Raw genomic sequence first — 57,671 nt, forward strand, 5'->3', positions numbered from 1 at the left:
TGATGATCTCAGCGCCTTTTTTATTTCATGGCGCGAGCGTCTTCGCTCGTGATCAATTATAGCGGGGCCTCCGGCCCCTTTAGTATGTTGGCAGGAGGATAGATAGTGGAAACTATTAACACCCGTCCAAAGGCCTAACTATAACAAGTCGCGAGCCAAGACGCGAGCGCTATCGTTAGCAACTCAAACTATAAATTTACCTGAAACCCTTATTTACGTACCTTTGCACAAGTGTTAACATTTATACATTTTCCTGATGCCTGCACCTTCTGCATCTTTCAAAAAAGCCATTAAACAACTCGGTGATAAGGAGAAAGAAACCTTATTGCTGAAAGCTGTGCGCCGCGATGCCGAACTATACGATATGTTTGCTTTCGAACTCGGCGAAATTACATTGGAGGAACTGCAGGAACGAAGCCAGGATATGATACATGAGCTTTTGCTGAACGCAACAGGCCGCAGTTTAACCAAAGCCCTGGCCAAGGCACTGCGCAAAGCTCTGAAAGAAATTGCCCGTTTTAAACGTGTAACCAAAGACAAAAAGGCCGAAGTGGAGCTGCATCTTTACGTTCTGGATATCATCTTCCGGAACTATACCGGCCAGTTCGATAGCTACTATAAAGTTTTCTACACCTCAACGGCTAAATTGCTGCTCAAAACGATACTGCTCATCCGCAAAAACCTGCACGAAGATTACCACCTGGAATATAAAGCTGACATCGACGATTACCTGGAACAGATTCGGAACCGCAATAAACCGCTGCCAATAGAATTGCCGAAAGAGTTTGAGCTGGAGTAATATATCCATACCCTTTTATAGTTTTCAGTAATATGTTCCTATATTTATAAGAGAATTACATTATAAGAATCTCTTAATTTAAGCAGGAACAGACTTAAGTGAAAGTTATACCAAACAGGCTTGGCAACAATAGGTGTGGTCACAGTAGCTTGATACCCTTCTCTATACTTTTTGTGCTTGTTTCGTTTTGCCTTTGGGGCTGCTCAGAGGACGAGGAAGTGATAGGCCCATTGCGCAAAAGCGACAGAACCGTTATTAATACCCGTCCGCCATCTTTTGTTACTGTAGACTCTGCTGCACTCAGTGCTGAGATACTTGAAACCGGCCCTTTGCCAATTATAGAAGCAGGCTTCCTTCTTTCTCAGGACCCGCAGCCTACCCCTGAAACAGGCACTTTTATTAAAGTTTCGGAGGGAGCCAAAGCCGGGCCCTATAGTATAGTTGCCAAAAATCTGGATGCGAATAAAAAATACTACTATCGCTTTTATGCTAAAGATAAAGAGCAGGTTCTTTGGGGTAGTATACAATCGTTTACAACATCAGGAATTGCTATCAGCAGGGTCAGTTATGGAGATGTAGCCGATGCCGCTGATTTTTATGAGGCAGGTGCAGGAAACAATATGATGATCCAGGGTACTAACTTCAGTCGGAAAGCATCGGAGAACATAGTTAAGATAGGAAATATAGTAGTACCCGTTACCTCAGTGTTTGTTTTTAACGAACTGGAACAGGCTACCGTTTTGTCCTTTACTATTCCGGAGCATATCACCCCAGGCAATTATGAGATATCCGTAACAAGGGCTGGACAGACAGTAAAAGCATCGGAGCTATTACGCATACTGCCTGGTAAATGGAAACGGCTGCAGAACACTAACATGAGCATGCTGGCCGGAAGGCCAACCTATAGTGCCAGTGCCTTTGCACTAGATGGTAAGGGGTATGTTGCCGGCCTGCTTCCTTATCTGCCGGTCAGCCTTTATCAATATACTGCTGATCCAGAGAGCTGGACTAAACTGAAGATCACTATTGATACATACCACACTTTTCTGACAGCCTTTGGGTTAAACAGTAAGATTTATGCAGGGGTAGCAGCACCCAACTATAACAATACAACCCAGTTCCGCTATGAGGTAAAGCTACACGCCGTAGACCCGGTTACTGGTGCGCAGGAGCAAAAACAACCAATGCCTGCAGGCTACCCTACCAGCAGTGTTACCATCACAAGGTTTACCATCGGTGATAAGGCTTATATGGGTGGGGGCAATTATGCTATCGATAGCTGGGGAAACAGGGTTGCTCGGAAAGACTTCTACCAATACACACCTGCCATCGACAACTGGACCAGAATATCCGATTTCCCGGGAAAATCCACTACCAATGCCATAACTTTTGAAATAAACGGCACAGCCTACTTAGTAGCCCCTACGCATGATAATAAGGTCCTCCCGGAAGTGTGGGCTTATGAGTCCGGCACAAACACTTGGACCCGGAAAAGGGATTTCCCAGGTCAGTTAAAAACCAGCATGACGGGATATGCTATCGGCTCGGCTGGTTATGTTATAGGCGGCACTGTAAATCCTTACAGCTATAGTTATAACGGTCCTGATAAAAGAGATTTCTGGAAATATGACCCTGCCACAGATACCTGGCAGGAAGTGGCCAGTTTTGATGGAAACAATTCTACAGGGATCGTGAGCTTTGCGATGCATGGTAAGGCGTACGTTGTCTATCAGCCATCCCAATACAGTAATACATCAATCGTTTGGGAGTATACTCCAGCTCCATAAATTATCGATCATGATAAAAAGTATAAAGCTACAGCTACTTTTATATCTTTTGTTTGGGCTGCTGCTTTCCTGCAAAGAGGAAGTTAATATGCCCGCCCCGGAAAAAAGGCTTGCCGTGAAGGTGGTGAACAGCCAGAACCAGCCGGTTCCGAAAGCAGGCGTAAGCATTTACACCAACGAAGCAGACTGGCAGCATGAACAGAATGCCACTGCTACGGTCATAACTAACGAAGCCGGTATCGCAACTATAACAAACATCGGTAGCGAAAAGCTCTGGATCAAAGCAACCTGGATAGACCTTAAAACAAGAGAAGTATTTCAGAACACCCTTGTCAGTTTTGAGCCTGTAAACCCTTTGCCTGACAACAGCTTATCTACTTATAGTGTTAAGATCAATTCAGCAAAAGTTTTAAAAGGGATCCACATCAAGCGGGTTACCTATACCGGCTATATTTTCAGCGGCTGCGACCAGCCCTATGACCGGAGTGATATCTACTACTGCGGCTACTATTATTATTTACCAGATGTTTCTGGCACGGCCTGCGATATATACCTGATGATTGAAAACTCCATCAGCAACTATAGCTTCGCTGTGGGCAGTTACGTTTATAGGTCGGAAGTACAGACCGATGCCCCGCCTGATGGTGCTTCCTTTGAAGTAAATAAAACGATCACAGATTTCAGAAGGCCCTATTACATCGGGGTGCGCGAACACTTAACCCTAAACCCGCAGCTCTATACTTCCAATACATGCACTAACGGAAGCAGTGCCTATGCAAGCCTGGGCGACTATCTGGCGTCAGAAGAGGGCCAAGAGTATATTTTCAAATCTAAAGACAGGTATGTGAGAGGTAAAACACCGCTACTTAATGTGGATAATGGCATCATGCCGTCGTACCCTGTCAATGAGCTGATAGTAAAGTCTGATTACGGTGACGGGACAATAACATTGCAACTGGAATGGATTTACGAATAAAATATATAACCGGAATCGCGGCCTTATGCCTGTGCTTATGGCTCCGTCCTCAGGCAACAAGCGCACAGTTCCTGCACAAATGGCAGGCTGATGTAACTATAGGCACAGCACACCCTACGCGGGATAAGTATTTCGTGAAAGAAGGTTACCCCTCCCTCTCCCTGATAGGTAATATGAAAGCTGGGAAAAGAACAGAGGCGCAAATAATGCGAAACCTGAGCCACTTGCTGGCAGTTGGAGGCGGGGTATCTGTCACTACCTACAAAACCTTACAGGTCCCGAATCAGAATGAAAGGGTCAATTTTAAGTTAAACCTCAGCACCCTGAATGCAAGCAGCAGGATATACCCTATAGGCAGGATATACCGCTTTACCCCTTTTCTGCAGGCTAATGTAACCTATGGACGGGTAAGTGTAAAACATGACAGCTTTACCTATAGTGTCGATTCTCTTTCCACACACCCCGGCAACCCCAACCACCCGGCACTGCTGAGTATTATGTTTACAAAACCCAAGGCAAGTCAGCAAAGCAATGTCTTTGGGTTTGGCGCTACTGCAGGGGCAGAAATGCTACTTAGCGATGCTGTTGGTGTATCCTTACAGGCCGGCTACCATCAGCACCGGACCGAACATATGTTGCTGCTGCAGGAAGATCTTGCTTCCTGGGATGTGAAGCTGGGGATGTTTTTAAGGCTGTTTAAAACCAAAACTTATTATTAATTATGCTGAAGAAGTGGACACTTATATGGGCCGGCATTCTTATTTACAGCTCGGTGTATGCACAGAAAGTTGAACATACTACACTCGGCGACCCGAAAGCTATAGTGTATGACCTGGAGTTCAGTAAGGATGGCAGCAAATTAGCTACAACCGAGGGCAACCGGGTAAATATATGGACACTGGAGCAGCAACAATTACTACAAACTTTAAATGGTCACGAATCTGCAGTGCTCGCGCTTGCTTATGTAAATGATAACATGCTGGTTTCGGGGAGTAAAGACGGGCAGCTATTTCTATGGGATACAGCTACTGGCACTCCGCAAAAGCGTATAGCGGCACACCGAGGCCCTGTAACTGCCGTAGCTGTGAGCCCGGATGGTAACTTAGTAGCCACCGCCGGTGCCGATCACCTGGTAAAAGTATGGAACATGGCCTCAGGAATGGAAGAAACAGTTTTTTCAGGACATACGGCTGATGTAACATCGGTGGCTTTCAGTAAATCCGGGGATTACCTGATAAGTGGAGGAGGTGACAGCCAGATAATGGTGTGGCAACTTTCAGAAAAGAAATTGTTTAAAACATTACAGGGGCATACCAACTGGGTAAGAAGCATTGCCGTGCACCCTGATGGTAATACCATTGCCAGCACCGGCGACGATAAGCGCATACTGATCTGGCAGCTGCAAGAAGCTGAGGCTATAACTCCGGTACAGGAATTCAGGAAGTTGCATAAAAACTGGATAACAAGTGTTGATTACCAAACAAACGGCTCCTACTTTGTAAGTACCGGCCATGACAACAACATGACTATCAGCCGTGCTGATTCGCCTAAAAACTACTATTATACAAAGTACAGGAACAGACTGATACACCACAAAGGATACCAATATGCCTGGAAGACCGCATTTCAGCCAAACAGTTACCACGTAGCTGTTGCTACGCTTGGCAGTGGAGTTTTACTAACAGATTACTTTCAGAAAATTTATAATATCCCGCATGAGCTTTTTATTACAGCTATAGACAACCAGCAGTACAAAGAGCAACGCTATGAATTTAAGGCTGATAAGGCTGTGGTTAAGATAGAAGGTGAAGTAAGCAGGCCGAAAATGGTAGCCAGCATGAACCTGCTGCATGGCAAAAAAAATATAGCAGTAGACGTCAGGCGCAACGGCAAATTTTCGGTTACTGTGAATTTGGCTACTGACGGAAGCGACCTGAGCTTTACCATAATGGATAAAGATGGGCAGATTAACCCATCCGGGCATAGCATCAAAGTTCACTTTCAAAAATAGAGTGGTAATGCATTTACCGCAAAACCTGACCCTTAATGGCTGAAACGGAACTGACGGCCGCGTATTCGTATTTATAGTTCCCTTACCTCTATCTCTTCCAAGTTAATATCCGATATCTTTTTCAGTTTACCGGCTTCGAAAGCCCTGTCATAGTTTTCGATGTTGAAATCTTTCGCTTCTGCTGCATAGTTAGCGTAATCCTGGAAAAGAATACCGCCTACTTTACGGGGATTGACAGCTTCGCGGAAGCGGGTGCCACCGCCATCTACTAAAAACGAATAGGCCAGGTAGTCCATCGTATAGTTCTTCTGATGAAACCAGTACACATACTCATCTTCGTGGTCTTCGCCACCGCCATCCTGGGCAAACTTAACTTTAATTTTATAGTAGGGCTCGCCTTTTACAGTTAATTCTCCCAGGTATTCCTTCTGCACGGCATCGTCGTTTAAAAAGTAAGGCAGTAGCGCAAAGTATATTACCCCGTTCACGGAGTTACTGTAGGCTTTCACTTTATCGGCTGGCAGATCAACTTTCTGGTCGTTTATAGTTCGGGTAAAGCCGCTGTTTTGCAGCACATCGTACACACGCTGGCCCGTAGAGTCGGTAAAGGTGCGGCTATACACGTAAGCGCCGTTGTCGCGCAGGGCTCTGTACAGGTAATCCCGGAACTTGAAAGTAACTATGGCCTTGTTTAGCTTTTCGCCGCCGTGGGTGGCAATGGCTTTGTCTACAATTTCCTGGGCCGATGGCGCTTTTGGCTCACATGAAGCCAGGAGAAGCAGGGTAAAAACTATAGTTATGGTAGTGTAAAGGATGCGCATCAGCTTTAATGTGTAGTTTATTTCAAAGATAACAAACTATAGGTTAGGCTAAAAGAAAACCGCCCCGACACTGCAAAGAGCGCCGGGGCGGAATCAAAACCATTTATATCTACTCAGATTACTGCTTTGCAGTTACATTGAAAGATACTGTAAAGTCATCCATGATCGCTTTGTCGCCAAGGCTACCGAAGAAAGACTCAGAACCATATTTCACGTCGTACTGCGCACGGTTTACAGTTACATCAGCTTTAGCAGTAGCTACGCCGTCTTTAACGGTAACAGTAGCCGGGAACTGAACTGGCTTAGTAATGCCTTTTATAGTTAATAAACCATTTACTTTATAGTTTGGCTTACCAGCAGCAGCTTTTGCAATCGGAGCAAGCGACTTAATTTCGAACGTAGCAGTTGGGTGTTTCTCTACACCAAAGAAATCATCAGACTTCAGGTGGCCTACCAGTTTGCCATTGTATTCCGGATCAGTAATATCAGTAACAGCGATAGAGTTCATATCGATCACAAATTTACCGCCAGTTACTTTGTTTTTGTTAACTACCAGGTTACCACTTTTTACACCGATAGTACCAAAGTGCTCGCCTGCAACTTTTTTACCATTCCATTTTACTTCGCTCTTTTCTACAACAGCGTTGTAAACACGGCCTTTAGCAGGAGCAGATACTTCTGTAATCGCTACAGCATTTTCAGTTTTAGTTGTATTACCAGCATAAGCCGTCATAATCAGGGCGCCGGCAAGAGAGGCAAGAATTGCTACTTTTTTCATTTTACTTGATTTAATTTATAGTTATAGTATTGGTTACTTTTTAATTATTGTCTGACCTTATCCAGTATTCTGTTAAGCTCTATAGTCTCCTCTTCTGTCAGGTTATGGATCCCGGTTTTATTATTGTCATCCAGCACATCCAGTTCCTTCAGCAGTGCAAGTCCTTTATCTGTTATCAGCACATCCACGGTACGTCTGTCGTTGGGGCATTGCTTGCGCGTTACCAGCTCTTTTACTTCCAGTTTATCAACTATCCGCGATGCATTCGATGTTTTATCCAGCATGCGCTCTATTAGCATACTTACCGTAGCCGGCTTCGGGTGCTGCCCGCGCAATATGCGAAGCACATTATATTGCGGTAGCGTAATGCCGAACGGCTTAAATAAGTTGCTTTGTTCCAGCTCCAGCCAGCTCGCTGTATAAAGCATGTTTATAAATGCTTTATGGTACTCGCTTTTAAAGGCGCTCTGCTTTATTTCTTCTTCTATCTTCATCGGTGTTATGAATGATGATGCAAATATATGTACATACATTTAATGTACAAACACAATACACGTTTTTTTTCAGATTAGTTTCAAAAAACTTCAGATTATTCAGAATTAGTGCCCTGGAGGGCTAAAGAACGGGCTAAAAAGATGGCTCTGGAAAGTCCGGAACGCCAAAGGTAGTAACGAAGCAGATCTCGAGAACTATAGTTTCAGCGACTAGCTGTGTCGGGGCGTGCCGGCACAGCCGTCGGGCTCTCGCGGCTCGCTCTATAGTTTGTGCCCAACTATAGGAGCTCAGACAACCGCTCCATCCCTCACGCAAAGTTCGCTACTGGAAGTTAGTTTCTTGTCAGCGGCATCAATCAGCCATCAACAGTTCAACCACCCGGCCAGTAAATCTATTTCAAGTATAAAATCCCCTGTTCTTCGCGTACCAGTTTAAAAGGCTCGTCTTCTATAATCAGAAATCCATCCAGGTCAGCGAAATCGAAGGCGGCGCTAAGTTGCATGGCACTCCATATCCCCAGACTGGTCTCCACCATGCACCCGATCATGGCCATCAGCCCATTTTTGCGGATGTCTTGCAATAACCGAACCGCGTTTAGATAACCACCGGCTTTCATCAGTTTTATATTCACGCCATGAAATTCCTGGCGCAGCATTGCAAAATCAGCATTATCTGTCACAGACTCATCGGCAACCAACGGCAGCGGACTAAGCGGTTTTAAATGGGCATAAGCAGCAGCTTCGGAAGCAGGCATGGGTTGCTCTATAAACAGTACCCGCTGCTTATCTATAGTTTCCAGGAAGCGTAACAGGTCGTCGGGGTTTTGCCAGCTCTCGTTACCATCCAGTACTACCGGTTTATCCACCACATCCAGCACCTGCTGCAACAGGTCAGCGCCCTGCTCGCTGTTTACTTTAATCTTAAGGCAGGGGAAACGCTGCAGATTATGCTTCACGATAAACTCTTTTACCTGCCCCGGCTCCATTATCGGCAACGAGAAACAGGTACCCTGCTGTTGCGGCATTGGCTGCCCCAGCAACTGGTGCACTGCAAGCTGTTTTAACTGGCAATAGTAATGTAAGTAAGCAGCCTCAATGGCAAAGCGCAGCGAGTTTACAGGCGTATGTTCGGTTAACAGCTGTAACAGGTCATCCATCGACTTAACACCGGCCAAACCCGCCATAATAAGCACCTGGTATTGCTGTAGCAGCAGATCTGGTGTTTCGCCATACCGGATATTAGGGGCCGCTTCGCCAAAACCGCTGTACTTCCCGTCAGAGACCTGCACCAGGAAATTCAGTTTCTCATCGCTGGCATTGCGCGCTATGCGCCAGGTATATTTTAGTTTCAGGTGCAGAGCCTCAATGCGCCAGGTTAGCATATAGCAAAATATTAAGTTTGGGTTAGCTGAGGCTAAATATACTGATAAGGCACAACATAAGATGCACCGCCTTACGGGTTAATGACACTATAAAATTGAGTTTATACTATAACTGGCTTTGGCTTTGCGCTTGATCTGGTTATATTTGCTTAGTTTTAACAGGTGGGTTTATGAGCTTTAAATACCTTAATGGCTGCTTATTACTTACTTAACATCCGGCAACCTGCCTCTGGCGGGTGCTATACTTCACTCATCTTATGAAGAAATTATCTTTTATTCCTGTAGCTGCGCTGTTAAGTATTACGATTGCGGCTATACTCACCGTGTTACAGTTCTATAACATAATTAACCTCCCGGGCGAGGTACTGATGGCTGTGCGCTGGACCTGTATCGGCTTTTTGCTGGCTTACGGTATTCAGAAAAAGTCACTTACCACCTGGATTTTGATCAGTATGGTTCTGGGTATTGAGATCGGTTACGATTTCCCGGAATTTGCAACCAACCTCAATGTACTCAGCAAGGTCTTCCTCAAGCTGATAAAAACAATTATTGCACCGCTCATTTTCGCCACGCTGGTAGTGGGTATTGCCGGCCACTCTAACCTGAAACAGGTAGGCAGCATGGGCTGGAAAGCGCTGGTTTACTTTGAAGTTGTTACAACTATAGCCCTGTTCATCGGTCTGGCAGCCATCAACATCAGCAAAGCCGGCGAAGGCGTTGATATGAACCTGGCTGAAGTAAACGAAGAAATCAAGGCCCCGGCCAAACAAACTGCAGCAGATATTATCCTGCACGTTTTCCCGGAGAACATTGCAAAATCCGTAGCCGAAGGACAGGTGTTACAGATCGTGGTATTCAGTGTGCTTTTTGCCATTGGCCTGGCCATGGTAACCGAGAAAAAGCGTAAGCCTATGCTCGATTTCTGCGAAAGCTTATCCGAAACCATGTTCAAGTTCACGAACATCATCATGTACTTTGCACCGGTGGGTGTGGGTTCGGCTATCGCTTATACGGTTGGCCACATGGGGCTCGGCATCCTGGTAAACCTGTTCCATTTGCTGGCAACCTTATATGTAGCGCTGCTTGCCTTTGTGTTGCTGGTATTATTGCCGATAGCGTTAATTGCCCGCGTTCCTATAGTTCGTTTCCTGAAAGCGATCTCTGGCCCGGTATCTATCGCTTTTGCTACTACAAGCTCTGAAGCTGCCCTGCCACGCGCCATGGAAGAAATGGAGAAACTGGGTGTGCCCCGCAAAATTGTGGCCTTCGTAATGCCGACCGGCTATAGTTTTAACCTTGATGGAACCACCCTTTACCTATCACTGGCTGCTGTATTTGTGGCGCAGGCCGCTGGAATTCCGCTAAGCTGGGAACAACAGTTGGTGATGGTATTTACCCTGATGCTAACTAGTAAAGGTGTTGCCGGCGTACCAAGAGCATCCCTGGTTATTTTATTAGGTACTGTTGCTTCCTTTGATCTTCCGGTTTGGCCTGTATTTGCCATTTTAGGTATAGATGAGCTGATGGATATGGCCCGTACCTCCATTAACGTAACCGGTAACTGCCTGGCAACAGCCGTGGTAGCCCGTTGGGAAGGTGAACTGGATATTCAGCCGGAGACTGGCATAATAGCTACCACCAACCCTGAACTGGCAGACGAACTGCCTGTTACAGAAGAAACTCCAAAAGAACTGGTATAACTATAGTTCAGAACTTTTCAGAAGGCCCCGCCCACACAGGCGGGGCCTTTTTTGTGCAGTCGGTTAGCGATAAAACACGATAGTTAATAGATATAAAGGCGCTATATAACCAGTAGCTTGGGCAAAGAATGTAAATCAGCTATATTTAAACAACGGTAGTACCGTACATACTCAAACTTTAACCAGCTAAAACTATATCCATGAAAAACAAGATAGTAGCTATGCTCCTGCTGATGCTCTTTACCGTTACCGGCGTAATGGCACAGCAAAGCAGCAAGATCCTGCCCTACCCTATTCACCAGAAAAAGCTCGATAATGGCCTGAACGTGGTAACCGTACCTTATAACAGTCCGGGTATTGCCGCTTTTTATATAGTTGTGAGAGCCGGCTCCCGCGAGGAAGTGGAGAAAGGCAAAACTGGCTTTGCGCACTTTTTTGAGCACATGATGTTCCGGGGCACCGACAAATACAGCAAAGAACTATATGGCGATGTAATGAAGGAAATGGGTGCTGCTGCCAACGCCAACACCAGCATCGACCGTACCCTGTACCACATGACCGGTAATGCCGATATGCTGGACAAGATGTTCGAGATAGAAGCAGACCGTTTTCAGAACCTGAAATACAGCGTGCACGACTTTAAAACTGAAGCCGGTGCCGTAAAAGGTGAGTACACCAAGAACTCCGCAAGTCCGTACCAGCAACTATACGAAAAGCTGGTAAGCACTGCTTTCACCAAGCACACTTACGCGCACACTACCATGGGCTTTTTTGAAGATGTGGTGGACATGCCAAACCAATACGATTATTCCTTAACCTTCTTCGACCGTTTTTACCGCCCGGAATATACCACGATACTGGTTGTTGGCGATGTTACTCCTGAAAAAGTAAACGGCCTGGCACAGCAGTATTTTGGCAACTGGAAGCGCGGCAACTATAAACCAACTATAGCCACAGAGCCAAAGCAAACCCAGACCCGCTATGCACATGTACAGCAGCAGGGCTTCCCGCCATACTTAACGCTGGCTTTTAAAGGACCTTCTTTCTCGGATAAGTATAAAGACCTGCCTGCGCTGAGCATTCTTTCCAACATTCTATTCTCGCAGAACTCTGATTTGTACCGCAAACTGATAGTGCAGGAGCAAAAGGCACGCTTTATTGGCGGTGGCCCGCAGTTCTCCCGCGATCCCAACCTGGTTTCTTACTCGGCATCGGTAGTTAACGCTAACGACCTGCAGTATGTAAAAGACGAAATGATGCGTGTGCTGAACGAAGCGAAGACCAAGCCGATAGATGCCAAGAAGATCGCTGACACCAAATCGCGCATCAAGTATAGTTTCGCCATGAGCATGGATAGCCCCGATGCCATTGCCAACTCGCTGTCGCAGTACATCTGGCTGACAGGCAACCCGGAGGCCCTCAACAACATGTATGCAGTATTCGATACCGTTACGGCCAAAGACCTGATGGATGTAGCCAAAAAGTACTTTACACCAACCACACTCACGGTGGGCACCATAAGCCCGTCGGAGAAATCGCTTGTGAAGTAATTTTATAGTTAACCAGACTTAGAGAAAGAAAAGATGAAAAAAATAGCTGCTTATATACTGCCTGTTGCCCTGTTGGCTGCCTCCTGCACCAAACAGCCGCAGGCATCTCAGCAAACCACTGATACCGCTGCAACTACCGAAACAGCTCCTGTAGCGTTTGATGCTAACACGGCCTTTGGCCCGAATAAGGTTGTCGAGCTACAGAATCCACAGTCGAACAAGGTCATCATTAAATTGATGTTCAAAAACGGTTCTATGTCGGATCCGAAAGGCAAGGAAGGCCTGACTTATGCCACTGCCCAGATGATCGCCAACTCCGGCACACAGGACATGACTGTTACCCAGATCCGCGAAAAGATATACCCATGGGCGGCCGGTTACGGAGCTAGCACTGATAAGGAAGTAACCACCTTTACGTTTGCCGTGCACCGCGATTTCCTGAACGACTTTTACCCGATCGTGCGTGGCTTGATGCTGCAGCCAGCTTTTGCCGAAGACGATTTTAAGCGCGTGATCTCGAACCAGCAGAATTATGTGGACCAGGTGATACGTGCCTCGTCGGATGAAGAGTATAGCAAGAAAGCGCTGGAAGATTTGTTATTCCGTGGCACCAATTACCAGCACGTGGTGGAAGGTACTTCAGCCAGCGTTAAGAATATTACCCTGGAGGATGTGAAAAACCACTGGAGCAACATGTTTACCCGCAACAATGTGATGATTGGTGTGGCTGGTAACTATAACAACGAGTTCCTGAACAAGCTGAAAGCCGATGTAGCCCAGTTATCCGAAGTTAAACCAACTATACCAGTAGCAGGCCAGCCAAACAAACCAAATGGTGTGCAGGTGGAGATCATCCAGAAAAACGATGCCCTTGGCTCCGCTATATTCACTGGTACCCCAATGCCGGTTACGCGCTCAGCCGATGATTTTGCAGCGCTGATGGTAGCCAACTCGTTTTTAGGGGAGCACCGCAAAAGCTACGGCAAACTATACGACAAGATCCGCACCACCCGCTCCATGAACTATGGCGACTACTCTTATATTGAGTGGTACGATAACGGCGGAAGTTTCCAGCTGCCAAACCCGGGCGTGCCGCGCACATCCAACTACTTTGCGCTTTGGATACGCCCGGTACAGATTGCCGAAGGTTTGAAGCAGCAGTATACCGAGTTGAAAGACATTAACGTAGGCCATGCCCATTTTGCGTTACGCCTGGCCATGCGCGAAGTAGATAACCTGATCAAGAATGGCATGACGCAGGAAGAATTTGAGCTGACTCGCAAGTTTCTGCGCTCGTACATGAAACTATACGCCCAGACCGAAGAGAAGCAATTAGGCTTTTTGATGGATTCACGCTTTTATGGCCGTGAAGACTACCTGCAGGAAATGGACCAGCTATTGGCTAACCTGACCGTGGACCAGGTAAACAATGCCGTGAAGAAGTACTGGGATGTGCAGAACATGTTTGTAACTATAGTTACTGACGACAGCGAAGCCGAGCCGTTAAAACAGGCGTTGCTTAACAACACGCCATCCCCAATGAGCTACTCAAACTTAGTAAAAGAAGGCTTACCAAAAGAAGTGCTGGCCGAAGACGACATCATTGCCAACTATAAACTGAATGTGAAAGGCGTGAAGATTGTAGACAGCAAGGATACGTTTAAGTAAACTATAGTTTAGATACAGAAGCCGGAGTTCATATTAAATGGGCTCCGGCTTTATATTGGCATTGTGTTAGTTATCTGCTTATTCCTTTATTCTGAATCTGTAATGCTACCTTTTTATAACCTATTTTTGTCACCTGCTTTTAAAGACAAGCTTCCTTTCCTGCTCATACAGTTTATCTAAAGGATTGCAGATTGCTCTGAATATTAAAGTCACTTCCAACTATAGTTGCTTTTATCTTATCTGTAGAGAACTCTATTTTGTTTTTCAGTCTTGAACGTAGAGAAATCTAAGTTCTATAGTTGGCTCAACTACCATCCGAACCAAGCTATCCTTTCAAATCTCCTCCAATCCTGGGAGCTCTACATATCTACAGTTTCAATCCAGCTTTGGTGCCCTCACGGCCGGGAGGCCTCGTCTTCGGGCATCGCGCGGTGTACATTTCTTTTGTTCGTTCCTCACAATGCCTTGCGGCACCAGAAATCTACAAGGCGCTCAACCCAAAGACTGAGATTATGTTCGATAGCTATGGATGTTAAAGTTTGAAACGATAAGCTCCGAGATTTATCGTGGTGGTAGTTCCGTAGGGACAGGCAAACCTGTCCTATCTTGAGCTGTAACTATAGCTAATTCAGATTTCTCCCGCTAGTCGAAATGACAGTTGAGAGGGCATTAGCAGGAAAGTCCCCTTTGAAGGGGGCAGAGGGATGACAAACGGAAATTTTAGAACTATAGCTCAAACTATAGCAATAGCAGAATTGTCCCCTTGAGGGGACTACAGGGGGGTTAAGAAAGAAACTATAGAACTACAGTCATAACTATAACAATAGCCTAAATTCCCCTCTCGGGAGGGGTAGAGGTGGGTTGAAATCGCAAACTATAAAACTAGAACGGAAAGTATAGTAGTGAAAAGCTCCCCGCCTTAGACAAGGAGGGGGTTGGGGTGGTTGGATAAACGTTACCTATGAAACTATAGCCAAAGCCTTTGCCATGCCTGTCCCTACCGGGCCAGTTGAGTTACAAACTCAACACCATAGTAAACCACAAGTTGAAAACTTGCGGCAGATGACCAGTGCTACCTATAAAACTTTACCTCCAACCATAGCAAAACCCAATCCTGAAAATCCTTTAATCCTGTAAATCCTGGTTCAGATAATTCTTGTCCCTATCGGGCCAGTTGAGTTACAAACTCAACCCCATAATAAGACACGGATTGCAAACCCGCGCCAGCAAAAACAACATATACACTATTCTGGGCAAGGTCATTCCTCTCTCCGCCTCTGCCGCAAGTTTTTAGCTTGTAGTATTTATGGTGTCATGCCCTTCAAAATGAGATAGGTCAAAATAAATCCAACCCCTGCGGTTTTTTTATTTATGTCTACCAGTTCTGTAACCGGATTCACTAAAAAGTATAGCGTTCAAGATACACCCTAGTTGTATAAGTAATATTTTTTAGAAAAATTACACAATTAAAGGTTAAAATGTATATCACATGCTATCAATCCCATCCCTATGAAAAAAGTATTTAAAGTGATTGGCTACGTGCTAATGGGCATCTTAGCCGTTGCAGCCGCCGGCATTATTTACATCCAATACGCCTTCCCTAATGTAGATGCGGCACCTGCTATAACTATCAAAAAGACACCCGCACTGGTAGCACGTGGAGAATACCTGGCTAATCATGTTGCTGTCTGTATCGATTGCCACTCTACCCGCGACTGGTCCCAGTTTGCCGGGCCGCTGGTGCCTGGCACTCACGGTAAAGGTGGAGACAGGTTTGACCAGACAATGGGTTTTCCGGGTGTATTTTATGCGAAGAATATAACATCTGATAAGGAAACAGGGATAGGCAGCTGGACAGATGGTGACATTTACCGCGCTATTATTTCCGGGGTAACCAAAGATGGCGATCCTATTTTCCCGATGATGCCTTATGGTGCCTATAGCCAGATGAGTGAGCAGGACGTGCATGCGATCATTGCTTACATCCGAACACTGAAACCAATAAAAAATGTTGTACCAAAGTCAGAGCCGGATTTTCCGTTTAACCTGATTCTGCGCACAATGCCAATTAAAGCGACTGCTAAAGCCACACCTGTACTGGAAGACCAGGTATCAAAAGGAAAATACCTGCTCACCGTAGCTGCCTGCACCGACTGCCACAGCCCTGATAAAGAAAAGTACCTGGCTGGCGGCGCTGAGTTTAATTTGCCATTCGGAACAATACGTTCAGCAAACATCTCCCCTGATAAAGAGACCGGCATAGGAAACTGGACAGAAGATGCTTTTGTAAACCGCTTTAAACAAAACCTGGATCCTGCTATAGCAGATAAAAAAGTAGGTCCTGATGAGTTTAACTCCATCATGCCATGGAGAATGTATGCCGGTATGAAAGAAGAAGACCTGCGCGCTATTTACCAGTACCTGCGCACAGTAGAGCCACAGAAAAATAAAGTAGTTAAATACTCTCCGGCTCCTTCAAAATCTTGATTTACAGCTTTAAACCTTTTTACTAAAGAGCCTTTTGTAGCTGCAAAAGGCTCTTTTTTATAAATTGCAGCCATATAATAAGCTGGATTAATTATTTGTAACAAGCCGCAACGATGGTTCTCAGACCTATGAAACTACTTACAACTATAAGTCTTTTATTAGGATTAGGGTTTAGCATAACAGCCCAAGCACAGACAGCTGATCTGAATTCTTTTGTAAAGCGATTTGATTACTTCCTGAAAACCAATACGGCCAAACTGAGCTGGTCTGCCAAAGACTCTGCCAACACCATGCCTGTGCCCATGCCTAACGCAATGGATGCCAGCAAAACCCGCATACCCGACCCTACCACCGGCCTGTGGCACTACCCAAATCTGCAGAAAGTGTATGACCCTAAAACCGGCTTTTACATAGACTATGAAGGGCACAGATACTATAGTTACAAAGCTGATACAGTAGCCGGGAAGATCTTTAAAGGGAAGGACCCTGTACAGATAAAGCGAACCGAGAAAGTACAAAACGAACTATAGCGCTTCTTTTATCTGCTCGTATCTTTCGCGGGTAAGTTGCCAACGGTTTACTTCCTGCTCAAAGTTTATAGTTCCGGGTATGGTGGTGTGCCGCTTCACAAACTCGAAACCTGTTTTTGCCAGTGTTTTATTTGGTGCAGGATTATGTGCGTACGGTTCGCAGTAAAGCGTTTTGAGTTGCAGGTTTTCGAAATAGTAAGGGAGTGATTGCTTAACCAGTTCTGTACCGGCTCCTTTCTGCCTGAGCGCCGGTTGCCACAAGTGCAGGTGCATGTAAGCCGACTCACCAAACGCAATTTTGTTCACGTTGCTGTGCCCTACCGGGGTATCATCTTCCAGCCAGATAAGGGCATAGCTCATTCGTTCACTTATTGGCAAACTCAGCTGGTGCGTCAGCATTGTGGTCAGATCTTCTCGGGAAGGTACTTTGGCCAAATCTACACCCATGCCAACCAAGAAAACAGGTTCTGAGTTTAGCCAATAGTCGGCAATCAGGGGAATGTCTTCTGTTTGAAGTTCACGTACGCTTCTGTGAGGCATGGTTTTATAGTGGTAGTTCCCGATATAGTTAAGGTAACTATAATTCCGGGTTAATCCAGCTCGCGGATAACTTTGCAGGGGTTACCAGCTGCAAATACGCCAGCCGGAATATCTTTGGTCACGACGCTTCCCGCGCCTACCACACTTCTATCACCTATAGTTACGCCGGGACAAATAACTACGCTGCCACCAACCCACACATCTTCACCAATCGTTATGGGCTTGCCGCTCTCCAACCCTGAAGCGCGCTCTTTATAATTGAGCGGGTGCGTAGCGGTATAGATCTGCACATTAGGTCCGAAAAGCGTTCGGCTGCCAATTGTTACCGGCATCACATCCAGCACCACGCAGTTAAAGTTGAAGAACACCTTCTCGCCGACTATAATATTATAACCATAGTCGCAATAAAAAGGTGGTTGCAGCCACAGACCTTCGCCACCATTGGGTATCAGCTCTTTTATAATGCGGCTTCGTTCTATGGGATAATCTTCTCGGGAGTCGTTTAGTTCTTTTAGCAGCAGCCTTGCCTGCAGCCGCTCTTCTGAAAGTTGTGGGTCTAAAGCATTGTAAAACTCCCCAGCCAGCATTTTCTGTTTTTCGGATTGCATGGGGTTTTGTACGGAGGATTGTGTTTATTTTACACAGAAGCTATACTAGTTTGAGCTTGGACCTCATGTAATTTTAAAAGAATCGTATCAACAATTTTAGATACTTCATATTTTTTTGACCCTAATCCTATTTCTACTAATTCCTTTTTAGCTCTTTTAGTTTGTATCTCTAACTCATTACTAACTTCTCTTATAAATTCATTAAAGACAACTTTACCATCACATAGATTTATCCATTCTGTATTCCAGTTACTTTTAATTTCCTCTATACTATTATAATTTTCTTTAATTATTTCTACGGTGACCTTTAGATTATCTAACTTAAAAACTGTATCTATATGATTATCATAATCAAACTTGGAGTCTATTAACAGACTTTTATTGCTTATAGCCAACTTAATTGATGCTAAACTGTTTTGATTTAAATTTTGGATCCTTTTTCTCAAAACTTTTTCTTGATGGTTATCTGCAATGCCTTTTATTCTTTGTTCAAGTATTTTCTCTAATGGTACTTTGATACCAGAATATCCAATTTTATGTTTGCTATATAGTTCATAGAACATCTTAGCTTCCAAGAAATAGTTTTCTATTTCATGGCGATCCATAACAATAAAATGTTCATCAAAAAATACTTCATCCTTTGAACGTATATTGTCAATATCTGCTTCTGTTCTAGTGTCTCTATCTATTAAAAAACAAAATTGTACGTCTCTAATCTCTCTGTTAATTTTTAAGTATCTTTTATAGGTTTCAATTACCTCACTACACCCCCCTAAAGATTTTACTTTAATGTTATGAGGAGATAAGATACTTTCTAGAATTTCATTTTCTGTTTTACCTTCTACAAACAGTACTTTATTAATAATCTTACTAAGCCCGATCTCTCTTAAAACTTTCTCATAATTATCATAGTCAACTAAACTCAAAGTATCGTTTATTACATAGTTTTTTCCTAATGTAAAATTATTATAAACTAAATTCTTTGAGTGGGTTAATAAAAAGACTTGGGATAGATTATGATTTTTGTAGAATGATTTTATTTGTTTAGCAAAATTTGGTTTAATAGCGAAATCATTCTTTTGTGCTGTACCGATAATATAATCAGCAAAGCTTTCATTGTTGCAAATATCATTTAATGATATTACAAATTTTGAAAGCATATTTTCATGTAGATTATTTTCAGGTTCATCAATAATCAACATCCCAATATTCTTTACATAACAAATGAAGTGGTATATATAGAATAGGGTTTTTTCACCAGAACTCAAATTACGAAGATCATAAGAATTACCCTTTGACCCTTCATTTCTCTTTACTTGTAGGGTAAATTGATTCTTCTTGATTAGACCTGTAAAATTCGAGATAGTCAAATAATTTAGTATGTCACGAATTAGTATTTTAGAAACAATATGAGGTAAGTCAGCCCGTGGACTTCCTGGTATAACTCTTTCTCTAATATAATCTCTAATTATTCTTTCATATGTAGAATAAAATATCTTTTCTGGATGAGAGATATATTCAAGTGCTAAATCATTACTATCTGACTGTTTTAACTGTATATTTTCATTAGAAAAATCACTCTCTAAAATATTACGATTAGAATCTATATAAACAATTAAGTTTGTTGGGCTTTTGATATTCCAAAACTTCTTTATTAACTCAACTTCCTCTGGTATTCCATCTAATCTAACACTTACATTCTCTTTTTTTCTTTCAATACATTTTATTGTAAATGAAGCTGTCTTTAAAGTAGTGTCATATATTTCGAATTCTAATTTTATGTATGAGTTTGAATTAATAAAAAAGTTTTGCAAATCTTTAGAATAGTCTATTTTGGTGCTAACAAAACTATTTACTTGTTCAGCAAAGAAGATTTTTTGAGCAAGAATAATAGATTTGAATACAGTAGTCTTTCCTGAACCATTTATTCCACTTACAGTATTTATTTTAGCTGATTCTGAGAAATCGAATTCCCTTTCCCCTACAAATGATTTTATATTTTTGAGATTAAGAGTTTTTAACTTCATTAAGGTCATATTGTCTTTTATATTAAAGCGCTTAAAGATAAGCATACACTTTAGCAGTTATATAAACTAAAGATAATATATAGAAAATATTATACAAGCCACAAACTATAGCTTGCGGAAAGAGAAGTTTAAAACTATAATTGAAGTATAACCCCTACCCCTTCAAATACTCCACCATCAATTCAGCGGCGCGTTCGGCAGTGCGGTACTCTCCTATCTTCTCACGAACAAGGGCGTAACCGTCTTTTTGCTTTTTAATGAAGTGCTTGTCGAAGAGGATGCTTTTTAGCTCGGCTGTTACCTGCTTGGGGGTAAAATCGTCCTGGATTAGCTCAGTAACTACCTGCTTACCAGCTATCAGGTTTACCAGCGAAATGTAAGGCACTTTTATCACCATTTTGCCAATGGTGTAAGAAAGTTTGCTGGTTTTATAGCATACCACCTGCGGCACATTAAACAGGGCTGTCTCCAGGGTAGCTGTGCCGGATGTAACCAACGCCGCTACCGAGTGCGAGAGCAGGTCATAGGTCTGGTCGTAAACAATTTTAATGTTCTTGTCTTTGTTGTACTGCTCGTAGTAGTCCTTGCCAAACGTAGACACGCCGGCCACTACAAACTGAAAATCACGGAACGATGGCAGTACGCTCAGCATCACTTCCAGCATGTTCTCAATCTCCTGGGCGCGGCTGCCTGGAAGTATAGCTACTATAGGCTTGGCGTTATACAACTTGTTCTTTGTCCTGAAATCCGGGTTAGGCACATGATCCGTTACCGAATCAGAAACAGGGTTGCCGATATAATCCACCTCGTAATCGAAGCGCTTGTAGAAATCCTTCTCAAACGGCATGATCACGAACATACGGTCTACTACTTTTTTAATTTTGTGCGCGCGGCCCTGGTTCCAGGCCCAGATCTTCGGAGAGATGTAATAGAAAACTTTCAGCCCCTTGTTTTTGGCAAACTTAGCGATCCGCATATTGAAACCGGCATAATCTACCAGTATCACCACATCGGGTTTATAGTTGGCAATGTCGGCTTTCGCTTCTCCCAGGTAACCAAATATCTTGCGCAGGTTCTTTATCACTTCGGCAAAGCCCATAAAGGCCATGTCCTGGTAATGACGCACCAGGTCCATACCGGCTTCCTGCATCATATTGCCGCCCCAGCCGCGTATTTCTGCTTCCGGGTCTTTCTTCCGAAGCTCCTTTATAAGATTGGAACCATGCAAATCACCTGATCGCTCGCCAGCTATAATGTAATATTTCATGTAATGCAGAAACGTAATGGGCTACCTGAACAGGTATAAGCGCACTAAAAAATTAAAAGGAAATTATTCTCCGAAGTACTCCACGTAGTTGCGTGGGGTTTCGTAAAGTTTAAGGCTGTGCAGTTTCGCGTTGGATATTTTTTCGATCTGCGGGGCAAGTATGTTCCAGAACTCGATGATCAGGTTCTCGGTGCTGGCCAGCTTGCCTTCCATAAATGCTACATCCATGTTCAGGTTCTTGTGGTCTACCTTCTCAATGATGTGCGTACGGATAAGGGTGCTAAGTTTTTTAAGGTCGATCACAAAACCGGTATCGGGTTCCGGTTTGCCTTTTACGGTAACAATAAGCTCATAATTATGCCCATGCCAGTTGGCATTTGCACACGGCCCGAATACCTCCTTATTCTTCGCCATCGACCAATTCGGGTTGTGCAGCTTGTGGGCTGCATTAAAATGCTCTAATCTGCTAACGTAAATCATCTAACTGCTAAACTTGTAATTTTTTCTGGACAGCAAATATACGAAGAAAGGAACACCAAAGAACGAAGTAATGATTCCAATTGGCAGCCCGGTTGGCGGATAAATTATCCGGGACAAAAGATCGCAGAGCAGCATGAACAAACCACCCACGAAAGCACAGAAAAGCAGGTTGCTCCTGCCCGTTGTGCCCAACAGCCCGCGCGTTACATGTGGAACAATTAAACCCACAAAGCCAATAGGCCCCGAAGTAGCCACCGCAAAACCTGTAACTATAGATACGGTAGCCAATATAGCCCACCGCGTATACGACACCTGCACGCCCAGCGCCTGCGCCCTTTCGGAGCCCAGCATGAGTATATTCAGCTGTTTCTGCATAAATGCAAACAATATAAGCGCAACTATAAGCGCAATAGCCGGGTAAGGCAGCAAGGTCCAGCTGGCCCGCTCAAAACTCCCCATACTCCAGAAAATAACTGACTTCAGTTTACCTTCGGAATCAGATAGAAAAGTAAGCAAGCCAACTATAGCCGTACAAAGCGAACTGATAGCAATACCGGCGAGCAGTAATTGCGCAGGAATGAGCTGACGTTTGCGGTAACCAAGTATAACCACCACCAGCGTAACTATAAAAGCGCCCGCCATAGCCAGCACCGGCGGCATATAAAACCCGCTTATAGATATGTTTATGAATCCGAAGAAAACCAGCACTGCTCCCAATGATGCCCCCGAGGCCGTTCCCAGCAAGTATGGATCTGCCAGTCCGTTGTTCACCATGGCCTGCATTAAATAGCCACAAAATGCCAGCGCCGCACCTACCACCAACGCCAGCAGCAAACGCGGCAAGCGCAGGTGAACTATAGCGTAATGGGTTGTATTATCGGGGTTATAGTTCAGGAATGCCTCGGCTATAGTTGCAAGATCAGACTCAAAAGAACCGACCTGTAACCCCAGAACTATAACTATTGCTATCAGCAACAGGGCAAGTATAAAGTACAGGATGCGCATCATGGGTACAGAAATCCTTCCAGTTCTTTAATCGATTCCACAATTCTCGGCCCCGGGCGCTCTATCAGGTTCCCGGTTGGCGCGTAAATTCTGCCATCCTTATAAGCTTTGATCTTGCGCAGCTCCGGGTATTGACTGAAGAAAGTTTGCTCCAGTTTTTCTTTCGTGCCACCCATCAGCACATCCGGGTTCAGTTTTAAAATATACTCTCGGGTAAGCGCCGGGTAAGGCTGGTCGAAAGTTTCCTTTACCGCATTCTCGGCTCCTAAAATGCGGAGCTTGTCAGTTAGCAACGTGTTTTTCCCATATACATAGATCGGGTCAGTCCAGGTTATCGTCAGCACCTGGAGCGGGTTGGGGCGGTTTCTATAGTTGGCTTCCAGTTGCTGTACTTCTTTTCTCAGCGAATCTGCCAGGTGGTTGGCTACCTGTTCTCGGCCCATAATACGGCCAATGTCTTCTATACCTTTTAAAACATCTTCTACGGTTCGGTATTTCTGGTAATACACCGGAATGCCCAGTTCCTGTAGCCGGGCGGCATCCTCCAGTGGCGTCATGCCTTCGCTGGTAAAGATCAGGTCAGGTTTCAGGGCGAGCACCTGCTCCAGGTCTACGGGGTAATTGCTGACGACAGGTTTGGTGTAAACGGCAGCCGGGTAATCGCAATCAGGTGTCCGGGCAATGATGTTGGCGGTATCAACTATAGCAAACAGCATTTCGGCCATGGCGGATGTAAATCCGAAAACCCGCTCGGGCTGCTTTGGTAGATGCAGTTTTCGGCCCAGATCATCGGTTATCGTGATGCCCTGCTCCTGCCCTACCTGCTCCTGTTTTTGCTGGCAGCCAACTATAGTTAGCGCTGCAACTATAAAACACAGAAAGTGTAAAGTATAAACTATAGTTTTGTTCTTCATCGGGGCAGGACCTGCTCTTGATATTTTCGTAAATTTACGCAAAATCTAACATAGCCCTAATTCTATGATCGTAGTAACCGGTGCTGCCGGGTTTATTGCCAGTTGCCTGGTAAGCCGATTGAATGCAGCGAACTTTAATGATATCGTGGTGGTGGATAATTTCTCTGTCGCTAAAAAAGAAGATAACCTGAAAGGCAAAAAGATAAAGGAGTTTGTAGACCGCGATACCTTTATTGAGTGGCTGGACAAGCACTACGAAGAAGTAGAATTTATCTTCCACCTGGGCGCCCGCACCGATACCACTGAGTTTAACAAAGATGTATTCGACCTGCTAAACCTGAACTACTCCAAAGCGATCTGGAATGCCTGCTGCGAGTACCAGATTCCGTTGGTTTATGCATCTTCGGCAGCTACGTATGGTTCCGGCACGCTGGGTTATGACGATGACGAAGCCACTATTCCGTTACTGAAACCGCTAAACCCCTACGGCGATTCCAAAAACGATTTCGATATCTGGGCGCTACAACAAACGGCAAAACCATTCTTCTGGGCCGGCCTGAAGTTCTTTAACGTGTATGGCCCGAATGAGTACCACAAAGGCAAAATGGCGTCGGTTATTTTCCATGCCTACAACCAGATAAAGGCCCACGGCAGCATGAAACTATTCCGCTCTCACCACCCCGATTTTAAAGACGGCGAGCAGATGCGCGACTTTGTGTATGTAAAGGATGTGGTGGAAGTTTGCATGTTCCTGATGCATCACCGCAAAAACTCCGGCATTTATAACTTAGGCTCCGGTCAGGCCCGCACCTTTATGGCACTGGCGTTAAATACGTTTGAAGCGATGGGCGTAACTCCAAATATCGATTTCATGGATACTCCGGAAAACTTGCGCGACAACTACCAGTATTTCACCGAAGCCAACATGAGCAAGCTCCGTTCTATTGGGTATGATAAGCCTTTCCATAGTTTAGAAGAAGGTGTGAAAGATTATGTGCAGGGTTATTTGATGGAGGGGAAGTATTATTAATCTGAATCAGGGTTTGCAGGATTAAAGGATTTTCAGGATTGGGCCTTTGCTATAGTTGCAGTTTCACTTAGTGCTGGCGCGAGCCTCCAGACTCGTGACTTATTATGGTGTTGAGTTTTCAACTCAACTGGCCCGGCAGGGACAGGCAAAAGTAGTGGCGGTGGTTGTAGTTCTATTGGTACTGTGGTCCAACCACCCCCAGCCCCTCCTTAACTAAGGCGGGGAGTTCTAGGCTGCTGCTATAGTTTGCGGTATAGTTCTATAGTTTTGGTTTTAACCTACCCCTCCCAAGAGGGGAATTGCAGCCATAGTTGTAGTTTGGCTATAGCTCTATAGCAAAGGCCTAATCCTACTAATCTGAAAATCCTGATTCAGACAATTACTTTAAATCAGTAACTTAAAGCGACTCTAAACTATAATTATGAAATATCTTTTCTCTTTAGCCCTACTTTGCTGCCTTGGTTTTGCTGCAAATGCACAAACCACCAATCCCATCTATAACAAAGCCTTGGCTGACTCCCTTGGTGCCGATGATTATGGGATGAAGCAGTACGTGCTGGTCATCCTTAAAACCGGCTCCAACACCACTACCGATAAGCAAAAGCTGAACGAATTATTTAAAGGACACATGGATAATATCGGCAGGCTGGCAAAAGAGGGTAAGTTGGTAGTGGCAGGCCCACTTGGCAAAAACGATAAAGCTTACCGTGGTATTTTCATACTCAATGCCAAAACCGTAGAAGAAGCTCAGAAACTGGTGGAAACCGACCCAGCCGTTAAAGCCAGGTTATTTGATGTAGAACTATATCCATGGTACGGCTCTGCTGCTTTGCCAACGTACCTGGAAAACCATAGTAAAATAGAAAAGCAGCGTCATTAGAATAACACCGACACCTGCGTACGCCCGGTATGCACCGCATTTACCCCATTAGCTTTGCGGCCATCATAGTTCAGGGAAATGTTGAGGCCGTTGCTTAGGCGCTGCTGCACATTCAGGCTCCAGGTAATGTTGTTGCCTGGGCGGAGGGCATTCAGGATTTCGTAGCCAACAAAAGAATTCTCTACTCCGGTAAAGCCAATCTTCACATATTTCAGATTAGCGGTGGCAGCACGTTTGTTTACCTGGCTTAGCTTCGTTTCAATTCCCAGTTCATGGAAATCTGCTTGTTGGTCGTTTCCTTCCAGGTTTAATTCGTCTTCACGGTGCGAGAACTGGTAGGTGCCGGTAAAGCGGAGGCGGGTATTGGGTTGGTAAGCAAGCTCCGGCGACAGTTCCGTTGAGCGTATCCGGAAGTTTTTGGACTCCAGGAAATTAGATTGGTTTTCCCGTACATTCCTGCCTACAGTTAATTTAGAGCTCAGCACTTCATTCAGGTTTAACCGGCCAATAATACTGTGGCTTCCTACATTCCGGGTTTCGGAGCCGTTAGAAAGTAAGGATTTTTGCTGGTTCTGCTGAAACGTATATTCCAGACCATACTGCGGGTTGCTGCGGTTAAAGTACACCGAGTTGCGCAGCGTTCTCGCCATCGAGATCAGGAATTCATCTTCTATATCCTGACTAAATGGGTTAAAACGGTTCTGAAGGTTATCGTCGGTTGTTTTCTTATCAATACTTATAAAGGTAAGAACAGTAAATCGCGATGCAAAGCCCCTGGCTCCGGACTCAGCTCGCCAGCTGCGCGGTGCGTTGGTGTTCAGGCGATAGGTAAACTGGTTGGTGTAGGCGTTGATATACTCATCTGTCGGCAGGAATATCTTGATGTAGCGCTGCTGGTCTACGGTTTGAGCTTCCAGGTAATCATTCAGGTCGTTAGGGTTGCCGCCTTCGCGCAGGTAATGTGTGCCTTGCCCTGGCAGCGTTTCGCGGAAAATAAATATGCGCTTCAGTTCGCGCCCTGTGCCTACGGCATACGTTAATTCCGACCTGAAACTGCCATCTAGAAAGCTCGCATTCCAGTCTGCACGGTTCTGTATCGTTTCTTCCAGCTTTCCATCCGATAATTTTAGCTTACGGTACGTTGCCTGCAACGCCAGATCGCTTTCTGCACCTATGGGAGTACTAAGTGCTGCATTATAGGTTTGCCCCACCTCCGGAGTTCCAAATTCGCCAAGGTTTGTTGGACGCTGGTCGGTGCGGTGGCTATAGTCTACCCTGAAACGGGTGCGGGCTGTGTCACCACTCTCGATGTAAAACAGGTGCTCATCAAAATACTGGGCGGAGCCTATTAAAGAGTCCGTACCTATAGTTGTGATCTTATTTTTATCGAAGCGATAGACATATCCAGGCGAAAAACCTTTGAATTTATACTTTGCACCTACATCGCCACGGTACCAATCAGACTGAGAAGTACTCTGTTCGCTGTTCAGTAAAAAGAAATTATTCCGCAGCTCAAGCCTCCCAATCTCCTTTACCAGGTCCAGGTAGTGCTGCACACCGTCCAGCTGGTTCTCACGGTAACGCCTGCTGATGCGGTAACTATACAAGTTTTTCGGGTCTTTAACAGCGCCAACCGAGAAATTAAAGATGTGATCTTCGGCTTTTACGTCAGGTGTCTGCAAGCTCCAGTCGCGGTCAAATTCTATCGGGCGGTAACGGTCGATGGGTTCAAAGTTCTCATCCGTATACTCATAGTTCAGGGTGCTGTTCAGCTTATAGTTGCCAAGCAGAGTCAGCTCTTTATCCTGTACCTGGTAGCCCACGCGCATGGCTTTCCCGTTATCGTCGGCAGCATCTACCGTAGAGAAGCGGTTGAGATCATTTTGTGAGGCAGCTCCTTCCATGAAAACCTTCATGCCTTTTTGCAGTTCATAGCCGGCTCCTAGCGTTATCAGCTGTTTTTTACGGGGTGTTGGCACAATGCGCACCGGTAGATAGTTTCCCTGGTGCACACCATTTACAGGAGCCAGCCAGCGGTACACACGTCCGTTTACAGTCGTATTAGCAATTACATAATCTCCCTGCCCCTGCCCTACTTCCGAGAAACGCACATTATAGTAGGCAGAGTCCGGGTTTGTGGAGTACACATAAATCTCATTCAGCAAGCCATTAACTATCGTATCTTTCCGGGCATACAGCACCTGGTTCGGGTCAAAAGCCACACTGTCCACTCCCGGAATTACCGCCTGGTTCAGGTCATCGCCAATACTTGCCAGCAACTCCTTATCTTCATCGCGCAGGTCCAGGTTAAGCAGATTGTTGGGGTTGTCCTGTTCGCTATAGTAGTTGCCGTAAACGCTTAACTTGTTAAGTTGCTGGTAATGGCTGGCGTGGTAAATGCTGCGGCTATAGTTCTGGTCTGAGTACTCAAAATCAACTTTGATCCGTGAGTTTTTGGTAATGACATGCTTGGTTGTGAACGTGATCTCAGCCTGGTTATAGTCTATCACATAATCGTAATCATAGCCACGTAACAACAACCTGCCATCCAGAAACACCCGCTCTGAGTTAGCCAGCACTATAATAAAACGCTCGTTATTTGGCCCGCGCAACCGGTAAGGCCCCAGCACTCCTTCTAGCGGCTGAATTTCCTGCGACGCAAATTTCCCCTTTGAGGCCGATGCTGCTATAGTTGTGATTCCCTGCTTTTCCGGCGACTGCCCTATAGTTGTTTCGAAGGCTGCGCCCTGTACATTTTTATAGAACTGCAGAAAGTAAGATGGCCTGTTTCGTAACACCACATCGCCTGCTGTCAGCTGCCATAGTTTATGTTTGAGGGTGATGTATACTTTATCAAATTCCTGCAACTGCTGCGTATTGCCCTCCGGCTGAAACGGAATGTTCTGGTCAGTAATGGCAGCGGTAATACTTATCTCATCCGTTAACTTTCCGTCTAACTGTAAGTTAAGAGCCGAGTTTACGAACACGTTCTGGGTATTGCCAAACGAGATGCCCCGGCTTATGCTTCCGGTCTTGTTCAGGCCGGGTGTTTTAAAAATTTCTTCGCGTGTGCTGATGTCTTCCTGGTAAAAGCCTTTGTTAAAAGAACTCATGTCCAGTTGTGATACATCTCTCCGGAAAGCAGGTTTGGTAAGGTTAAGTGGCAACACGCGGTAACAGATCAGTACCGAATCAGGTATGGCCTGCATGGTGCCAAGCGTATCTACAGCTACAGAATCGGGGGCCGGAAAGCGGGTAAATGTAAACTCGTTGCGGCTATAGTTGTAATCGAAACTATACTGCTCTTTTTTAGGCCCGAAGAACTCCACAGTGGATGGCAGCAACGTCATGGAGTCGAGTACCATGGGCTCCGGAGTTACCCGCAGCCATTGGCAGCGTTTGTTGCTCAGGGGTTTCTGGGCCAGCAATGGAAGGCACAACAGGAACAGCAATATGCTTACAAAAAGCCTCTTAGGACACATGCTGTGCTAGCGGCAACGTGATCTTAAATGTAGTGCCTTTGCCATTTTCAGTCTCAAACCAGATCTTGCCGCCCGCATTTTCTATACCGCGCTTCGCCACCGCCAGGCCTATGCCCGAACCTGTATACTTGGTGCTGAAATTAGGTACAAACACTTTCTGACGTATGTCTTCCGGTATGCCGGTGCCGTTGTCTTTAATATCAATATGCACCTGCTCCGGTGTATAGTTCAGTTCTACTTTTATAGTTGGCTTACGCGTGGCAGGCACTGCCTGTATCGCGTTCAGCAGCAGGTTATTAAACGTACGTACCAGCAAGCTTTCGTCGGCCATTACCATCACTTCTTCGGCAGGTATAGTGGCTGTAATTTTGGCTGAGGCAGGGTCGTTGTGCAGGTCAGCCGCTTTACGTAGCGCCGCCGCTACATCTACCAACTCAGCTTTTGGCTCCGGCATGGAAGTAAAACTGGAGAACGAGGTAGCGATGTCGCTCAGGATATTGATCTGCGTGATCAGCGTGTGCGATATCTTATCGATGAGCTGTTCTGTGTTCGGCTTTTTCTCCGCAATGGCTTTCTGCAGGTATTGCAGCGACAACTTCATCGGGGTAAGCGGGTTCTTGATCTCGTGGGCAACCTGTCGGGCCATTTCGCGCCAGGCAGCTTCTTTTTCCTGTATAGCCAGATCCTGTTTGTTCTGCTCGAGCGTTAACAACATGCGATTATACTCATTTACCAGCATACCTATTTCATCGGCACCTTCATAAGCCAGCATTTCGTTTTTACCGGTCAGGGAGGTTCGTTTCAGTTTATCGGCCAGCAAGCGTAACGGCACTGTTAAAGCCCTCGAAGCAAAGAAAGACAGCAGCATAAACACGATAAACATAACCGTAAAAATGTTCATCGTGGTCGTAATGAGCTCAATCAGCTTCAGATCAAGCTCTTTTTCAGAATCAAAGAAAGGGATACCAACAAACCCGGACAAGGTGAATGGATCATTGTTAACCCGGAGCGGCAGATACACCGCATTAAAGGTAAGATTACCGGCCTTCTCCTCTAAAAATACACGAAGTGCCTGTCGCTCTGAGATCGCTGCAAAGGCCTCCGGATTGAGCAGCTTCGACAACAAGCCGGCTTCAAAGATCAACGGCTGGCTTGTCGTTATCAGGCGGCCGTTGCGGTCGTACAGGTTTATATCGGTTTCAGAGATAGCCGCAATATCAGAGATCCGCTTCTGCAATTCGCTCCTGTTTTCCAGCACGCCTGTGCCAATAAGCGCATTCAGGTTTCCCTGTATAGCTTTACCGCGTTGCTCGTAAGTGGTCTTCAGGTCCTTTTTGTATGATGCCGTAACCAAACTGGCAATGGCAATACTAACCAGCAGCAAAGGCAACAGAATACCAAAATTAAGGAACACCTGTATCTTGGTACTGAAATTAGGCCTGAACTCCCGGATATAGTTGCGATTGTATAACAGGATGAGAAGCCCAAGCAGGATAAAGCCTGCCATAAAAATAAGGAACAGGAAAGAGAAGTTGGAAAGTACCTCGGTGGCACTATATTTCTCGTTGGTTACAACCAGTACCTTATCCTTACCGGCCACTACACCAAAATGGTGGTAATCTCCCTGGTTATGGCCGTCTCTGTAAAATTCTGAATGACCAATGTGGTCGGGATTAAGGTTGGTGGCATAGTCGTATTCACCCTCGCTGTAGCTTAGTTTCCTGTTTTCGTAAATAGCGTAGCTTAGCAAATCCATCCGGAAAGGCTGGTTATGCTGCTGGCCTGAAAGCAGCTCCGGCACCAAACTATGAGGCAGTAACTTCTGCAGACTCAACTGCAAAACTATAGTTCCTTTCTGCCCATAAGCCAACGGCACTTCTATGAGTTTGAGATATAAGCGCGAATTATACCTGGCCGGGTTCTGCACTAAAAACAGGTTCTTCCGTTCGGTACGGTTCTCGGGAGTATCGTATTTGCGTAGCAGCTCCTGCAACGTAGCGGCCGTAGTATCGGCACTTTCCAGGGAGTTGCCCTTGCTATCGAACAGAAGCACATTCGTTTCATACTTATCAAAATAATCGCGAAGGTACTGCTTGGAAATCTTGCGTTTTATGAAGGATGCATCTACATACGGGCCCAGCATTTTCAGCCGTATCAGTCCATCTTTCGCTATCTTATCCGCTACCTCATCCAGGAAAAACTCCCCCACCACATCATTTCCCTGTATAATACTGGATGCAAACGACTGCTTGTATAGTTTAACCTCGTTCTGGTAATGCCTGAAAAGCGCAAATGCTCCGGTCATGGCGCTCATCATTATCACCAGCAAAATGAACAGGTAAGAACGGTAAGCGGCACTGACTACATTTTTATGCTGCGCCGATAAAATGATGATGACCCAAAACAACGTACCGATCAAAACAACTCCCCAGAACTGTAGTTTGGCCAGCACCGTGATCAGCAGCAACACCAAACTGATCAGGAACAATAAACGGTAAGGCCAGGCTTTCTTTTCTTTGTAGAGTAAAACAACGGTTGCAGTGGTAAGCATGTAAGCAAAACCGCATAGCGCCATGGTATGCAGCAGCATAATGCTGTAAAGTATTATTTTGTATTTCGAAAACTCCAGCGACTGGTTGATATCCAGTATGAGCGGCGAATTGTGGTAGATGCCATAGTAGAACAGGAACAGCACTATAAGCAACAGGTAAAAGCCCAGGATGCAACTTATAATGATAGGCCGTCTATAGTTCAGCTCAATCGTTTTGAGTTGTGTCAGTACGTTATTCTTATAAAACAGGTACAAGCCTGCTGCAGCAACTATAAGCAGCAGCAAAATATTAAGTGCCAGATCGCCAATGGACGGAGACCAGCGGGAGGCGGCATAAAGTCTGGGGTCGAATAACTCTGTATCAGCAATAGCAAAGGGCAGGTTAAACACCAGTAGCACAATACGCAACAGTATTAGCATGACTAACAGCGTAATTACGCCTTTGCCATGTTTTCCGTGCTGTACCTGTTGCCGGCAATAAACTATAGCAGCAGTTACATAAAGTATAATCCCAAGGAGTAACAGGGTTAACTGTGTTGTTTGCCTGCTTTGGTCTACTTCATTTTCGTTAAGATCTACAGAGAACAGGTAATCGCCCTGAGGTGATCTTACCTGCGGCAAGCGAATTCTAGGGTCAGGAACAATACCGGCTACAGGCTGGTCGAATATTTCTTCCGAAAGTGACTTGTTCAGGTATTCGTTCTTAATGCGGTAATCTGTTTCCAGGGGAATATAGACGAATATTTTATAGCCTTTTGCCTGATGCGGTACAACTATAAAAGATCCATATTCGCTGCTTGCAAAGGCTACCTTTTTTGCTTCGGGTGCAACATCCAAGTCCGTAATAGCCACATCCGCCGACCAGAATACGATGTGGTTATTTTTGTAGACCAGTGTCGGGTAATCTGTTTTATCGAGCAGGGAAGAAAAGGAAACGGTTTCCGGGCTTAGTTGCCGGCCTATAGTTACGGCCTGTGTTTTGGCTTTGGCAATACAATAAAGTGTGCGCTGCTGTATAGTTGCAAGCTTTTTCTGATTCCCTGAAAAGATGGAAGGTGCCGGAATTACATAGAAATGAATAGCCGCCGTAGCTACGAAACATAGCAACGACAGTAGAAGAAGTATAAAGGGTGTTACCTTCCGATTCAAGATCTAACAGTTTATCCCACGAATTTAACTAAAACGCAGGATAAGCCCTATTGATTCAGTACAGATTTATACCTTGTTATAGGTGGGATTATAGTTAATGCCTGAAAAAAAGTGCAGCATCAGCACGCGGGAGTAACGGAACAGGACAGGAGCTGCCAGAATTACGACAGCGGCGACCGTACTAATGTACACCCATGTAGGCGGATCTCCGGCCAGGTTATAAAGCAGCACGCCAACTATAAAAACAATTGCTACCGAAAAACCATAGCTAATATACATGGCGCCGTAAAAAAGACCTACTTCTACTTCGTAATGAAGACCACATACCGGGCAGTCCTCATACATGCTATCGAATTTGCGAAGGTTGTAAGCCGGATGTGTGAATATTTTACCTTGACGGCAACGTGGGCAACGGCAATTTAAAATAGCCCCTGCTTTAGATGGTACCGCCATTCTTATTTTTCTTGTTGCTCTTGTACCATAAAAAGCCTACTGTTCCGATCAGGATATATGGTATTGCCATCAGGTACAAAATACCTGTGTTCAATCCGGAACCAACTGCAGAATCAGCCTCTGTTTTGCCGGTTCCCACATTAGACTCAACTGTAGCGCGGCACATGGCGCACTGGCTATAGCTGTCCGTAGTTGTGGCAAGCATAAGCCCCAAAACGAAAACTATAGTTGCCAAACCTTTGATTGTTAACTTTTTCATATGCCCAACAAGTAATTTACTTTACGTAATTTAATTATAATATGGCGAAATAAGCAGGTAAACCAACACACCCGAAATTGCCACATACAACCAGATCGGGAAGGTCCAGCGGGATATGCGACGATGACGCGAAAGCTGATTTGTAATGCCAAAATAAACCGAGAGCAATACCAACGGAACTATAACTACCGCTAGCACAATATGCGTAAGCAGTACAAAATAATAAATATACTTTAGTGCGCCCTCTCCACCATAGATAGTACGTTCTCCTAAAAAGTGGTAGGTCACATACGATACCAGGAAGATAGCCGATAAGCCAAACGCTGTAAGCATTGAAGCGCGGTGCACTTTAATGTTATTACGTTTAATGCTATAGTACCCAACTATAAGCGCAATAGCCGTTAATGAATTCAGTATAGCATGCAATGGCGGTTGAAATGAAACGTCAACGGAGGCATCTGCTACTGATTTATCGAGGAAGAACAGAGCCGCTACAGCCACCGGAATTAAAATCGACAACGTAGCGATCAGGAACATCATGCGCCTTTCGCGGGCGGCATTGGCATTATTTACTTTTACTGTACTCATCTAATAGAACGTTAATCTCCAGTATAAGCCTGTCCACGTCGGTTACACTGGTACCTTTATAAACTCCTCTTACCTTATTCTCTTTATCCACCAGCATAAACCTATCGCTGTGTAAAAAATCTTCAGGGCCGCCGGTCTTTTGCAAAGGCAGTTTAAAACCATTTTGTGCTAAACTATAGATTTCCTTCTTGCTACCAGTCAGGAAATGCCACTTTGTTGTATCAGCGCTATATTCTGCTGCATACCCTTTTAATACACTGGCAGAATCTTCTTCAGGCTTGGTTGTAATAGAAACAAGTGCAATAGTTGGATTGTTCTGGTAAGCGTCCTGCACCCGTACTAACTGAGAACTCATTTTGCGGCATAGGTCCGGGCAATCAGTGTAAAAAAAGTTTACAACATAAATCTTGCCCTGCAGATCGGCCTGCGAAAAAGAATTGCTGCTCTGGTCGGTAAGTGTAAAATCCTGCACTGTCTGGAAAAGCGTATCGCCTTTCTCGTTAAGCAGAACTTCTCCTTTATCATTTGTTTCGGGGTAGTAGCCTTTTACTTTAAAATGATGCTCCCCGAAAGTATAGATAAATATAAAAACGAAAATAGGCACTAATATCAGGAGTCCTAACATTAGTGCCTTTATCTTACGCATGTAGTCTTCTTTATTTGAAATAATTGGTAATGGACTCGAAGTAGTAACTACCTTCTGCAATTAGTGCTACCATAAGCCAGGTTACCAGTGCCATTGGTAAAAGTATAGACCATATAAGCACTTTTGATTCGTGCTTTAAGTGCATAAACTCCCCTACAATGTAAAATGCCTTGAAAATGGTAAGGATAATAAAGATAGAGTTACGAACTGTACTGGCTTCCATTGTAAAAGCAAATATAAATTCTACTGCTGTTAGTGCTACCAGTATGATGAAAGTTCTCCAGATCGCTTTCGTTTGCGGTTTCGGAACTTCTCCAGCTGTATTAAAATCTTGTTCGTGATGCGTTGCCATATGTTATAACGTTTATACCTGTTATTACTGTTAAGTGCTTTGCAGGTAATTAGTTTATACTTTGTTCTGTTAGATCAGGTAGAAGAATGTGAAAACGAATACCCATACAAGGTCAACAAAGTGCCAGTACAGACCAACTTTCTCAACCATCTCGTAATGCCCGCGTCTGTGGTACACTCCGTTAACAGTGTTAATAAATATCATTACCAGCATGATCCAGCCAGTGAATACGTGCGTACCGTGGAAACCTGTAATAAAGAAGAACAGATCTGCAAACAACGGCGGGCCATATTGGTTCATGGTCAGGTTGGCACCCATTATAGTTGTACCATCAGCTAACTGCAATCCTACGCCATCACCTGCAATAAAGTGTGACCATTCCCATGCCTGACAACCAAGGAAAGTTGCACCAAACAGGATAGTCCATAGTAGCCACTTCTGCACATCATTCTTATCCATTCTGTGTCCGGCTTCAACGGCAAGTACCATTGTTACAGAACTAAGAATCAGAATCATTGTCATTAATGCCACGAATGCAAGCGGAAGATCCATGCCATGCAGACCAGGGAATGCATTAAATACTTTTTCAGGAATTGGCCACCACTCAGTAGAGAAAGTGAAATCTTCAGCTTTTCCGGTATAGGCCAGGTTGCTATGACGCGACAAACCATAAACGATCAGAAAGGCGCCAAATGTAAATGCATCGGACAGCAGGAAAAACCACATCATGAGTTTTCCATAGCTCGCTTTCAATGGTTCATTGCCACCATCCCATGTACCTGTATTAGGTGCTTCCAGCGTAGTTGATGTAGACATAGTTTATGTATAAAACGTGTTTAGTGATTTACCAGTAAAAAGAAGTACAAATATAGCCAAAGTCCGCCTAAAAAGTGCCAATACGTTGTACATAACTGTATACGCACCATTTTTTTAGAGTGCACTTTATATTTGAAGCTCGCTATCAATAGGATAGCTAAAAATATCAATCCTGTTATTAAGTGAAAACCGTGAACTCCTGTAAGTACATACAGAAATGAGCCGGCTGGGTTACTGTCAACGCCACCAAAGTAAACGTTATTCTGCACCAAATCGCCCCAGGCACTCAGCTGTCCATATAAAAAGACAATACCTAATACCATTGTAAGGACCAACATGATTTTAACCATGCTTAGGTTATTTTTTTTGGCTGCAAAATAAGCCCACTGCATTGTAATACTGCTTAGTATAATTACCGCAGTATTGATGATGAACATCTGTGGCAGGTCGAATTCCAGCCAGTTGCCTTCTTCGCGTCTTACGATATAAGCACTGGTAAAAGCACCGAACATCATCAGGATACTGATAATGATAAGCCAGAGCGCAAATTTAAGCGGGTGAACGCCTGCGGAATTTTGATTTTCTATGTTCGTAACCATGGTTATAGGTTAACTTTATCTAAAACAAATGCGATCTGTACGATCGGTAAATATAAAAATGAGCCGAACATAATATTCATGGCTGCTTTTTTAGTGCAGGTACGCATGAGATAAAATGTTTGGGCTAGGAACAGTACGCCACAAACTACTGCTATAAGCGCAGAGGTTGTTCCTGTCATACCAAATTGCAATGGTAACAGGCTAAACGGAATCAGTACCAAGGTATAGATCATGATCTGGAAAGCAGTTTTCAGATTTTTACCGCCAGCCATCGGCAGCATTTTAAACCCTGCCTTCTTGTAATCATCATCCAACACCCAGGCAATCGCCCAGAAATGCGGGAACTGCCACATAAACTGAATGCCGAATAATATCCAGGCTTCTACTCCTAAAACTCCTGTTGCTGCCACCCAACCTAATAGCGGAGGCATTGCGCCAGGAATAGCTCCTACAAACACACAGATTGGGCTTACACGTTTAAGTGGCGTATAAACAAATCCGTATAGTATAAGCGAAAGTAACGATAAAGCCGCTGTCAGCACATTGAAGGTATATCCCAGAATCAGTAATCCTGCTACACCCGTAACTATACAAACACCAATTGCTTCAGCTACGCTAACCTGCCCGGTTGGCAATGGTCGCTTCGCTGTGCGTTTCATCAGTTTGTCGTGCTCTCTTTCAATGATCTGATTTATAATGTTAGCAGATCCTGTTACCAGCAATCCCCCAATCATTACAAGAGCTATCTCCCAGTAAGTAGCTACTGGCCTGCCAAGTATAAACCCGATAGCACTGGAAAAAGAGACCGTAAAGCTTAGCCTGAACTTCAGTAACTTGAAATATGCTGAGGCTTTAGTACCCATTCCAATTTGAGGCAGTAGCGTTTTCTTTTCTTCAATCAACATCACTATACTATAGCTACCGACTTTTTATGCACCCTTTTAGATGCGTAATAATATATTATCAGAATCATGAACTCCGCTCCGAACAATAACGCTGCAAACGTTAAGTGAAGCGGTTGCATTACCGGCGGCATTGCAAAGTAGGTCAGAATAACACCGAAAGTAACCTCTGCCAGCACTATAAAGAGCATCACATTGGTCCAACGGGTTAATCTTTGGTCTTTTAGCTGATAGATCAGGTAAGCAAGATATAGATGCATGCCTACTACAACTATAGAAAAAGACCGGTGTATATAAAAACTTAAACCGAGGTTATCAATCCATTCCGCACGTAGCGCATTCCCCATGGTAAAAGCAACTATATCTATTTCTTCTCTGATCTGAGTGCCAAGCATTATCTGCCCGAACGTAGTTATAAGTACTGCCCAGATCATCACATTCAGCCTGCTGCTGAAAGGCAAAGTTGTTTTTTTATCGCGTTCTCTTACTCTTACAACAACATACTGCAACAAAGCAACAAGAACCAGCGCAAGCGCCATATGTATCGTAATCGTTATCGGTAACAGATTGGTAGATACAACGATAGACCCTAACCACCCTTGGAAACCAACGAGTATAAAACTAGCCAGCGATATGTAAAAAACAGAAGGGTCAGTTTTTAGAAAAGGTATAGCGTAGAGTAAGGTCAGAAATATCAGAATGCCTATGGCAACACCAACCAGCCTGTTCAGGTACTCTATCCAAGTTTTGGTTACATTAAACTCCGTTTCGGTGTACTGACTCGGATGTGTAAAGATATACGCTGCTACCTTATCAAATCCAGCTTTATCCAGGTAACCTGCCAGCTTCTGATTTTTTTCAATCCTCTTCTGTTTGTATACCTCCAGGTAATCTTCTGGCAATTGGTTAACATTAGTTGGAGGAACCCAACTTCCAAAGCACTTAGGCCAGTCTGGGCAACCCATGCCTGATCCCGTACTTCTGACGATTCCTCCAACTAAGATTAGAAAGTAAACAGCAATTACTGTAAGTACCCCTATTCTTCTAAATTTTTGTTCCTTAGAAGATTTATTAACCATTAATGAAATTACTCTAGAACTCTCTCCTGAGGCAGGTTTGATGATTGTGTCTCTGAGAAAGGTACGTTCTGTGGAATAAAGTCTTCAGCTGCACCTGGCTTGCTATAATCATAAGGCCATCTGTAAACAGCAGGGATCTCACCTGGCCAGTTACCGTGTCCCGGATTTACTGGTGTTGTCCATTCCAGTGTGTTAGAGTGCCATGGATTAAGTGTAGCTCTTCTTCCTTTAAACATGCTATAAATGAAGTTGAACAGGAATATGAACTGTGCAGTGAAACCGATTATAGCGGAAATACTAATGAAAGTATTAAGATCTGTAAACATGTTGAATGTTTCGAAACCTGTCCAGTTGTAGTATCTTCTTGGGAAACCTGCAATACCAACATAGTGCATTGGCATAAACACCAGGTAAACTGCAATAAATGTTAACCAAAAATGTACAAAACCCAGTTTCTCATCCATCATTCTGCCGAACATTTTCGGGAACCAGTGGTAAATACCGCAGAACATACCAAAGAACGCTGCTGCACCCATTACAAGGTGGAAGTGTGCTACCACAAAGTAAGTATCATGTAGCTGTATATCCAGCGCAGAGTTACCAAGTATGATACCTGTTAAACCACCTGAAATAAACAGAGAAACGAAACCGATTGCGAACATCATAGCAGATGTAAAGCGGATGTTACCTCTCCACAGTGTTGCCAACCAGTTAAATACTTTCACTGCCGATGGCACCGCAATAATCAGAGTCAGGAACATGAAGACCGAACCTAAGAATGGGTTCATACCTGTTACGAACATGTGGTGTGCCCAAACTACGAAAGAAAGTACGGCTATACCCAGCATTGAACCGATCATGGCTCTGTAACCAAATATTGGTTTGCGTGAATTAGTAGCAATAACTTCAGAAACTATACCGAAGGTTGGAAGGATTACAATGTACACTTCAGGGTGACCTAAGAACCAGAACAAGTGCTGGAACAGAATCGGGCTACCTCCTGTATTTGATAAGGCCTGTCCGGCAATATAAATATCAGATAGGAAGAAGCTGGTTCCGAAGCTACGGTCGAATATAAGAAGTAGAGCAGCTGATAAAAGTACCGGGAAAGATAGCAATCCCAGGATAGCTGTTAACGTAAATGCCCAGATTGTAAGAGGAAGTTTCGTCATAGACATCCCCTTTGTTCTAAGGTTAATAACTGTGGTTATATAGTTAACACCACCCAGCAGCTGAGAAATAATAAACAGCGCCATGCTTATTAACCATAAAGTCATACCAGTTCCTGAACCCTGGATAGCTTGCGGCAATGCACTTAATGGAGGATAAATAGTCCATCCACCACCTGCAGGACCTGTTTCAATGAACAAGGATGTGAACATGATGATACTTGCCAGGAAGAAAATCCAGAAAGACAACATGTTCATAAATCCTGATGCCATATCACGGGCACCGATCTGAAGCGGAATAAGGAAGTTACTGAAAGTACCACTTAAACCAGCTGTAAGAACGAAGAACACCATGATTGTACCGTGCATGGTAACCATTGCCAAGTAAAACTCCGGGTCAATCTTTCCATTCTGAACCCAACCACCAAGAATCGGTTCCAGGAAAGTAAAAGTAGCTTCCGGCCATCCTAACTGTAAGCGGAAAAGAACTGAAAGGAAACCACCGATGAAAGCCCATATAATACCCATGAAAAGATATTGCTTGGCAATAACTTTATGATCAAGGCTAAAAATGTACTTTTCAAAAAAATTCAAATCGTGATGATGATCATGCTCTTCATGGCCATGATGCATATCAGTCTGGTTAATAGCGATATCTGTACTAGACATTTTCTAAGTATTTAAATGCTATAATTCTGTTTTTTCTTCCTCTGCCGCAGCATCCAATCTTGTTGCTGGCTGATCAGCCGCAGTAGTCTTGAATTTTGCTACTACATCCGGGTTCTGTGACGCAAAAGCTTTCTGCCCTGCTAACCATGCTTCATAATCTTCCGGCTCATCAACTACAACTACATAGCGCATCGCAAAGTGACCACGACCGCATATTTCAGTACAAGCCAACTCATACTTAAATTCAGCATTACCGGTCTCATTTTGCATTTCACTAGTTGTCTTGGTTGGTACAAACCAGAACTTTGTAGGCATTCCCGGTACAGCATCCATCTTCTGACGGAAGTGAGGAAGGAACACACTGTGGATCACATCTCTAGAACGAATCTTAAATAACACAGGTTTACCTTTTGGAATATGTAACTCCAGCGGGTTAACTATATCGTCCTGTGCATTTGGATCTGAAAAATCAATACCAAATTCATTCGTCGCATCTATCAGAGACGTCTTTGTAATTCCAAGTTTTCCATCAGCACCAGGATATCTTACCATCCAGTTGAACTGCTTACCCATTACTTCTACTACAACTGCATCTGCAGGAGCAGCACTTGTAATGTTGGTCCATGTTTTCCAGCCGGCAAAAACAAGAATTGCCATTACTACCGCCGGGATCATAGTCCAGATAAGCTCCACTTTGTTATTGTGTGGATAATAGTAGGCGCGCTTATCGTCCTTATGCTGATATTTATATGAATACCAGAACAGAAGAACCTGTGTGATAACAAACACGATACCGATGATGATCATCGTTGTCCAGAACAATTCATCTGTCCATTCACCGTGCACGGATGCCACTGGCTGGTTCATCTCATCCCATGATGCAGAGAAAGACCATATAAAGGCAATTCCACCTATAATCAGGAACAGTAGCAGAAGCATACTATTCACTTTATTGCTTGTTTTAGTTGTACCTACTGCTTTCTGAGAGGAACCTCTGAATATAGATGCCAGCGTTCCGATCCTGAAAAGAAGGAAAAGAACAACAAAAAGCAGAAGTATGGATAAACCAATAGCGATCGTAATCATTGTATTGTGTTTTTAGTATTATCTCTAAACGTGATGGTGTATACTTTCTTCCAGGAACGGGTGATTAGCCGGTACCAGAGATGCTTTAGTAAGTCCTTTCGTAAATACCAGTAAGAATACTCCTAAGAAGATAAGTGTTGTTCCAATCTCAATGAAACCGATACCCGCATCTCCGCGCATAGTACCCGGCATCATCATCAGGTAAAAATCCAACCAGTGACCAATAAGAATTGCAATCATTACAATCTTAAGCATAATCATCTGACGTTTGGCATCTCTTGTCATCAACACCAGGAACGGGAACACAAAGTTAACAAGAAGGTTCACAAAGAATACCCACTTATAGTTTGGCCCTAATCGCTCTAAGAAGTAAATCGATTCTTCCGGAATGTTTGCATACCAGATCAGCATGAACTGAGAGAACCAGATATATGTCCAGAAGATAGAGAACGCAAATACAAACTTACCTAAGTCATGCAGGTGATTGGCGTTAACCATTTTCAGGTAACCATTCTGCTTCAGGAAAACTACTGTTAGTGTGATAGCGGCTAAACCAGCTACAAACCAGCTTGCAAACACATACCAACCAAACATAGTAGAGTACCAGTGTGTATCTATAGACAATACCCAGTCCCAGGCAGCCATAGAAGAAGATACACCAAATACTACCAGGAACATAGCTGAAACAGTAATGCTCTTATGATAGAAAGATGTTCCGCCATGCAGGTCTTCATTGATAGACATTCTTCTTAACCAGTTAAAGAACAATATCCATAGTGCAAAGAACAGAATCATTCTGATCAGGAAGAACCAAAAGTTCAGGTAACCTGATTTTCCGGAAATGATTGGGTCATAACGCGGATCATTTACATCGTAAAGGTATTCATGCGTCCAATGGAAGATATCATGTCCTCCAATAAGGAATATTATAATCATGATAATACCACCTATAGGTAAGAAATAACCCAAGGCTTCCGGGATACGCTTGATAAGAACTGACCAGCCTGCATATGCCACATACTGAACAGCAACAAAGAATACACCTACAAGTGCAATACCTGTAAAGTATACGTTATTTAACCAAAGGTTTATGAACAAGCGCTTCGTCCAAGAAGCAGCTTCGTGACCTGCAGCTGCAGCTTCACCATGTCCTTCACCATGTTCCGCTCCACCACCGGCAGCCATTAACAGTATACCTGCTATTAACAGGACAACACCTATGGCTATCATTAAGAAAAACTTGTTATTCGTTTTTCGTGGTATAATGAGTCTTTCTTCTGTCATTATTCTCAAAAATTAATGCTTCAGTCTTAATTATTAGGTGTTGCTGTTTCTGTTTGTGCTGAAGTTGTATCTGCTGCAGCTTCGGTTCCTTCAACAGTTGTTCCTGTTTCGCCTTTCTGCAACTGCTGAACATACATCACAATTTTCCAGCGCTCGTTAGGGTCTACCTGTGAGCCGTGAGGCATCATTCTGCCACGTCCGTTTGTGATAACGTGGAAGATATGTCCACCCGGTAATTCAGCTACTCTGCCAGCTGTATAAGAAGGCACACCTTTGAACTTCTGACCAACCAAGCCCTGACCATCACCCTGTTCACCATGGCATGGCGAGCAGAAACGTGTATAAAGGATCTTACCTTCTGCCAAGTTTGCACTGGTTCTTTCCAATGGATTTACCAGTTCTACACCTGCAGCTTCAGCATTATCAGCTGAAAGATACATATTATACCCCTGCTTGCCGCGTGCAACAGTTCCAACTGCAGGCTGACGCATGTTCATACCGCCCGGGTTGAACTTATTTTCTTTAATCTGTGAATATGGATCAAGAGGTATAGAATGATACATATCTGGTGCATATTCCAGACCTGGGTCTTGCTCGTTACTGCAGGCTACCAGCATTGCAGCAGAGAAGAGTACAGCAGAGGCTTTTACGCCAATATTCATGAAGTTTTTCATTACTTGATTACCTCCTTCTCGTTAACTTCGATAGCGCCGTTTGTACGAAGCAGGTTATTTAGTGCTGACATATCAGTTACGCCTTCCTTAACTTCGATGGCCATAACAAACTTGTCGTCTGTAGAGCGCTTGTCGAAAACATTCACTTTTAAAGATGGTCTAAGGCGCTGCACGATAAAGAATGTGATCACCATACCAAAAGCAGAGAAAAGTACCGTTAACTCAAAAGTTACTGGTATAAATGCCGGGATAGCGATGTGTGGTTTACCACCAATGATCATTGGCCAGTCAAAACCCAGCATCCAGATCTGCATCCAGAGCGCAAACGATGTTCCCATAAGACCGCAGAAAAATGCTACGATCGGAAGCCTGGAACGCTTGATACCTAATACATCATCGATGCCGTGTACAGGGTATGGCGAGAATACGTCATAAATCTTAGTACCGGCAGCCCGTACGTTTTCGATGGCTTCTAAAAGCACATCTTCATCATCGTAGATACCTAAAACAAATTTCTTATTCATTGCTATGATGTGTATTAGTGTTAGACTCAGGTGCAGTGCCATGCATAGACTTCGCATGTGAGTTATGAGGGTGATTCACGCCCGAAGATGACTTCAGAATCGCTTTTACTTCTGCCATGTTAATAACAGGGAAGAACTTACAGAACAGAAGGAAGAGTGTAAAGAACAACCCTATTGTACCTACATATACGCCGATATCGATGATCGTCGGAGAGAACATAGCCCATGAAGATGGCAGGTAATCTCTGTGCAGCGAGGTAACGATAATTACGAAACGCTCGAACCACATACCGATGTTTACGAAGATAGAGATGATGAATGTAGCTGTAAGGCTTCTTCTGATCTTTCTGAACCAGAATAACTGCGGCGTAATTACGTTACAGGTCATCATTGACCAGTAAGCCCACCAATAAGGTCCGAAAGCACGGTTGATAAAGGCATACTGCTCATATTCCACACCTGAATACCAGGCGATAAAGAACTCAGTTGTATAAGCAATACCAACGATAGAACCTGTCAGGATAATTACCTTGTTCATTGATTCCACGTGCTCCAGTGTGATGTAGTCTTCCAGGAAGAATACTTTTCTGGTGATGATCATCAGGGTTAACACCATCGCAAATCCTGAGAAGATCGCACCTGCCACGAAGTATGGAGGGAAGATTGTTGTGTGCCAGCCTGGGATTACAGACGTTGCAAAGTCCATGGATACGATCGTGTGTACAGAAAGTACCAGTGGCGTTGCAAGTCCAGCAAGGATCAAAGAAACTGTTTCGTAACGTGACCATGCTTTTGCTGAACCTGTCCAGCCCATTGATAAAGCCGCGTAAGCTCTTCTTGCTATAGGACCGGTTGCTCTGTCGCGGATGGTTGCAAAGTCAGGAATAAGACCAATGTACCAGAATACTAACGATACAGAGAAATACGTTGAAATAGCGAACACGTCCCAAAGCAGCGGAGAGTTGAAGTTTACCCAAAGCGAACCAAAGGTGTTTGGCAATGGTAAAACCCAGTAAGCTAACCAAGGACGGCCCATGTGTAGTACCGGGAACATCGCGGCGCAGATTACGGCGAAGATAGTCATCGCCTCGGCTGCACGGTTAATAGAAGTTCTCCACTTCTGACGGAACAGTAAAAGGATAGCTGAGATAAGCGTACCGGCGTGACCAATACCTACCCACCACACGAAGTTGGTGATATCCCATGCCCAACCTACTGTTTTGTTCAATCCCCATTCACCGATACCATACCATAGGGTGCGGTAAACAGAGTATAAAAATATAGCGAGGCCTACCAGGGCAACAGCAAGAGCGGCAGCCCAACGGATGTTAGGCTTCGCTTCTACTTGTCTGCAGACATCTTGTGTGATGTCGTGGTATGTTTTCCCCCCTGTTACCAGAGGCTCTCTTATCGGAGATACATGCTGCATAATTCTCTCGAATTTTATTTTTAAGCTAAGTTTCTAATTTTAGTCAGGTAAGTCACGTTTGGCTGAACGTTAAGTTCTTCCAGTACGTGGAAGGCACGCTCACCTTTCTCGTGTGCCAGAACCTTTGAGATACGGCTTTCTTTATCCAGCATATCACCGAATACAATCGCTTCTGTAGGGCAAGACTGTGCACAGGCAGTTACGATTTCACCATCTTTAGGTCTTCTGTTCTCACGTTTCGCTTCTAACTTACCAAGCTGAACACGCTGTACGCAGAAAGAGCATTTCTCCATCACACCGCGTCCACGAACCGTAACATCCGGGTTAAGTACAAACTTAGCCAGGTCGTTATTCATGGTATAGTCAAACTTATCGTTGTTAGAATAAGCGAACCAGTTAAAGCGACGAACTTTGTAAGGGCAGTTGTTAGCACAGTAACGTGTACCTACGCAACGGTTGTAAGCCATCTGGTTAATACCTTCAGAGCTGTGCATTGTTGCAGCTACCGGGCAAACAGTTTCACACGGAGCGTGGTTACAGTGCTGGCAAAGCATCGGCTGGAAAATAACAGAAGGGTTTTCTGCCGGATCTTCCATCGTTTCATAATCCTTCGCCTCGTGCTCTACTGCGCTATAGTATCTATCGATACGCATCCAGTGCATTTCACGACGCATCAGAACTTCAGCTTTACCTACAACCGGAATGTTATTCTCAGCCTGGCAGCTTATCGTACAAGCGCCGCAACCAATACATGAGTTAAGGTCGATAACCATACCCCAATGGTGGTTCTTGTACTCATAATCATCCCAAAGTGAGATAGTAGCCGGCTTCGCAGGGCCTTCATGTGTTGCAATGCGAATGTATTCCGTTACATCTTTAGGATTCTCTTTATACTTAGCCAACGTGTTTTCCTGCACTACCAGACGATCCATGATCGTGTGGTGTGTCTGCATCTGAGCAATTTCAGATGTAGCGTTGGTTTTTTCTATTTTAACAGGGCTTGTATAAGAAATGCTGTTGTTTGCTACAGTTGCAATCGGGAATGCATTTGCACCCAGACCTTTTGCAACCGGCATTGAATCTGTAGTACGACCGTAACCCATTGCAATACCAACAGTACCCTGTGCCTGACCTGGCTGTACAAGTACCGGAAGTTCGATAACTGAATTGTTAGCTAACGTTACTTTAACAACAGTACCCTGCTCAAGCTTCATTTCTTCTGCCATCTTGCGTGGCATAGCTACATAGTTACCCCATGTCGCTTTAGAAATAGGGTCAGCCATTTCCTGTAACCATGGGTTGTTAGCTTCTACGCCAGAACCGATAGCTACTTTTTCGTAAAGAACAGCCTCGATAGCACCTGCAGCTGCTTTAACGTTTGATGCACCTATAGTTGCCGGAGTAAAGGTATTGCTAACAGCAAGCATGCTGCTACCATTCTGCAATACACCGTCATGCACTGCCTGCTCCCAGGCTTTATTAAAGTCACCAGTCAATACTTTCCTCCAGTTATTGCGGATGTATTCGTAGTAGCTGGTTGAGTTACCACTCCAGGTTAACAGGGAATCCTGCATCTGGCGGGTAGTAAAGATCGGAGAAAGAACAGGCTGAGCTAAGCTGATATAGCCTTTCTTAGGTTCGTAATCGTTCCATGACTCCAGGAAGTTATGATCCGGCGCCACGATATCTGCCAACGCTGCAGTTTCATCCAGACGCTCAGCAAACGTTACTTTCAAGCCTACTTTCTTCAGGCCACTAGCAATTTTGTCAGCAAGCGGGTGATCGTAGGCAGGGTTTGCGTTATAGAAGAACACAGCACCAACAGAGCCATTGTTCATTTCATTGATCAGGCGGATCATCTGCGCATCGTTACCCTGCTTTACAAAGTAAGGAGTAGCAGCGTCTATAGTTGAACCATTAGCTCCTAAAGAGTTATTAATGGCAGCAACCATTGCCTGAACTGAAGGATCGTTAGAGCCAGAAACAACAAGTGCCTTGCCTGAATTAGCTTTAAGATCTTTTACAGCATTTGCTAATGCTTTAGAATCGATACCTTCTACTGAGCCAGCTGCACCACCACCTGTAATGGCACTGTAAAGCGCTGAAACGACAGCATGCTCTTGTGATGGCTTGATTGGAACACGGATATCGGCGTTAGCACCAGTAAGCGACATGATTGTCTCGAACTGATAGTGACGCGACATATCCTTCTTGTCAGCAGATAACTTTCTGTTTGTGATATATTGTTTCGAGAAGATAACCGGCGCTAACCAGGTACCCAGGAAATCTGCATTGATACTAACTATAATGTTTGCCTTGCTGAAATCATAGCCAGGAACCACACCATTGTTAGCGCTTAGTAATGCTGATGAAGAGGTGGCATCGTAAACTACGTGTTCGAAGTTTCCGAAACGTGAACCGAACTCATTGATCAGCTGCTTGGTAGATGGAGAAATTACTGTAGACGAAACTATAGCAACCTTGCCACTTACAGAACCTAAACGGGAAGCGATCTCTTTGTCAACCTGCTCCCATGTAGCTTCTTTTCCTTTTAATAATGGTGTACGAAGTCTGTTGTTATCATACACGCTTAGTACTGCAGCCTGCGCTCTTGCACTTGTACCAATTGGCGTAAGTGCAGACGTAGGGTTTGGCTCGATCTTGATCGGACGTGCCTCACGGGTCTTTACAAGAATACTGTTGTAATCTCCGTTAAGATAATAAGTAGAGGCATACCAGTTAGCTGTTCCTGGTTCTACATCCACTGGCTTGTTTAGGTAAGGAATTGCTTTTCTTACCGGCGCCTCGCACGAAGCAAGCGATACAGCAGCAACACTGAAACCTAATAGCTTCAGAAAGTCTCTGCGGTGTGTTTTACCACTTCCTGAGGTCTCTTGGCCACTGCCTTCACCAACTGGCAGGAATTCTGGAAACTCATTATGAGCATGCTTTGCGAACTCCGGAGTATTTTCTAACTCCTCAATTCCTTTCCAGTATTTTATTCTGTCTTGCATAATATGTTTAGAAAACTCGAATATTCAGATTAAAATTGACTGCTTAGTAGTGACACTTAGAACACTCTGTACCCCCGTTTGATGCTACAGTGAACGCTCCTTTAGAAGAAGATTCGTGTAGTTTCACAAGGTTATCATAGTATGCGTTTCCTTGAGTGTTCAGCGGTGTTTCGCGGTGGCAGTCGATACACCAGCCCATCGTAAGTGGAGAATATTGATAAACAACATCCATTTCCTCGATAGGTCCGTGGCAGGTCTGGCATTCTACACCACCCACTTGTGTGTGCTGCGAGTGGTTAAAGTAAGAAAGATCAGGCAGGTTGTGGATACGTACCCACTCGATTGGCTTGTTACGCTCAATAGCCTTGTAAATCTTCTGAATCTCAGGAGACTCTTTTTTGATCTGGCTATGGCAGTTCATACAGATGTTAGCCGAAGGAATACTAGCACTCTTGCTTTCGTAAACAGTTGAGTGGCAGTAGTTACAATCGATCTGGTGCTCACCTGCGTGTAGTTTGTGCGAGAAAGCGATCGGCTGCTTAGGAGCATAGCCCTGCTGTATACCAATACCCATTACCTTATCAAGGCTCAGGTCCAGCAATACCACTACAAAGATCAGCAGTACCAGCGTACGAACCGCTTTAGACTTATAGATCTTAGAGAAGTCGAAACGCTGATTTACGATTTCTCTATCGTCTTCAGCAAGTTCACGGTTCTTGTTTAAGTAGTTTTTAAGCAGTGAAGAGATCAGTAAAAGTGTTACCACTAACACGATCAGCACAACTATAAGTACTACTAATATAATATCTAAATAACCGCCAACAGCACCTATTGCATCAGTACCAACATTCTCACCCGGTGTAGCTCCTTCCGGACCTGCAACCGTGGTTGGTGTGGCAGCTGCTACATTAGCCTGCGCATCAACATATGCTAAGATAGATTTGATCTCATCGTCAGAGAAAGCAAAAGAAGGCATTGCCTGCTTGTTGTACTCATTGTAAATAGCAACAGCATGCTCATCGCCTGACTGAATAAGAGCCTGAGAGTTTTTAATCCAGCTGATCAGCCAGCTCTCGCTTCTTGCCTTTGTTACGCCCTTTAAACCAGGACCAACAATCACATCGCTACCTGCAGAGTGGCAAACGGCACAGTTATTTTTAAATAAAGCAGCACCAGCGTCAATAATCGCAGGATCTGCAGAACCTGTTTCAGCACCTTCAGTAGAACCTGGCTCTACTCCTTTAGTAGCTATTTCCGCCTGCTCGCTATCCTGCGCCTGTGTCCCGAAGGTTACAGCCAGAGTTAACAAGAAGGCAAGAAAAATCTTGTGTGTAGTTTTAAGTATACAGCTAATCGTAGCCATCATCACTTGCGTTTTAGTATAATGGTGAACTTACTTTTCGGGCACAAACTTACTATGCGATTTCCATTATTCAAACAGATACTTTTTATTTTTGGAACCTTATGCATAGGTAGTTGGTTTCCAGACCTCGAACAGTCAAAATATCGTTTATTTCCGTTTTTAAGGCTTTTTATTTAGAATCATTTTAAATTACTAGGCCTTTCATACTAATAAATCCTGGTTTGTTTTGTCTAATTTCAGCTTGGTTTTAGTACAATTACCTGTGGGTATACTTGCATACTGTGTTATTAGTTTTTAATGCAAGTTTTTATTAATTTAAACACCTTCTTCAAAAACCAATATTACGCCTTATTTATATAATATACCTTTCCTGCCTATAACTATAGGCTAACTATTCTTTTGGCTCAGCTACATTTATCGCGTAAACTTTTGGTTTTAAAAATACTAAGCTGTAATTTTGCGAGCTAAATCAAAAAATTCTACTAGAGAATGGAATTAAAAAATTACGAAACGGTCTTCATCCTGACTCCTCTGTTGAACGAGGTGCAGATGCAAGAAACGGTCGAGAAGTTCAGACAGGTGCTTAAGGAAAATAGCGCCGACATTATCCACGAGGAGAACTGGGGTCTACGTAAGCTTGCTTACCCAATCCAGAAGAAATCAACTGGTTTCTATCATCTAATCGAGTTTAAGGCTCCCGGAACAGTTGTAGATCAGCTTGAGCTGACTTACCGCCGCGACGAGAAAGTTGTTCGCTTCCTGACCACTGTACTGGATAAGCACGCAGTTGCTTATAACGAGCGCAGAAGAAATGGCGAGTTCAAACAAGCTAAAAAAGAGGAGGTTAAAGGATAATGAGCTTAGTTAACGAAAGAGTACACAAGCAGGAGAATCGTCAGAAATACTGCCGTTTCAAGAAGAGCGGTATTAAGTACATCGATTACAAAGATGGTAACTTCCTCCTGAAATTTGTAAATGAGCAGGGCAAGATTCTTCCAAGAAGATTAACTGGTACCAGCCTTAAGTTCCAGCGTAAAGTAGCTCAGGCGGTTGCAAGAGCTCGTCACCTGGCGATTTTACCTTATGTAACAGATTCTTTAAAATAAGGAGGGACTAGAGATGGAAGTAATACTTAAAGATGACGTTAAAGGCTTAGGCTACAAAAACGATACAGTTGATGTAAAGCCTGGTTATGGCCGTAACTACCTGATCCCTCAGGGTCTTGCAGTTATCGCTGACAAAGCAAACAAGAAAATGGTAGCTGAGAACATCCGTCAGGCTGCTCACAAAGCTGATAAAATCAAGAACGACGCACAGGAACTGGCTAACAGCATCGGTGACATCACACTTGAGATTCCGGCTAAAGTTGGTGAGACTGGTAAGATCTTCGGTTCAGTAACTACAAACCAACTTTCTGAGGCTCTTAAGGCTAAAGGATTTGATGTAGACCGTAAGCGTATCTCTTTTGATCAGGATGTGAAAACTGCAGGTGAATATACTGCATCTATCAACCTGCACAAAGAAGTGAAGCACACCGTTAAATTCAACGTAGTATCTGAGTAATCAGAACTATAGTTTATATAAAAGCGCCCCGAAGTTATTCGGGGCGCTTTTTTTATGCCTGTACATACCTATAACTTATAACTATAGTTTGTAGTTTTAGCAGCAAAACAAATTACCATACTATGTTCCGTACCGAAATAACGCTACCTGCATCCGGCCTGAATCTGAGTCTGCACGACAAAGCAGTAACGATAGGTTCGTGCTTTGCAGAAGTTATCGGCACAAAACTGAAAGACTTTAAAGCTGATGTACTGGTAAACCCTTTCGGAACAATATTTAACCCGGTATCAGTGTGCCGGTTGTTACAGGCAGTTGCCGGCGAGCCTTTAAACCTGGAGCAAAGCCTGATACAGCGCGATGGTATCTGGTATAGTTACGACCTGCATTCGTCTCTCTCCTCCCCTAACAAAGACCAGCTGCTGCACCTGATAACCCAGCGGATCACACAAACACGCGAGCATCTTAAAAATGCCAGGCTGCTGATCATTACATTTGGCACTGCTGTATCTTATAAACTCACCGATACCGGAACTATAGTTGCCAACTGCCACAAATTACCCGCGAAGCAATTCAGCAGAACATTATTAACTATAGAGGAGATCAACTATAGCCTGGAGACTTGTTACCAGGCGCTCAAAAAATTTAATCCCGAGCTCCAAACTATAGTTACTGTCAGCCCGGTGCGCCATCTAAAAGAAACACTGCCAACAAACAGTGTTAGTAAATCCATACTCCGGGTGGCCACACATATTATAACCGAGCGTTACAAAGATGTACTGTACTTTCCGGCTTATGAGATCATGCTGGATGACCTGCGTGACTACCGCTTTTACGGCCCGGATATGCTGCACCCTACTCCGGTTGCTGAAGACTATATCTGGCAAAAATTTGCATCTGCTTATTTGGACCCGCTTTTCCAGGAGTTTATACCTGCCTGGGAAAAGATAAGAAGCGCTATGGCCCATCGCCCGTTTCACCCGAACACAGAAGCCCATCAGGCCTTTATTACCAAAACTATAGCCCAACTACAGCAGCTGGCTGCCAACTATAACATTGCCACCGGGTCGGAAGAACTTGAGCTACGCCGGCAGCTGACAACTTAATTTGTTGCTGGCTTAACAACAAAGTAGCTGAAGCCCGTAAAATAAAGTATGACACCACCAGCGCAAACAGCTTTATCAGACAGGAAACCAAACCGGCTTATTAAAGAAAGCAGCCCCTACTTGTTACAGCACGCCTACAACCCCGTGGACTGGTACCCATGGGGCGAAGAAGCTTTGCAACAGGCTAAACAGGAGAATAAGCCCATATTGGTAAGTATCGGCTATGCTGCCTGCCATTGGTGCCACGTTATGGAGCATCAGTCTTTTGAGCGGCAGGAAATTTCCGATATCATGAACCAGCACTTTATCTGTATAAAAGTTGACCGGGAAGAGCGCCCCGATGTAGATGCTGTTTACATTGATGCGGTTCATGCCATGGGTTTGCAAGGCGGGTGGCCCCTAAATGTTTTCCTGACCTCTGAAGCAAAGCCTTTTTATGGCGGAACATATTTTGCGCCACAGCAATGGGCACAACTGCTGCAAAACATAGCCAACGCCTATAAAGAGAACCGCCAGGAACTGGACGAGACTGCTGAGCAATTTGTAGAGCACCTGAATGTAAGCGACCTGGAAAAGTACGGCCTAAAGCAGAGCGATAAGCAGGTATCAGAGGAGGAGCTACAGCAACTATACCTCAACCTGAGCAAGCGCTTCGACAAGATCAAAGGCGGACTTTCGCCGGCTCCCAAATTCCCGATGCCCTCCAACTTTTTATTCCTGTTGCGCTACATTCATCATACACAAAGCGAAACAGCCCTGGCACAGGTAAACCTTACCCTTAGCCAAATGGCTTATGGCGGTATTTACGACCAGGTAGGTGGCGGTTTTGCGCGTTATGCTGTTGATGCTGACTGGTTGGTGCCGCACTTCGAGAAAATGCTGTATGATAATGCCCAGCTTGTAACTCTATACGCCGAAGCATATCAGGTGACCAGAGATCCGCTTTACAAACAGGTGGTTTACGAAACTATAGCGTTTGTAGAGCGTGAGCTGATGAGTGAAGAGTATGGCTTTTATTCGTCGCTGGATGCGGACAGTGAAGGCGAAGAAGGCAGATTTTACACATTTACCCGGGATGATCTGCAAAAGATACTGAAAGACGAGGAGCCACTTTTCTCTAAATACTATAACGTTACGGCAGCCGGTAATTTTGAGCATGGCCGAAACATACTGCACCGCCAGGAAAGTGACGAAACATTTGCGAGGGACAATGAGCTGGAACTGGAAGTACTGCAGGAAATGGTAGCGGAATGGAAAAGGAAGCTGATGAAAGTACGTGCCAAACGCATACGACCGGCGCTGGATGACAAGATACTTTGCTCCTGGAATGCACTGATGCTGAAGGCCCTGGTAGATGCATACCATGTTTTTGGTGAGAAGCATTTCCTGGACCTGGCACTTAAAAATGCAGACTTCCTTTTTGAGAAGATCAGAGAAGGAAATAAACTGTGCCACAACTATAAAAACGGCAAAGCAACTATAGATGGCTTCCTGGAAGATTATGCGCTGCTGGTAGCAGCCCTGATACGCCTATATGAAGTAACTTTTAACGAAGAATGGCTTAACCAGGCAAAGCGTTTTACGGATTATACTTTATCGAACTTTATGGATAAGCAAGAGGGTATGTTCTATTTTACAGACCAGACTGCTGAAAAGCTTATCGCCCGCAAAAAAGAGATTTTCGATAACGTAATTCCGTCATCTAACTCTGCAATGGCTATAAACCTGCACTTGCTGGGCCTTTATTTCGATAATGAGACTTATCAGCAGGTAGCAGATAAAATGCTGAATACCATGATCCCGTTAATCACTAAAGAGCCATCGCACCTTAGTAACTGGGCAATTTTATATTATAACAAGCTTACTCCAACTGCCGAAGTAGCTATAGTTGGCAAGCAGGTAACCCAGATGCGGGAAGAGCTTAGCGTATTTTACCTGCCAAATATGATCCTGATGGGCAGCAACTATAAAAGTAAACTCCCGCTCCTGGCAGACAAAATTCCTGTGGATGGCAAAACCACTATTTATGTGTGCTATAACAAAACCTGCCAGCTGCCGGTGCATACTCCCTCTGAAGCATTAAAACAACTTCAAGGCTGGCAGCAACAGTCTAAATTCCCGGCGCTATAGTTCAGAGGCCAAACTATAAACGGGTTCTTCTTCACATCCTTAATCTTATTTTGCACCTTGCTACATGTCGTGCTTTTTCCCGACATTTGTACAGATCAAGTATAGATTTCACCCTTGTCAGAGCTACTCAATTTTAATTACCCGCCCGAGCCGGCCGTAGACCGCGTTACGCTTTTTGCTGATGTGATTCTGCCGCTGCCCTTGCCTAAACTTTACACCTACCGCATCCCCTTCGAGATGAACGATGAAGTGCTGGTTGGTGTGCGGGTAATTGTGCAATTCGGAGCAAAAAGGGTTTTGAGTTGTATAGTTGCCGAAATTCATGAACAAGCCCCGGCAGATTACCAGGCCAAGTATATACTGGATGTGCTGGATGACACACCTATAGTTACCGTGCCGCAACTCAAGCTTTTTAAGTGGATCGCGGATTACTATATGTGCACGCTTGGCGAAGTGATCAACGCGGCGCTGCCATCTGCTTTAAAACTAAGCAGCGAGTCGCGGATACAATTGCACCCGCACTTTAACCCCGAAGAAGACGATATTCCGCTGGCGGCTCAGGAAGCAAAGATCATTTATGCGCTGCAGCACAACCAGGCCATGACCTTTACCGACATTGGCAATCTGCTACAGGTAAAAAGCTATCACAAATACATCAAATCGCTGATACAGAAAGAGGCGATCATTATATACGAGCAGGTAAGCGATAAATTCTCTCCGAAAGTGGTGAAGAAAATTCGTTTGAGCGAGCATTTTGTGCAGGAAGAAGGCATGCTGGAAGAACTGTTCGAACAGCTAACGCCAAGACCAAAGCAACTCGACATTCTGCTTAATTACCTGCAAAAAGTACCGGTGCACCAGGACATAAACCTGAACTATAAGGGCATCGAGAAATCAGCACTTACCAATAACCCACATCTGTCCAAATCATCTATCGATTCGCTTGTAAAGAAAGGTGTGTTGGAGCAGTTCGATCAGATCATTTCCCGTTTCCCGGTGGATGATTCGCCTCGTCAGTTGCCCATGAACCTATCGGAGCACCAGTTGCAGGCCAAAGATGAGATTCTGGGTTTATTTAAAGAGAAAGATACGGTGTTGTTGCACGGTGTTACGGGCAGCGGTAAAACCGAGGTATACATCGACCTGATAAAACATGCCCTCGAAGGCGGCGGACAGGTATTATACCTACTCCCGGAGATTGCGCTTACGGCTCAGATCGTAACCCGCCTGATGAAAGTGTTTGGCGAAAAGCTGGGTGTATATCATTCCAAGTTCTCAGATAACGAGCGCGCTGAAGTTTGGCAGGGTGTGCTTTCGGGCAGGTTCCAGGTAGTGGTTGGCGTTCGTTCAGCTGTTTTCCTGCCATTCCATAATTTGTCGCTGATTATAGTTGACGAAGAGCACGAAGCCAGTTACAAGCAATACGAGCCGGCTCCGCGCTACAATGCCCGCGAAACGGCCCTGATGATGGCACATTTACAGGGCGCTAAAACCTTACTGGGTTCTGCTACACCAGCTATAGAAACCTACTATAACTGTAAAACTGACCGCTGGGGCTTGGTTACCATGCTGAAACGCTTCGGAGAAGCACAACTGCCCGACGTGGAACTGGTGAATACCCGCGAAGAGCAGCAACGCAAAACCATGCACAGCCACTTTTCGAGCAAGCTGTTAGATGGCATTGAAGCCCGTCTGAAACGTAAAGAGCAGGTTATCCTTTTCCAGAACAGACGCGGCTACGCGCCTTTTATCTCCTGTGATGAATGCTCCTGGATACCGAAGTGCCGTAACTGTGCCGTTAGTTTATCTTACCATAAATTCAGCGGTGAGCTGCGTTGCCATTACTGCGGTTACCACGAACGTATGCCATCTGACTGCCCGGCCTGTGGCGCTACTACGCTGAAAAGCATGGGCTTTGGTACCGAAAAGATTGAAGATGACCTGAAGCTGATGCTGCCCAGCGCTGAAGTGCAGCGTATGGACCTGGACACCACCAAAAAGAAGAACAGTTACCAGCAGATAATCGCCGATTTTGAGAACGGAAAGACCAATGTGCTGGTAGGTACCCAAATGGTTACCAAAGGCCTCGATTTCGAGAATGTGAGTCTGGTTGGTATTCTTAACGCCGATAGCATCATCCACTTCCCTGATTTCCGGGCGCATGAGCGAGCATTCCAGTTATTTGTGCAGGTAAGTGGCCGTGCAGGTCGTAAAGGTAAGCCGGGCACCGTTATCATCCAGACCCGCGACCCGATGCAGGCCATTTTCCGGAAGGTGAAAAGCGTGGATTATGAAGCGCTGTATGCGCATGAAATAGAAGAACGGATGCGATTTAGCTATCCACCTTTTGTGCGCATGATAAAAGTAACGGTAAAACATGCGGATGAACGGACCTCGGAAAACGCAGCTATAGTTCTGGCAAAGGACTTGACTGACAGGCTAGGGAAGCAGCATGTGCTGGGGCCAGAGATACCTTATATTTTCCGTATCCGGAATCTGTTCCTCAACGAGATCCATATAAAGCTTCCACGTGAAAACGTGAACCTGCGCACCGCCAAGGGGCAGATCGCGATGGCTATTCAACAACTATACCAGATGCCTGACTTTAAAGGAATAAGGGTGGTGGCCGATGTTGACCCAATGTAATTTTTTTCTAACAAAACTGCCGTTTACAGAACTTAAAGGCACTTTCAGAAAAAAGTTTGAAAAATTTTAAGCTTTTTACACAATAAGCCCAACCTTGCCAAAACAGTGGCGTATATACTGATACCTTTGGCTAAAAGTTGAAAACCTGAAAATTCTGAGTATCTACCAAGAAACTTACGGATTTTCAGGTTTTTCCTTTATATCCCCTTTCGTAGCCTGTATACGTACATTAGGCCGGCCAGCAGAAACAACACTCCCAGCACGATATTCATAATATCCTCATCGCCCTGCGCGTAGCGGTAAGCATTTAACCCCGCAGCTCCAAAACAGGCAATGGCAAGTATAATTTTAAAAGTTCGGTTGTCTCTCATTATAGTTTATACTGTGTTATTAAGCGTAAACACTAA

At 44.5% G+C, this 57,671-nt stretch carries 49 protein-coding genes; 18 read left to right on the forward strand and 31 right to left on the reverse strand.

The window, feature by feature from the left end; translation table 11 throughout:
* Positions 1-256: 256 nt before the first annotated feature.
* The 5 genes from KYK27_RS01710 to KYK27_RS01730 all read left to right on the forward strand — a co-directional run bounded on the left by KYK27_RS01710 (position 257) and on the right by KYK27_RS01730 (position 5,573).
* Positions 257-799, forward strand: coding sequence for a hypothetical protein (locus KYK27_RS01710; RefSeq protein ID WP_199108336.1), 543 nt, complete (start codon positions 257-259; stop codon positions 797-799).
* A 149-nt stretch (positions 800-948) separates the two neighbouring features.
* Positions 949-2,586, forward strand: a complete 1,638-nt coding sequence (locus KYK27_RS01715; protein WP_199108337.1) for an IPT/TIG domain-containing protein — start codon at positions 949-951, stop codon at positions 2,584-2,586.
* A gap of 10 nt (positions 2,587-2,596) precedes the next feature.
* Complete coding sequence (locus KYK27_RS01720) at positions 2,597-3,562, forward strand: Ig-like domain-containing protein (protein WP_199108338.1); 966 nt, start codon at positions 2,597-2,599, stop codon at positions 3,560-3,562.
* A complete protein-coding gene (locus tag KYK27_RS01725) occupies positions 3,547-4,281 on the forward strand; it encodes a hypothetical protein (protein WP_199108339.1) in 735 nt (244 codons plus the stop codon). Before KYK27_RS01720 ends, KYK27_RS01725 begins: the two co-directional genes overlap by 16 nt.
* Positions 4,282-4,283: 2 nt before the next feature.
* Positions 4,284-5,573, forward strand: a complete 1,290-nt coding sequence (locus tag KYK27_RS01730) for a WD40 repeat domain-containing protein (RefSeq protein ID WP_199108340.1) — start codon at positions 4,284-4,286, stop codon at positions 5,571-5,573.
* Between the two features lie 71 nt (positions 5,574-5,644).
* Here KYK27_RS01730 and KYK27_RS01735 read toward each other — a convergent pair whose 3' ends face one another.
* The 4 genes from KYK27_RS01735 to KYK27_RS01750 all read right to left on the reverse strand — a co-directional run bounded on the left by KYK27_RS01735 (position 5,645) and on the right by KYK27_RS01750 (position 9,048).
* Positions 5,645-6,394, reverse strand: a complete 750-nt coding sequence (locus KYK27_RS01735; protein WP_199108341.1) for a DUF6503 family protein — start codon at positions 6,392-6,394, stop codon at positions 5,645-5,647.
* 118 nt (positions 6,395-6,512) lie between these two features.
* The gene (locus KYK27_RS01740) at positions 6,513-7,172 is read right to left on the reverse strand and encodes a YceI family protein (protein WP_199108342.1); all 660 of its coding nucleotides are present in this window, start codon (positions 7,170-7,172) and stop codon (positions 6,513-6,515) included.
* Positions 7,173-7,216: 44 nt separating this feature from the next.
* Positions 7,217-7,666 (reverse strand): MarR family winged helix-turn-helix transcriptional regulator, encoded by a 450-nt coding sequence (locus tag KYK27_RS01745; protein ID WP_199108343.1) that lies wholly within the window; start codon positions 7,664-7,666, stop codon positions 7,217-7,219.
* A 392-nt stretch (positions 7,667-8,058) separates the two neighbouring features.
* Positions 8,059-9,048, reverse strand: a complete 990-nt coding sequence (locus KYK27_RS01750) for an enolase C-terminal domain-like protein (protein WP_199108344.1) — start codon at positions 9,046-9,048, stop codon at positions 8,059-8,061.
* Positions 9,049-9,305: 257 nt separating this feature from the next.
* Between KYK27_RS01750 and KYK27_RS01755 the strand changes: the two genes are divergently transcribed.
* The 5 genes from KYK27_RS01755 (at position 9,306) to KYK27_RS01775 (ending at position 16,983) form a co-directional block, all read left to right on the forward strand.
* A complete protein-coding gene (locus tag KYK27_RS01755; protein ID WP_199108345.1) occupies positions 9,306-10,748 on the forward strand; it encodes a dicarboxylate/amino acid:cation symporter in 1,443 nt (480 codons plus the stop codon).
* 200 nt (positions 10,749-10,948) lie between these two features.
* On the forward strand, positions 10,949-12,298 hold the full coding sequence (locus KYK27_RS01760; protein WP_199108346.1) for a M16 family metallopeptidase: 1,350 nt from the start codon (positions 10,949-10,951) through the stop codon (positions 12,296-12,298).
* 33 nt (positions 12,299-12,331) lie between these two features.
* Positions 12,332-13,966: a M16 family metallopeptidase gene (locus KYK27_RS01765; RefSeq protein ID WP_199108347.1), complete on the forward strand. Its 1,635-nt coding sequence runs from the start codon at positions 12,332-12,334 to the stop codon at positions 13,964-13,966.
* Positions 13,967-15,475: 1,509 nt separating this feature from the next.
* Positions 15,476-16,453 carry a c-type cytochrome gene (locus tag KYK27_RS01770; protein ID WP_199108348.1) on the forward strand — a complete coding sequence of 326 codons (978 nt, stop codon included), beginning with the start codon at positions 15,476-15,478 and terminating at the stop codon, positions 16,451-16,453.
* Between the two features lie 128 nt (positions 16,454-16,581).
* Positions 16,582-16,983, forward strand: a complete 402-nt coding sequence (locus KYK27_RS01775) for a hypothetical protein (protein WP_199108349.1) — start codon at positions 16,582-16,584, stop codon at positions 16,981-16,983.
* Here the strand turns inward: KYK27_RS01775 and KYK27_RS01780 are convergent.
* From KYK27_RS01780 to KYK27_RS01810, 7 genes are all read right to left on the reverse strand, one after another.
* On the reverse strand, positions 16,978-17,523 hold the full coding sequence (locus KYK27_RS01780; RefSeq protein ID WP_199108350.1) for a GNAT family N-acetyltransferase: 546 nt from the start codon (positions 17,521-17,523) through the stop codon (positions 16,978-16,980). The two genes, KYK27_RS01775 and KYK27_RS01780, sit on opposite strands and share 6 nt — an antisense overlap.
* A 50-nt stretch (positions 17,524-17,573) precedes the next feature.
* Positions 17,574-18,131, reverse strand: a complete 558-nt coding sequence (locus KYK27_RS01785; RefSeq protein ID WP_199108351.1) for a sugar O-acetyltransferase — start codon at positions 18,129-18,131, stop codon at positions 17,574-17,576.
* Between the two features lie 29 nt (positions 18,132-18,160).
* A complete protein-coding gene (locus KYK27_RS01790) occupies positions 18,161-20,203 on the reverse strand; it encodes an ATP-dependent nuclease (protein ID WP_199108352.1) in 2,043 nt (680 codons plus the stop codon).
* A gap of 109 nt (positions 20,204-20,312) precedes the next feature.
* A complete protein-coding gene (gene lpxB, locus KYK27_RS01795) occupies positions 20,313-21,425 on the reverse strand; it encodes a lipid-A-disaccharide synthase (protein ID WP_199108353.1) in 1,113 nt (370 codons plus the stop codon).
* A gap of 63 nt (positions 21,426-21,488) precedes the next feature.
* Entirely contained in the window at positions 21,489-21,905 is a 417-nt protein-coding gene (locus KYK27_RS01800) for a 6-pyruvoyl trahydropterin synthase family protein (protein WP_199108354.1), read from the reverse strand.
* Positions 21,906-22,913, reverse strand: a complete 1,008-nt coding sequence (locus tag KYK27_RS01805; protein WP_199108355.1) for a FecCD family ABC transporter permease — start codon at positions 22,911-22,913, stop codon at positions 21,906-21,908.
* Positions 22,910-23,866, reverse strand: coding sequence for an ABC transporter substrate-binding protein (locus KYK27_RS01810; RefSeq protein ID WP_233150204.1), 957 nt, complete (start codon positions 23,864-23,866; stop codon positions 22,910-22,912). The genes KYK27_RS01805 and KYK27_RS01810 overlap by 4 nt, the downstream gene beginning before the upstream one ends.
* A 22-nt stretch (positions 23,867-23,888) precedes the next feature.
* On the opposite strand from KYK27_RS01810, the gene rfaD reads away from it, so the two are divergent.
* Positions 23,889-24,854: an ADP-glyceromanno-heptose 6-epimerase gene (gene rfaD, locus KYK27_RS01815; protein WP_199108356.1), complete on the forward strand. Its 966-nt coding sequence runs from the start codon at positions 23,889-23,891 to the stop codon at positions 24,852-24,854.
* Positions 24,855-25,275: 421 nt separating this feature from the next.
* Positions 25,276-25,734 carry a YciI family protein gene (locus tag KYK27_RS01820; RefSeq protein ID WP_199108357.1) on the forward strand — a complete coding sequence of 153 codons (459 nt, stop codon included), beginning with the start codon at positions 25,276-25,278 and terminating at the stop codon, positions 25,732-25,734.
* On the opposite strand, the gene KYK27_RS01825 is transcribed toward KYK27_RS01820, so the two are convergent.
* The 19 genes from KYK27_RS01825 to KYK27_RS01915 all read right to left on the reverse strand — a co-directional run bounded on the left by KYK27_RS01825 (position 25,731) and on the right by KYK27_RS01915 (position 49,822).
* Positions 25,731-29,216: a hypothetical protein gene (locus KYK27_RS01825; RefSeq protein WP_199108358.1), complete on the reverse strand. Its 3,486-nt coding sequence runs from the start codon at positions 29,214-29,216 to the stop codon at positions 25,731-25,733. The genes KYK27_RS01820 and KYK27_RS01825 overlap by 4 nt on opposite strands.
* On the reverse strand, positions 29,206-32,916 hold the full coding sequence (locus KYK27_RS01830) for a sensor histidine kinase (protein WP_233150205.1): 3,711 nt from the start codon (positions 32,914-32,916) through the stop codon (positions 29,206-29,208). The genes KYK27_RS01825 and KYK27_RS01830 overlap by 11 nt, the downstream gene beginning before the upstream one ends.
* A 66-nt stretch (positions 32,917-32,982) precedes the next feature.
* Positions 32,983-33,369 carry a DUF983 domain-containing protein gene (locus KYK27_RS01835; protein WP_233150206.1) on the reverse strand — a complete coding sequence of 129 codons (387 nt, stop codon included), beginning with the start codon at positions 33,367-33,369 and terminating at the stop codon, positions 32,983-32,985.
* Positions 33,353-33,628 (reverse strand): hypothetical protein, encoded by a 276-nt coding sequence (locus tag KYK27_RS01840; RefSeq protein WP_199108359.1) that lies wholly within the window; start codon positions 33,626-33,628, stop codon positions 33,353-33,355. The genes KYK27_RS01835 and KYK27_RS01840 overlap by 17 nt, the downstream gene beginning before the upstream one ends.
* A gap of 30 nt (positions 33,629-33,658) precedes the next feature.
* Positions 33,659-34,216, reverse strand: coding sequence for a DUF420 domain-containing protein (locus KYK27_RS01845; protein ID WP_199108360.1), 558 nt, complete (start codon positions 34,214-34,216; stop codon positions 33,659-33,661).
* Complete coding sequence (locus tag KYK27_RS01850) at positions 34,194-34,862, reverse strand: SCO family protein (protein ID WP_199108361.1); 669 nt, start codon at positions 34,860-34,862, stop codon at positions 34,194-34,196. Before KYK27_RS01850 ends, KYK27_RS01845 begins: the two co-directional genes overlap by 23 nt.
* 10 nt (positions 34,863-34,872) lie before the next feature.
* A complete protein-coding gene (locus KYK27_RS01855; protein WP_199108362.1) occupies positions 34,873-35,214 on the reverse strand; it encodes a cytochrome C oxidase subunit IV family protein in 342 nt (113 codons plus the stop codon).
* A gap of 69 nt (positions 35,215-35,283) precedes the next feature.
* Complete coding sequence (locus KYK27_RS01860) at positions 35,284-36,030, reverse strand: cytochrome c oxidase subunit 3 (RefSeq protein ID WP_199108363.1); 747 nt, start codon at positions 36,028-36,030, stop codon at positions 35,284-35,286.
* A gap of 20 nt (positions 36,031-36,050) precedes the next feature.
* On the reverse strand, positions 36,051-36,629 hold the full coding sequence (locus tag KYK27_RS01865) for a heme-copper oxidase subunit III (RefSeq protein ID WP_199108364.1): 579 nt from the start codon (positions 36,627-36,629) through the stop codon (positions 36,051-36,053).
* A 2-nt stretch (positions 36,630-36,631) separates the two neighbouring features.
* Positions 36,632-37,534, reverse strand: a complete 903-nt coding sequence (gene cyoE, locus KYK27_RS01870; RefSeq protein ID WP_199108365.1) for a heme o synthase — start codon at positions 37,532-37,534, stop codon at positions 36,632-36,634.
* Positions 37,535-37,536: 2 nt separating this feature from the next.
* The gene (locus KYK27_RS01875; RefSeq protein ID WP_199108366.1) at positions 37,537-38,610 is read right to left on the reverse strand and encodes a COX15/CtaA family protein; all 1,074 of its coding nucleotides are present in this window, start codon (positions 38,608-38,610) and stop codon (positions 37,537-37,539) included.
* An 8-nt stretch (positions 38,611-38,618) separates the two neighbouring features.
* Positions 38,619-40,448, reverse strand: a complete 1,830-nt coding sequence (locus tag KYK27_RS01880; RefSeq protein WP_199108367.1) for a cbb3-type cytochrome c oxidase subunit I — start codon at positions 40,446-40,448, stop codon at positions 38,619-38,621.
* A gap of 18 nt (positions 40,449-40,466) precedes the next feature.
* Positions 40,467-41,534, reverse strand: coding sequence for a cytochrome c oxidase subunit II (locus KYK27_RS01885; protein ID WP_199108368.1), 1,068 nt, complete (start codon positions 41,532-41,534; stop codon positions 40,467-40,469).
* Positions 41,535-41,558: 24 nt separating this feature from the next.
* The gene (locus KYK27_RS01890) at positions 41,559-42,818 is read right to left on the reverse strand and encodes a quinol:cytochrome C oxidoreductase (RefSeq protein ID WP_199108369.1); all 1,260 of its coding nucleotides are present in this window, start codon (positions 42,816-42,818) and stop codon (positions 41,559-41,561) included.
* 26 nt (positions 42,819-42,844) lie between these two features.
* A complete protein-coding gene (locus KYK27_RS01895; protein WP_199108370.1) occupies positions 42,845-43,492 on the reverse strand; it encodes a c-type cytochrome in 648 nt (215 codons plus the stop codon).
* A complete protein-coding gene (locus KYK27_RS01900) occupies positions 43,492-44,016 on the reverse strand; it encodes a DUF3341 domain-containing protein (RefSeq protein WP_199108371.1) in 525 nt (174 codons plus the stop codon). The genes KYK27_RS01895 and KYK27_RS01900 overlap by 1 nt, the downstream gene beginning before the upstream one ends.
* Positions 44,009-45,445 (reverse strand): NrfD/PsrC family molybdoenzyme membrane anchor subunit, encoded by a 1,437-nt coding sequence (nrfD, locus tag KYK27_RS01905; RefSeq protein ID WP_199108372.1) that lies wholly within the window; start codon positions 45,443-45,445, stop codon positions 44,009-44,011. The genes KYK27_RS01900 and nrfD overlap by 8 nt, the downstream gene beginning before the upstream one ends.
* A 20-nt stretch (positions 45,446-45,465) precedes the next feature.
* Positions 45,466-48,459: a TAT-variant-translocated molybdopterin oxidoreductase gene (locus KYK27_RS01910; protein ID WP_199108373.1), complete on the reverse strand. Its 2,994-nt coding sequence runs from the start codon at positions 48,457-48,459 to the stop codon at positions 45,466-45,468.
* 43 nt (positions 48,460-48,502) lie between these two features.
* The gene (locus KYK27_RS01915) at positions 48,503-49,822 is read right to left on the reverse strand and encodes a cytochrome c3 family protein (protein WP_199109190.1); all 1,320 of its coding nucleotides are present in this window, start codon (positions 49,820-49,822) and stop codon (positions 48,503-48,505) included.
* A gap of 489 nt (positions 49,823-50,311) precedes the next feature.
* On the opposite strand from KYK27_RS01915, the gene rpsF reads away from it, so the two are divergent.
* From rpsF to priA, 6 genes are all read left to right on the forward strand, one after another.
* On the forward strand, positions 50,312-50,677 hold the full coding sequence (rpsF, locus tag KYK27_RS01920; protein WP_199108374.1) for a 30S ribosomal protein S6: 366 nt from the start codon (positions 50,312-50,314) through the stop codon (positions 50,675-50,677).
* Positions 50,677-50,928: a 30S ribosomal protein S18 gene (gene rpsR, locus KYK27_RS01925; protein ID WP_068838643.1), complete on the forward strand. Its 252-nt coding sequence runs from the start codon at positions 50,677-50,679 to the stop codon at positions 50,926-50,928. The genes rpsF and rpsR overlap by 1 nt, the downstream gene beginning before the upstream one ends.
* A 13-nt stretch (positions 50,929-50,941) precedes the next feature.
* Positions 50,942-51,385: a 50S ribosomal protein L9 gene (gene rplI, locus KYK27_RS01930; RefSeq protein WP_199108375.1), complete on the forward strand. Its 444-nt coding sequence runs from the start codon at positions 50,942-50,944 to the stop codon at positions 51,383-51,385.
* 122 nt (positions 51,386-51,507) lie between these two features.
* Complete coding sequence (locus tag KYK27_RS01935) at positions 51,508-52,488, forward strand: GSCFA domain-containing protein (protein WP_199108376.1); 981 nt, start codon at positions 51,508-51,510, stop codon at positions 52,486-52,488.
* A gap of 48 nt (positions 52,489-52,536) precedes the next feature.
* Complete coding sequence (locus KYK27_RS01940; protein ID WP_199108377.1) at positions 52,537-54,618, forward strand: thioredoxin domain-containing protein; 2,082 nt, start codon at positions 52,537-52,539, stop codon at positions 54,616-54,618.
* 114 nt (positions 54,619-54,732) lie between these two features.
* Positions 54,733-57,264 carry a primosomal protein N' gene (gene priA / locus KYK27_RS01945; RefSeq protein WP_199108378.1) on the forward strand — a complete coding sequence of 844 codons (2,532 nt, stop codon included), beginning with the start codon at positions 54,733-54,735 and terminating at the stop codon, positions 57,262-57,264.
* A gap of 197 nt (positions 57,265-57,461) precedes the next feature.
* On the opposite strand, the gene KYK27_RS01950 is transcribed toward priA, so the two are convergent.
* Positions 57,462-57,635 carry a hypothetical protein gene (locus KYK27_RS01950; RefSeq protein WP_199108379.1) on the reverse strand — a complete coding sequence of 58 codons (174 nt, stop codon included), beginning with the start codon at positions 57,633-57,635 and terminating at the stop codon, positions 57,462-57,464.
* Between the last annotated feature and the right edge of the window lie 36 nt (positions 57,636-57,671).

Origin of the sequence: Pontibacter populi (assembly GCF_019336435.1) — a bacterium.
In the GTDB taxonomy this organism is placed as follows: domain Bacteria; phylum Bacteroidota; class Bacteroidia; order Cytophagales; family Hymenobacteraceae; genus Pontibacter; species Pontibacter humidus.

Coding starts and splice junctions, on each gene's coding strand:
- KYK27_RS01735 (WP_199108341.1), bottom strand. CDS start 6,394: ATGCGCATCCTTTACACTACCATAACTATAGTTTTTACCCTGCTTCTC.
- KYK27_RS01880 (WP_199108367.1), bottom strand. CDS start 40,448: ATGTCTAGTACAGATATCGCTATTAACCAGACTGATATGCATCATGGC.
- KYK27_RS01850 (WP_199108361.1), bottom strand. CDS start 34,862: ATGCGTAAGATAAAGGCACTAATGTTAGGACTCCTGATATTAGTGCCT.
- KYK27_RS01825 (WP_199108358.1), bottom strand. CDS start 29,216: ATGTGTCCTAAGAGGCTTTTTGTAAGCATATTGCTGTTCCTGTTGTGC.
- KYK27_RS01710 (WP_199108336.1), top strand. CDS start 257: ATGCCTGCACCTTCTGCATCTTTCAAAAAAGCCATTAAACAACTCGGT.
- rpsF (WP_199108374.1), top strand. CDS start 50,312: ATGGAATTAAAAAATTACGAAACGGTCTTCATCCTGACTCCTCTGTTG.
- KYK27_RS01800 (WP_199108354.1), bottom strand. CDS start 21,905: ATGATTTACGTTAGCAGATTAGAGCATTTTAATGCAGCCCACAAGCTG.
- KYK27_RS01790 (WP_199108352.1), bottom strand. CDS start 20,203: ATGCTTATCTTTAAGCGCTTTAATATAAAAGACAATATGACCTTAATG.
- KYK27_RS01950 (WP_199108379.1), bottom strand. CDS start 57,635: ATGAGAGACAACCGAACTTTTAAAATTATACTTGCCATTGCCTGTTTT.
- KYK27_RS01720 (WP_199108338.1), top strand. CDS start 2,597: ATGATAAAAAGTATAAAGCTACAGCTACTTTTATATCTTTTGTTTGGG.
- rpsR (WP_068838643.1), top strand. CDS start 50,677: ATGAGCTTAGTTAACGAAAGAGTACACAAGCAGGAGAATCGTCAGAAA.
- KYK27_RS01840 (WP_199108359.1), bottom strand. CDS start 33,628: ATGAAAAAGTTAACAATCAAAGGTTTGGCAACTATAGTTTTCGTTTTG.
- KYK27_RS01940 (WP_199108377.1), top strand. CDS start 52,537: ATGACACCACCAGCGCAAACAGCTTTATCAGACAGGAAACCAAACCGG.
- KYK27_RS01780 (WP_199108350.1), bottom strand. CDS start 17,523: ATGCCTCACAGAAGCGTACGTGAACTTCAAACAGAAGACATTCCCCTG.
- KYK27_RS01760 (WP_199108346.1), top strand. CDS start 10,949: ATGAAAAACAAGATAGTAGCTATGCTCCTGCTGATGCTCTTTACCGTT.
- KYK27_RS01935 (WP_199108376.1), top strand. CDS start 51,508: ATGTTCCGTACCGAAATAACGCTACCTGCATCCGGCCTGAATCTGAGT.
- KYK27_RS01890 (WP_199108369.1), bottom strand. CDS start 42,818: ATGACAGAAGAAAGACTCATTATACCACGAAAAACGAATAACAAGTTT.
- KYK27_RS01845 (WP_199108360.1), bottom strand. CDS start 34,216: ATGAGTACAGTAAAAGTAAATAATGCCAATGCCGCCCGCGAAAGGCGC.
- KYK27_RS01785 (WP_199108351.1), bottom strand. CDS start 18,131: ATGCAATCCGAAAAACAGAAAATGCTGGCTGGGGAGTTTTACAATGCT.
- KYK27_RS01895 (WP_199108370.1), bottom strand. CDS start 43,492: ATGAAAAACTTCATGAATATTGGCGTAAAAGCCTCTGCTGTACTCTTC.
- KYK27_RS01805 (WP_199108355.1), bottom strand. CDS start 22,913: ATGATGCGCATCCTGTACTTTATACTTGCCCTGTTGCTGATAGCAATA.
- rfaD (WP_199108356.1), top strand. CDS start 23,889: ATGATCGTAGTAACCGGTGCTGCCGGGTTTATTGCCAGTTGCCTGGTA.
- KYK27_RS01910 (WP_199108373.1), bottom strand. CDS start 48,459: ATGCAAGACAGAATAAAATACTGGAAAGGAATTGAGGAGTTAGAAAAT.
- KYK27_RS01765 (WP_199108347.1), top strand. CDS start 12,332: ATGAAAAAAATAGCTGCTTATATACTGCCTGTTGCCCTGTTGGCTGCC.
- KYK27_RS01755 (WP_199108345.1), top strand. CDS start 9,306: ATGAAGAAATTATCTTTTATTCCTGTAGCTGCGCTGTTAAGTATTACG.
- cyoE (WP_199108365.1), bottom strand. CDS start 37,534: ATGTTGATTGAAGAAAAGAAAACGCTACTGCCTCAAATTGGAATGGGT.
- KYK27_RS01730 (WP_199108340.1), top strand. CDS start 4,284: ATGCTGAAGAAGTGGACACTTATATGGGCCGGCATTCTTATTTACAGC.
- KYK27_RS01865 (WP_199108364.1), bottom strand. CDS start 36,629: ATGGTTACGAACATAGAAAATCAAAATTCCGCAGGCGTTCACCCGCTT.
- KYK27_RS01745 (WP_199108343.1), bottom strand. CDS start 7,666: ATGAAGATAGAAGAAGAAATAAAGCAGAGCGCCTTTAAAAGCGAGTAC.
- KYK27_RS01740 (WP_199108342.1), bottom strand. CDS start 7,172: ATGAAAAAAGTAGCAATTCTTGCCTCTCTTGCCGGCGCCCTGATTATG.
- KYK27_RS01875 (WP_199108366.1), bottom strand. CDS start 38,610: ATGGTTAATAAATCTTCTAAGGAACAAAAATTTAGAAGAATAGGGGTA.
- KYK27_RS01725 (WP_199108339.1), top strand. CDS start 3,547: ATGGATTTACGAATAAAATATATAACCGGAATCGCGGCCTTATGCCTG.
- rplI (WP_199108375.1), top strand. CDS start 50,942: ATGGAAGTAATACTTAAAGATGACGTTAAAGGCTTAGGCTACAAAAAC.
- KYK27_RS01750 (WP_199108344.1), bottom strand. CDS start 9,048: ATGCTAACCTGGCGCATTGAGGCTCTGCACCTGAAACTAAAATATACC.
- KYK27_RS01860 (WP_199108363.1), bottom strand. CDS start 36,030: ATGTCTACATCAACTACGCTGGAAGCACCTAATACAGGTACATGGGAT.
- KYK27_RS01885 (WP_199108368.1), bottom strand. CDS start 41,534: ATGATTACGATCGCTATTGGTTTATCCATACTTCTGCTTTTTGTTGTT.
- KYK27_RS01820 (WP_199108357.1), top strand. CDS start 25,276: ATGAAATATCTTTTCTCTTTAGCCCTACTTTGCTGCCTTGGTTTTGCT.
- KYK27_RS01775 (WP_199108349.1), top strand. CDS start 16,582: ATGAAACTACTTACAACTATAAGTCTTTTATTAGGATTAGGGTTTAGC.
- KYK27_RS01770 (WP_199108348.1), top strand. CDS start 15,476: ATGAAAAAAGTATTTAAAGTGATTGGCTACGTGCTAATGGGCATCTTA.
- KYK27_RS01900 (WP_199108371.1), bottom strand. CDS start 44,016: ATGAATAAGAAATTTGTTTTAGGTATCTACGATGATGAAGATGTGCTT.
- lpxB (WP_199108353.1), bottom strand. CDS start 21,425: ATGAAATATTACATTATAGCTGGCGAGCGATCAGGTGATTTGCATGGT.
- KYK27_RS01855 (WP_199108362.1), bottom strand. CDS start 35,214: ATGGCAACGCATCACGAACAAGATTTTAATACAGCTGGAGAAGTTCCG.
- KYK27_RS01915 (WP_199109190.1), bottom strand. CDS start 49,822: ATGGCTACGATTAGCTGTATACTTAAAACTACACACAAGATTTTTCTT.
- KYK27_RS01835 (WP_233150206.1), bottom strand. CDS start 33,369: ATGGCGGTACCATCTAAAGCAGGGGCTATTTTAAATTGCCGTTGCCCA.
- nrfD (WP_199108372.1), bottom strand. CDS start 45,445: ATGCAGCATGTATCTCCGATAAGAGAGCCTCTGGTAACAGGGGGGAAA.